Origin of the sequence: Stenotrophomonas capsici, assembly GCF_034961085.1 — a bacterium.
GTDB lineage: Bacteria > Pseudomonadota > Gammaproteobacteria > Xanthomonadales > Xanthomonadaceae > Stenotrophomonas > Stenotrophomonas capsici.
Genome location: NZ_JAYFUH010000260.1, coordinates 55,876 through 99,710, shown reverse-complemented (window position 1 = coordinate 99,710; position 43,835 = coordinate 55,876). Strand labels below are relative to the sequence as shown.

At 67.9% G+C, this 43,835-nt stretch carries 33 protein-coding genes (1 of these 33 running past the window's edge); 23 read left to right on the top strand and 10 right to left on the bottom strand.

Annotation, left to right across the window (positions count from 1 at the left end; translation table 11 throughout):
* Positions 1-401: 401 nt before the first annotated feature.
* The 3 genes from mltB to VA603_RS18910 all read left to right on the top strand — a co-directional run bounded on the left by mltB (position 402) and on the right by VA603_RS18910 (position 4,130).
* Positions 402-1,547, top strand: a complete 1,146-nt coding sequence (mltB, locus tag VA603_RS18920; protein ID WP_323439750.1) for a lytic murein transglycosylase B — start codon at positions 402-404, stop codon at positions 1,545-1,547.
* Entirely contained in the window at positions 1,544-2,827 is a 1,284-nt protein-coding gene (locus tag VA603_RS18915; RefSeq protein WP_323439749.1) for a septal ring lytic transglycosylase RlpA family protein, read from the top strand. The genes mltB and VA603_RS18915 overlap by 4 nt, the downstream gene beginning before the upstream one ends.
* An 88-nt stretch (positions 2,828-2,915) precedes the next feature.
* The gene (locus tag VA603_RS18910) at positions 2,916-4,130 is read left to right on the top strand and encodes a D-alanyl-D-alanine carboxypeptidase family protein (RefSeq protein ID WP_132865671.1); all 1,215 of its coding nucleotides are present in this window, start codon (positions 2,916-2,918) and stop codon (positions 4,128-4,130) included.
* 136 nt (positions 4,131-4,266) lie between these two features.
* On the opposite strand, the gene VA603_RS18905 is transcribed toward VA603_RS18910, so the two are convergent.
* Entirely contained in the window at positions 4,267-5,322 is a 1,056-nt protein-coding gene (locus VA603_RS18905; RefSeq protein ID WP_323439748.1) for a lipid A deacylase LpxR family protein, read from the bottom strand.
* Positions 5,323-5,726: 404 nt separating this feature from the next.
* Between VA603_RS18905 and VA603_RS18900 the strand changes: the two genes are divergently transcribed.
* The 12 genes from VA603_RS18900 (at position 5,727) to folK (ending at position 18,572) form a co-directional block, all read left to right on the top strand.
* Positions 5,727-6,704, top strand: coding sequence for a CsgG/HfaB family protein (locus VA603_RS18900; protein ID WP_132865669.1), 978 nt, complete (start codon positions 5,727-5,729; stop codon positions 6,702-6,704).
* 109 nt (positions 6,705-6,813) lie between these two features.
* Positions 6,814-7,092, top strand: a complete 279-nt coding sequence (locus tag VA603_RS18895) for a DUF493 family protein (protein WP_132865668.1) — start codon at positions 6,814-6,816, stop codon at positions 7,090-7,092.
* A complete protein-coding gene (gene lipB / locus VA603_RS18890) occupies positions 7,080-7,781 on the top strand; it encodes a lipoyl(octanoyl) transferase LipB (RefSeq protein ID WP_323439747.1) in 702 nt (233 codons plus the stop codon). Before VA603_RS18895 ends, lipB begins: the two co-directional genes overlap by 13 nt.
* A 16-nt stretch (positions 7,782-7,797) precedes the next feature.
* Positions 7,798-8,808, top strand: a complete 1,011-nt coding sequence (gene lipA, locus VA603_RS18885) for a lipoyl synthase (RefSeq protein WP_323439746.1) — start codon at positions 7,798-7,800, stop codon at positions 8,806-8,808.
* A gap of 207 nt (positions 8,809-9,015) precedes the next feature.
* Positions 9,016-11,190 carry a carboxy terminal-processing peptidase gene (locus VA603_RS18880; protein ID WP_132865665.1) on the top strand — a complete coding sequence of 725 codons (2,175 nt, stop codon included), beginning with the start codon at positions 9,016-9,018 and terminating at the stop codon, positions 11,188-11,190.
* A gap of 94 nt (positions 11,191-11,284) precedes the next feature.
* Entirely contained in the window at positions 11,285-11,836 is a 552-nt protein-coding gene (locus VA603_RS18875; protein ID WP_323439745.1) for a DUF2242 domain-containing protein, read from the top strand.
* A 17-nt stretch (positions 11,837-11,853) separates the two neighbouring features.
* On the top strand, positions 11,854-13,107 hold the full coding sequence (locus VA603_RS18870; protein WP_323439744.1) for a hypothetical protein: 1,254 nt from the start codon (positions 11,854-11,856) through the stop codon (positions 13,105-13,107).
* A complete protein-coding gene (gene gnd, locus VA603_RS18865; RefSeq protein WP_132865662.1) occupies positions 13,092-14,000 on the top strand; it encodes a phosphogluconate dehydrogenase (NAD(+)-dependent, decarboxylating) in 909 nt (302 codons plus the stop codon). The genes VA603_RS18870 and gnd overlap by 16 nt, the downstream gene beginning before the upstream one ends.
* A 179-nt stretch (positions 14,001-14,179) precedes the next feature.
* Positions 14,180-15,997 (top strand): sensor histidine kinase, encoded by a 1,818-nt coding sequence (locus tag VA603_RS18860; RefSeq protein ID WP_323439743.1) that lies wholly within the window; start codon positions 14,180-14,182, stop codon positions 15,995-15,997.
* A complete protein-coding gene (locus VA603_RS18855; protein WP_132865660.1) occupies positions 15,994-16,434 on the top strand; it encodes a response regulator in 441 nt (146 codons plus the stop codon). The genes VA603_RS18860 and VA603_RS18855 overlap by 4 nt, the downstream gene beginning before the upstream one ends.
* 6 nt (positions 16,435-16,440) lie before the next feature.
* Positions 16,441-17,961, top strand: a complete 1,521-nt coding sequence (locus VA603_RS18850) for an ATP-binding response regulator (protein ID WP_323439742.1) — start codon at positions 16,441-16,443, stop codon at positions 17,959-17,961.
* Between the two features lie 119 nt (positions 17,962-18,080).
* Positions 18,081-18,572: a 2-amino-4-hydroxy-6-hydroxymethyldihydropteridine diphosphokinase gene (folK, locus tag VA603_RS18845; protein WP_132865658.1), complete on the top strand. Its 492-nt coding sequence runs from the start codon at positions 18,081-18,083 to the stop codon at positions 18,570-18,572.
* Positions 18,573-18,674: 102 nt separating this feature from the next.
* On the opposite strand, the gene VA603_RS18840 is transcribed toward folK, so the two are convergent.
* Complete coding sequence (locus VA603_RS18840) at positions 18,675-19,412, bottom strand: pteridine reductase (protein WP_323439741.1); 738 nt, start codon at positions 19,410-19,412, stop codon at positions 18,675-18,677.
* Between the two features lie 54 nt (positions 19,413-19,466).
* Between VA603_RS18840 and VA603_RS18835 the strand changes: the two genes are divergently transcribed.
* Together VA603_RS18835 and VA603_RS18830 are read left to right on the top strand one after the other, a co-directional pair.
* Positions 19,467-20,651, top strand: coding sequence for a class I SAM-dependent methyltransferase (locus VA603_RS18835; RefSeq protein WP_192287677.1), 1,185 nt, complete (start codon positions 19,467-19,469; stop codon positions 20,649-20,651).
* Positions 20,639-21,040, top strand: a complete 402-nt coding sequence (locus VA603_RS18830; RefSeq protein WP_132865655.1) for a VanZ family protein — start codon at positions 20,639-20,641, stop codon at positions 21,038-21,040. Before VA603_RS18835 ends, VA603_RS18830 begins: the two co-directional genes overlap by 13 nt.
* A gap of 211 nt (positions 21,041-21,251) precedes the next feature.
* Here VA603_RS18830 and VA603_RS18825 read toward each other — a convergent pair whose 3' ends face one another.
* From VA603_RS18825 to VA603_RS18800, 6 genes are all read right to left on the bottom strand, one after another.
* A complete protein-coding gene (locus VA603_RS18825) occupies positions 21,252-23,585 on the bottom strand; it encodes a beta-N-acetylhexosaminidase (RefSeq protein ID WP_323439740.1) in 2,334 nt (777 codons plus the stop codon).
* A 108-nt stretch (positions 23,586-23,693) separates the two neighbouring features.
* Entirely contained in the window at positions 23,694-26,495 is a 2,802-nt protein-coding gene (locus tag VA603_RS18820) for a TonB-dependent receptor (RefSeq protein WP_132865653.1), read from the bottom strand.
* A 35-nt stretch (positions 26,496-26,530) separates the two neighbouring features.
* Complete coding sequence (locus tag VA603_RS18815) at positions 26,531-27,631, bottom strand: glucokinase (protein ID WP_313252235.1); 1,101 nt, start codon at positions 27,629-27,631, stop codon at positions 26,531-26,533.
* A gap of 392 nt (positions 27,632-28,023) precedes the next feature.
* Positions 28,024-30,327 carry a family 20 glycosylhydrolase gene (locus VA603_RS18810; RefSeq protein WP_323439739.1) on the bottom strand — a complete coding sequence of 768 codons (2,304 nt, stop codon included), beginning with the start codon at positions 30,325-30,327 and terminating at the stop codon, positions 28,024-28,026.
* Between the two features lie 290 nt (positions 30,328-30,617).
* Positions 30,618-33,290, bottom strand: coding sequence for a TonB-dependent receptor (locus tag VA603_RS18805; RefSeq protein ID WP_192287672.1), 2,673 nt, complete (start codon positions 33,288-33,290; stop codon positions 30,618-30,620).
* A 92-nt stretch (positions 33,291-33,382) separates the two neighbouring features.
* Positions 33,383-34,405, bottom strand: a complete 1,023-nt coding sequence (locus tag VA603_RS18800; protein ID WP_192287671.1) for a glucokinase family protein — start codon at positions 34,403-34,405, stop codon at positions 33,383-33,385.
* 369 nt (positions 34,406-34,774) lie between these two features.
* Here VA603_RS18800 and VA603_RS18795 point away from each other — a divergent pair, with 369 nt between their 5' ends.
* The 6 genes from VA603_RS18795 to VA603_RS18770 all read left to right on the top strand — a co-directional run bounded on the left by VA603_RS18795 (position 34,775) and on the right by VA603_RS18770 (position 41,692).
* Complete coding sequence (locus VA603_RS18795) at positions 34,775-36,064, top strand: sugar MFS transporter (RefSeq protein ID WP_323439738.1); 1,290 nt, start codon at positions 34,775-34,777, stop codon at positions 36,062-36,064.
* 43 nt (positions 36,065-36,107) lie between these two features.
* The gene (locus tag VA603_RS18790) at positions 36,108-37,184 is read left to right on the top strand and encodes a LacI family DNA-binding transcriptional regulator (RefSeq protein ID WP_132865647.1); all 1,077 of its coding nucleotides are present in this window, start codon (positions 36,108-36,110) and stop codon (positions 37,182-37,184) included.
* Between the two features lie 6 nt (positions 37,185-37,190).
* Positions 37,191-38,219 (top strand): SIS domain-containing protein, encoded by a 1,029-nt coding sequence (locus VA603_RS18785; RefSeq protein ID WP_132865646.1) that lies wholly within the window; start codon positions 37,191-37,193, stop codon positions 38,217-38,219.
* The gene (gene nagA / locus VA603_RS18780) at positions 38,219-39,367 is read left to right on the top strand and encodes an N-acetylglucosamine-6-phosphate deacetylase (RefSeq protein WP_323439737.1); all 1,149 of its coding nucleotides are present in this window, start codon (positions 38,219-38,221) and stop codon (positions 39,365-39,367) included. The genes VA603_RS18785 and nagA overlap by 1 nt, the downstream gene beginning before the upstream one ends.
* A complete protein-coding gene (locus VA603_RS18775) occupies positions 39,367-40,440 on the top strand; it encodes an acyltransferase family protein (RefSeq protein ID WP_425603754.1) in 1,074 nt (357 codons plus the stop codon). Before nagA ends, VA603_RS18775 begins: the two co-directional genes overlap by 1 nt.
* Positions 40,441-40,615: 175 nt before the next feature.
* Complete coding sequence (locus VA603_RS18770; RefSeq protein WP_132865643.1) at positions 40,616-41,692, top strand: S41 family peptidase; 1,077 nt, start codon at positions 40,616-40,618, stop codon at positions 41,690-41,692.
* A 102-nt stretch (positions 41,693-41,794) separates the two neighbouring features.
* Here the strand turns inward: VA603_RS18770 and VA603_RS18765 are convergent, their stop codons facing one another.
* Positions 41,795-43,015, bottom strand: coding sequence for a multifunctional CCA addition/repair protein (locus tag VA603_RS18765; RefSeq protein WP_323439735.1), 1,221 nt, complete (start codon positions 43,013-43,015; stop codon positions 41,795-41,797).
* A gap of 111 nt (positions 43,016-43,126) precedes the next feature.
* Positions 43,127-43,835: the 3' end of a transglycosylase SLT domain-containing protein gene (locus VA603_RS18760; protein WP_323439734.1), read on the bottom strand. 1,235 nt of this gene lie beyond the right edge of the window; only the last 709 of its 1,944 coding nucleotides appear in the window; its start codon lies beyond the right edge, outside the window — the gene reads right to left on this strand; it ends in the stop codon at positions 43,127-43,129.

Sequence of the window (43,835 nt, the reverse complement as noted above, 5' to 3'; positions counted from 1 at the left end):
TGGCGGTGCGTGCGCACCGACCGGTCCACGGTGGCTGAGTTGGGTTGATTGCCCGGCTTTTGATCGAGATCAAACACAAGGCTTTACGAGTTCTTCACAATGTCAGCGTCGCTGGCAGCTGTCGCGCCGCGACAACCGGTTGGTTGTTGGCGGGTCGGCATGGGGAGATGACGACCCGGTTCCCCCACACCAATCCGGGCGTCGGTCATCTCTGCGGGATGGGGGGATGGCCGACGCCCATTTTTATGCCCGGTGGACGGGCAGGGCCGGCAAAGCGTGGCCGCATTCATCTTGCAGGGGCGCCGCAGGGTGCCATCCGTGGACGGATTTTCCCCTTCAATCTCGTTGGGATTCATGGTCTTATTGATGGAAATTCATCTTTGACCTGCTAATCTCGGCCGATGATTCGACGCGCTCTGATTTGCTGTCTCACGTTCGGTCTGGTCGCCTGCGCGACCCAGCCGCATGCCCCCACGCCGTCGCCGGTTCCGGCCGAGGCACCCGCCACGCCGGCCAAGCCAGGCACCGGTCCGGCCGAGGCGACTCCGGAAAGCAAGCAGGACTTGCCCCCGGTCGACCTGACCCCGGTGCCCTTCGAAACCGCCCGTGCCAATTTCGTCCGTGACACCGCGGCGCGTTACCGCATCGATCCGGCCTACATCGAAGCCACGCTGGCGCAGGCGCAGATCCGCGAACCGATCATTGCGGCGATGTCGCGGCCGGCCGAGCGGGTCAAGCCGTGGAACGAATACCGGCCGATGTTCATCACCCAGGCCCGCATCGACGGCGGCCGTGCCTTCCTGGCCCAGCACCGCGACGAGCTGATGCGGGTGCAGGAACGCACCGGCGTGCCGGCCGAGGTGATCGTGGCGATCATCGGCGTGGAGACCAGCTACGGCCGCAACGCCGGCAACCACCGCGTGCTCGATGCGCTGTACACGCTGGCCTTCAGGTACCCGCGCAGCGGCGACCCGGCCAAGCTCGAGCGCGAGGTGCGCCGCGAGCTGTTCTTCCGCGACGAGCTGGCCAAGCTGTTCGAACTGGCGCGCATGGAAAAGCTGGACATCACCACCCTCAAGGGCAGCTATGCCGGCGCGATGGGCATGGGCCAGTTCATGCCGTCCAGCTACCTGGACTTCGCCGTGGACGGCAACGGTGACGGCCGCCGGGACCTGTTCAACAGCTATGACGACGTGTTTTCCTCGATCGCCAACTACTTCGTGAAGAAGGGCGGTTGGGTGCGCGGTGGCACCGTCGCGGTGCCGGCCACGCTCGACGCCGGCCGCGAGGAGTTCAACCCGACCGACTGGACCCCGACCTGGACCATCGATGACCTGGCCGCGCGCGGCTACCACGCGGTGACGCCGATCCGCGCGGCCAACGCCACCGCCACGCCGGTGACCCTGGAAGGCAGCAACGGCAAGCAGTACTGGCTGGGCTTCCAGAACTACTACGCGATCACCCGATACAACATCTCCAAGATGTACGCGATGGCCGTGTTCCAGCTGTCCCAGGCCATCGCCGGCAAGGAGCTCCCCCCGGCATGAACATCAAGTGGCTGGTCCCTGCGTTGATCGTGCTCGGGCTGGCCGCCTGCAGCAGCGCCCCGAAGAAGGCCGGCGGCGGCAGTGCCGCTGCCGGCGCGCATGCCGGCACGGTCGTGCATGGCCGCGGTGACGCCCGTGCCGGTTGCCCGGAAGGCTCGCCGTACGCCAAGGCGCAGGAAGACCTCTCCACGCGCGGCAATTACACCGCCGGAGGCCTGTACAAGCCGGGCGTCAGGGACAGCACGCCAAGCTACGTCCCCAACGTGGACTGCATCCCCGAACCGGTGGTGACCAGCGAGCCGCGTTCGGCGGTGGGCAACCGCTCGCCCTATGTGGTGCTGGGCAAGCAGTACCAGGTGATGGACGACGTCAGCCGCTACGTCGAGCAGGGCACGGCCTCGTATTACGGCCAGAAGTTCCACGGCCGGCTGACCTCCAACCGCGAGGTGTACGACATGTACGCCTTCACCGCCGCGCACAAGACCCTGCCGCTGCCCAGCTTCGCCCGTGTCACCAACCTGGACAACGGCGAGTCGGTGGTGGTGCGGGTCAATGACCGCGGGCCCTTCCACGACGGCCGCGTGATCGACCTGAGCTACGCGGCCGCGGTGCGCCTGGGCATCACCCAGCGCGGCACCGGGCGGGTCGAGGTGCGTGGCCTGACCCCGGGCAGCGACAACGTGCTGGCCGGCAACGGCAGCCGTCGTGGCCGCGGCGAACGCGCGGCCGCGCCGGTGGTGGCGACGGTCAGTGCGCCGGCCCGACCGGTGGCACCAAGCCGCATGGACCAGTTGGTGGAAAAGCTGCCGAACCCGCCTGCCGCGGCCCCGCCGGCGGCCACCACCGCGGTCGCCAGTGCCGATCATTTCGACGCGTGGATGAAGGACAACGGTGTGCGCGTGGCCACCGGTCGCCCGGCTGCCACGCGCGCCGCCGGTACCGAACCGGCCCCGGTGGCCGTACAACCGTTGCCGGCGACGGCGCCCGCACCGGCCGTGCGCGCGGCCACCACGCCGGCGGTCCCGGCCGACCCGGCCACGCGTGCGTTGGGCGCCATCCTGCTGCAGGTGGCCAGCTTTTCCAGCCGCGACAATGCTGCACGGGCGCTGAGCCAGCTGTCGGCCGCCGGTATCGTCGGCGCCTCGCTCAGCGATATCGTCAGCGGCGGGCGTACCCTGTGGCGCCTGCGTGTACCGGCCAGCGACCAGAGCAGTGCGGCGGAACTCGCCGGACGCATTGCGGGTCTGGGCTTTGGCAGTCCGCAGATCGTCCGCGACTGACGCCGGATGTCGCACCGCAATGGCGGTGCGCCCGTCCTACAATGATCGTCCGTTTCTTTTTTCCTCGTCCCGCAGGAACCGATTTCCGATGAAATTCCGTTTTGCCGCCGCCGCGCTGGCCACGACGCTCGTCGTTGGCCTGGCATCCGCCCAGACGCCCACCCCCACGCCGACCCCAGCCCCCGCTGCCGCGGCCGCTCCGGCCCAGGTGGCGACGCCGCCGGCACCGGTCCCGACCACCGCCACCGCCTGGGTGTTGATGGATTACGCCACCGGCCAGGTGCTGGCCGGCGAGAACGTCCACATGCCGGTGCCGCCGGCCAGCATCACCAAGGTGATGACGTCCTACGTGCTCGCCGCCGAGACCAGGAACGGCAAGATCAAGCCGGACGACCAGGTGATGATGAGCGAGCGCGCCTGGCGTGAAGGCGGCGCGGGCACCGACGGCAGCTACAGCGGTTTCCCGGTCAACCAGACCGCGCGCCTGGAGGACATGGAAAAGGGCATGGCGATCCAGTCCGGCAACGATGCCGCGATCGCCCTGGCCGAACATGCCGCCGGCAGCCAGGAGGCCTTCGCCGCGCTGATGAACAGCTACGCCGCCAAGATCGGCATGAAGGACTCGCACTTCGTCAACGCGCACGGCCTCAACGCCGAAGGCCACCAGTCCAGCGCCTACGACCTGGCGCTGTTGGGCCGCGCCTTCGTGCGCGATTACCCGGAGACCTACGCGTACAACAAGATCAAGGAATTCACCGTCGGCAACATCACCCAGCCCAACCGCAACCTGCTGTTGTGGCGTGACGCGAGCGTGGACGGCATCAAGACCGGCCACACCTCGGCGGCCGGCTATTGCCTGATGAGCTCGGCCCAGCGCGGCGACCAGCGCCTGATCGCGGTGCTGATGGGCGGTGCCTCGGAGAAGCAGCGTGCCGATGACAGCCTGGCACTGCTGAACTGGGGCTTCCGTTTCTTCGAAACCCATCGCCTGTACGAGCCGGGCAAGGCCGTGACCAGCCAGCACGTCTGGAAGGGCAAGGCCGATGAGGTGCAGCTGGGCGTTGCCCAGCCGATGCTGGTGAGCGTGCCGCGCGGCCGTTACAACGACCTCAAGCCGAGCATGGACGTGCCCAAGCAGCTGGTTGCCCCGATCACCGCTGGCCAGCAGATCGGCACCGTCAAGGTGTCGCTGGATGGCAAGGTGATCGCCGAGGCGCCGCTGGTGGCGGTGCAGGCGGTGGAAGAGGGTGGCTTCTTCAAGCGCCTGTGGGACGCCTTCATGATGTGGTGGAAGTCCGAGTAAGGGCGGCCACCGGCCGGAACGGCCAGGCGGCGCGGCCGCGCTCGACGATTCGTCGGACGCGGCAGCGCCGCTTTTGTTTGTGCCTCGCTGCACGCACCTGCCTGGCGCGCGGCTGCGCAGCGAGGCCGCAGGCGGGTCAGAGCGTGCGGCTGACCGTGAAGCTGCCGAACACCGGGGTTTCCTTCTGGCCTTCGAACTCGCGGGTGCGGTGGTAGCGGGCCAGCGCGAACTTCCAGCGACCGCGCATCACCGCCACGCCATAGCCGATGTCGCCGACGAACGGGCGCTTGTCCACGCGGTGGCTGGTGCGGAAGGTGTTGCCGTCCAGGGTGATGTCGCGCACAACCCAGCGGGCATCGCTGGTGAGGAACAGGTGGCTCGACCAGCCTGTCGCGCGGCCATGGCGCGTTGGCGCGGTGTTCTCGCCGGCCGGGCGCATCGGCGAGCTGCCGAAATCATCGGGCAGCTTCCAGCCGAAGCGGACTTCGCCACCGGCGTTGGCGTAGGTGGCGAGGTTGCCCAGCGCGCCGCCCCAATGGCTGATCGCGTCCCAGCCCCAGCCAACGGTGCTGGGCTCGGCCGGCCACCGGCGCATCCGCTCATGCACCAGCTTGAACACCGGCTCGTTGTGCAGCTGGTTGTCCCAGCCCTTGAACTTCTCGTCGCCCAGCACGCTGTGCACGGCCTGCTGCACCTGCTTGCCCATGGCGGCCGGGCCGACCATGCCGACCGCCAGCTGGGTGGTGCGCAGGTGCGCGCCGCTGCGCGCGTTGTAGCCGAAGTTCACCAGCAGCGCGGCGGCATATGGACGGTCGTCGCGGATCAGGTCCGAGCGGGTGTTGTCGGTCGGCGTGAACAGGCCCTGGCCGAAGCTGAAGATCATGTTCTGCTGTTCGAACCCGCCCGGATGCAGGCGTTCCAGGTGCCGGTTGGTCCAGCGTGCCAGGCGCGGCAGGCAGGGGTCGTCGGTGTAGTCCTTCAGGTTCGGCGAGACCAGGGTGAACATCGCGCCATTGGTGTAGCCCTGGTCCTGCTGGGCGCCGCCGAACAGGTCGTTGTCGACGCGGAAGTTGATCGCCGGCGGGTGCTCGGCCAAGGCGCTCTGCGCGCATTGTTCAGCGGCCTGGGCGGTGCTGGCGAGCAGGGTGCCGGCCAGCAGCGCGGCGAGAGGAAAGCCCTTGCCGTCCCTCATGCGGCGTTCTCCATGATGTCGTTCGTAAGATTGGACCAGCTTAGCGGCGCGGGCCGGTTTGAACATCGGGCCCTGAACGGACGAATTGTTTCGGGAGCAGGGGGGAATGGCCGGACATGCCCGTGGAGGACGCGGAGGGATTGCCGGTGGTTTCCAACAAGATGAATGGGGGTTTGCAACGTGACGTCCATCGAAATTTGCGGACGATCACACCCTGGGAGGCTCAAGTCGCGGGGTTTTCCCACAAAGCTTTGATGGAATCCCTTGATCTTCGTGCGGTAGCATCGGCGCGACCGGCCCGCGCTCGCCTGCCCGAAAGTGGGGTGGAACAGGATTTTGCCGCTAGGTCGCAAACGCCAAAGGAACGCACCTCGATAGGTGCAGGTAACGGGGAAGTAACTGATATGCGTAACGTCTTTTCGCCGCTCGTTGCAGCGGCGCTCACCGTAGGTATTGCCGCGGCTGTCACCAGCCAGCCCGCCGAAGCATCATTCAAGAACCGGGGCACCCAGGCGCAGGAACAGCGCAAGGCTGCGGTCGCCCAGATTCCGACCTGCCAGCGCCCGATCGGTTCGATGTCGGTGATCGAGCCGGAAGATGCCACCAACTGGTGGACCGGCCAGCAGCTGCCGGCGCCGAGCCGCCTGATCAAGGTGTTCGTCAACCGTTCGCGCTGCTTCACCCTGGTCGACCGTGGCGCCGGCATGGCCGCCGGCCAGTTCGAGCGTGAGCTGGCCGCCAGCGGCGAGCTGCGTGGCCGTTCCAACGTCGGCAAGGGCCAGATCAAGGCTGCCGACTACGTGATGATCCCGGACCTGATCTCGCAGAACAGCAACGCCGGTGGCAATGCCATTGGTGGCCTGCTGGGCGGCCTGATCGGCGGCCGCGCCGGCGCGATCGTCGGTGGCCTGAACTTCACCAGCAAGACCGCCGACGTGGTCCTGACCGTGACCGACGTGCGTTCCTCCGAGCAGGTGGCCATGGCCGAAGGCTCCGCGCGCAAGAGCGACATGGGCTTTGGTGCCGGCGGCGGCCTGTTCGGCGGCAGCGGCCTGGGCGCGGCGGGCGTGGGCGGTTACGCCAACACCGAAATCGGCCAGGTGATCACCATGGCCTACCTGCAGGCCTACACCGACATCGTCGCCCAGCTGGGTGGCCTGCCGGAGAATGCCGCCGCTTCCAACGCGCAGCAGGCCGTGACCGTGACCCGTGCCGGTCGCCTGCTGGCCAACGCCCGCGGCACCGGTGCCCCGGTGCGCACCCTGGATCCGGGCATGATGCTGTACCCGACCGGCACCAAGGAAGGCGTGATGTGGGAAGTGGAAGATGAACTGGGCAACCGTGGCTGGGTCTCCTCGACCCTGCTGGAACTGTCCAGGTAAGCTGCCGATGCCTGCCGGAAGGGCCGCGAAAACGGCCCTTCCCGTTTTGGAAGGCTGTAAACCGGCCATGGCCTTGGGTTTGGGGCGCCACGCCCCGATAATGTCCGCCATGGAAATCAAGTCCGACAATCCTGAACACGGCTTCCAGTTCCCCGGTACCTTCGAGTTGAGCGCCATGGGCGCGGCCAACATCGGGCTGGAGCAGGAACTGCCCAGGTTGCTGCAGAGCGCCGGGGTGGAAGTGCTCAACGAGCGCATCGCCTGGAAGCATTCGTCCAACGGCAAGTACGTCTCCGTGCGCATCGCCTTCCGGGCCGACAGCCGCGAGCAGTACGACGCGGCGCATGCCGCGCTGCGTGACCATCCGGAAGTGAAGTGGACGCTGTGACCGCCTGCGCGGTACCGGCGGCGCCCGCGCGCCAACGGCCCGCCGTCCTGCGTGACCTCGGCCGGCAGGGCTATGCGCCGGTCTGGCATGCGATGCAGCAGTTCACCGACGGCCGCGACGACGGCACCACCGACGAGGTCTGGGTGGTCGAGCACGACCCGGTGTTCACCCTGGGGCAGGCCGGCAAGGACGAGCACGTGCTCGCCCCGGGCGACATCCCGGTGCTGCACGTGGACCGTGGTGGCCAGGTGACCTACCACGGCCCCGGCCAGATCGTGGTCTACCCGCTGCTGGACCTGCGCCGGCTCGGCATCGGCGTGCGTGACTACGTGTGCCGCATCGAGCAGGCCATCATCGACACGCTGGACGAGTGGAACATCGGCGCCGAGCGGCTGGAGGGCGCCCCGGGCGTCTACGTCGGCGGGGCCAAGATCGCCGCGCTCGGCATCCGCGTGCGGCGCGGCTGCAGCTTCCACGGGCTGGCCTTCAACGTTTCGCTGGACCTGGAACCGTTCCACCGCATCAACCCCTGCGGTTACGCCGGGATGCAGGTGACCTCGGTGCTAGACTTGGGCGGTCCCTCGGGCATCGAGGCGGTCAAGTCGGTGCTGCTGTCCCATCTGGCCCAGCAGTTCGGGCTGGCGCTGCAGCCGACGTCCGAATTGCCCGACCTGACTACGCGGCCCTGACGCCGCCGGTAACGCCATGACTGAATCCACCACGCGCTCCATTCCCCTGCAGGTCGTGCAGGCCGATACCTCGTCCGCGCCGTTGCAGGCCGGTGTCAAGCAGATCGGCGGTGACAAGATCGGCCGCTCGCCGGTGCAGTTCGCCGACGCCCCGGTGCTGCGCAAGCCGTCGTGGATCCGCGTGCGCATCCCCTCGGGCAATGCGGTGGCCAACCTGAAGGCCAAGCTGCGCGAGAACCGCCTGGTCACCGTGTGCGAGGAAGCCAGCTGCCCGAACATCCACGAATGCTTCGGCCACGGCACCGCCACCTTCATGATCCTGGGCGAGGTCTGCACCCGCCGCTGCTCGTTCTGCGACGTGGCCCACGGCCGGCCCAAGCCGCCGGATGCCAACGAACCGGCCAGCCTCGGCCAGACCGTGGCTGACATGGGCCTGAAGTACGTGGTGGTGACCAGCGTCGACCGCGACGACCTGCGCGATGGCGGTGCCCAGCACTTCGTCGACTGCATCACCGCCATCCGCGCCAAGTCGCCGGGCACCCGCATCGAAGTGCTGACCCCGGACTTCCGTGGCAAGGGCCGCATGGAGCGCGCGCTGGAAATCCTGGCGCAGAACCCGCCGGACGTGTTCAACCACAACATCGAGACCGTGCCGGACCTGTACCGCAACGTGCGCCCGGGTGCGGACTACCAGTGGTCGCTGACCCTGCTGAAGAACTTCAAGGCGCAGCACCCGGACGTGCCGACCAAGTCCGGCATCATGCTCGGCCTGGGCGAGACCTTCGAGCAGGTGCAGGCCACCCTGCGCGACCTGCGCGCGCATGACGTGGAGATGGTCACCATCGGCCAGTACCTGCAGCCGACCGCGCACCACCACCCGGTGCTGCGTTACTGGACGCCGGAGGAATACAAGGCGTTCGAGGACTACGGCTACGCGCTGGGCTTCACCCACGTGGCCTCCGGCCCGATGGTGCGTTCGTCCTACCACGCCGACCAGCAGGCGGCCGGTGCCGGCGTCCACGTCTGAGCGCGGCCTGAGTACCCCGCGCCTGCCGCAGCGCAGGCGTGGGCAGGGCGGTCGCCGCCAGCCCGTGTCCGGGCGATTCACATTCTGCTACGGGGCTGCGGCTAGTCTGGCCGTGGACAGCGTGACAACGGCCGAAACTTTCGGCACTGTCGAAGTGTCCGAGCTGTCCGCAACCTCCCCCCAACGTCCGGTGCCCCGAGTACTTTGATGACTTACCGAGTTCCCGCCTTCCTGCTGGCCTTCGCGCTGACCGCGCCCGCCGCGATGCTGGCGCGCGCCGATTCCCCGGCCCTGCCGTCGTCCCCGACGCTCGACCAGACCACCACCTCCAAGCTGGTCTACGGACTGCTGTCGGACAGCCGCTACGCCTACCGCCCGCGCGCGCTGGACGCGGCCACCTCGCAGGACGTGTTCAAGCGTTACCTGGAGTCGCTGGACAGCGGCAAGCAGTTCTTCACCAAGGACGACGTGGACGGCTTCGCGCCGTTGGCCGCGCGCACCGGCGATGCGATCCGCTCCGGCGAGCTGGACCCGGCGTTCCAGGTGTTCAGCGTGTACCGCCAGCGCGCCACCGAGCGCGTGGCCTATGCCCGCCGCCTGCTGCGCCAGGAGCCGGACTTCAGCGTCCAGGAACGCTTCGACTACGACCGCAAGGACGTGCCGTGGGCGACCAGCGCCGAGCTCGACGAGCTGTGGCGCAAGTCGGTCAAGAACGACTGGCTGCGGCTGAAGCTGGCCGGCAAGTCGGCCGCCGACATCCGCAAGACGCTGGACAAGCGCTACGAGACGCTGGGCAAGAGCATCAACGAGCTCAAGAACGACGACGTGTTCTCGTTCTACATGAACGCCTATACCAGCGCCGTCGACCCGCACACCGACTACTTCACCCCGCGCACGGCCGAGAACTTCAACCAGGCCATGTCGCTGTCACTGGAGGGCATCGGTGCCCAGCTGCAGCGCCAGGACGACGTGGTGGTGATCCGCGAGGTGGTGCCCGGTGGTCCGCTGGACCTGGACGGCACGCTCAAGGCCGGTGACCGCATCGTCGGCGTGGGCCAGGGCCGTTCCGGCCCGATCGAGGACGTGATCGGCTGGCGCATCGATGACGTGGTGTCCAAGATCCGCGGTGCCAAGGACACCCAGGTGCGGCTGGAGTACATCCCGGCGGCCGAAGGCGTGGACGGCAAGCACCGCATGGTGACCATCACCCGGCAGAAGATCCGCCTGTCCGAGCAGGCTGCCAAGGGCGAGACCATGACCATCCCCGGCGCGGCCGGCGAGGCGCAGCGCCGCATCGGCATCGTCAAGCTGCCGACCTTCTACCAGGATTTCGAAGGCCGTCGCCGCAACGCGGCAGACTATGCCTCCGCGACCCGCGACGTGGCCAAGCTGCTGGCCGGCTTCAAGGCCGACAAGGTCGACGGCGTGGTGCTGGACCTGCGCAACAACGGCGGCGGCTCGCTGGACGAGGCGATCGAACTGACCGGCCTGTTCATCGAGCAGGGCCCGGTGGTGCAGGTGCGCGAATCCGGTGGCCGCGTCACCGTCAACAGCGACCGCAACCCGGCCGTGGCCTGGGACGGCCCGCTGGCGGTGCTGATCAACCGTGGCTCGGCGTCGGCATCGGAGATCTTCGCCGGTGCCATCCAGGACTACGGCCGTGGCCTGGTCATCGGTGAAACCACCTTCGGCAAGGGCACCGTGCAGAACGTGGTGCCGCTGGACCGCTGGCCGGCCAGCGAGAAGGAGCGCTTCGGCCAGGTGAAGCTGACCATCGCCCAGTTCTTCCGCGTCAGCGGCTCCAGCACCCAGCACAAGGGCGTAGTGCCGGACCTGGCCTTCCCGGCCAGCGTGGATGCCAGCGAGTTCGGCGAGAGCACCTACGACAACGCGCTGCCGTGGACGCGCATCGCCGCGGTGCCGCACACCCAGTACGGCAATTTCGCGCCGATCCTGCCGCGCCTGGAAACCCGCCATGGCCAGCGCATCCAGAACGACCGCGAGTTCCAGTGGTGGGAAGAGGACGTCAACCAGTTCCGCACCGAGGCGGCCAAGAAGTACGTCTCGCTCAACGAGGCCGACCGCCGCGCCGAGCGTGACCGCCAGGAAACGCAGCGCAAGCAGCGCCAGGCCACCCGCAGGGAGCTGGGCCTGCCGCTGGACCCGCTGGCCGAGGACAGCAGCGACGACGGCCTGACCGGCAACGAGCGCGACATCGTCAAGGATGCCGCACGCGAGAAGGCCGCCGAGAAGCGTCCGGACCCGCTGTTGAAGGAGTCGGCCTCGATCCTGGCCGATGCGCTCAACCTGCTGGAAAAGGACCGCCCGCTTTCGGCGCAGGTGCTGCCGCAGTCCACCGGTCCCGGCCGCTGGGCTGACTGAGCAACAACGCAACAGCGTGTTGAAAACGCCGTCAACGTCCCTGGACGTTGGCGGCGTTATGCTGTGGGCCATTCGATGATGGGTGGAGGCGTCCATGCGCACCTACGGGCTTCGTGCGCTGGCCGGGCTGATGCTGCTGGCGCTGGCTGGCTGCGGTGGCAAGGCCGTCAACAGCACGCTGCTGCGCGAGTCGTTCGATTCCGGCGACACCTATTCGCGCGACTTCGAGGTATCGCCGGCGCAGGCCTGCGAGGCGGCGCGCCGCGCGCTGCTGGGGCAGGGCTATGCGATTACCCGTGCCGATGCCGGCAGCGTGGAGGCCAACAAGAACTTCCAGCCCAAGGAGGACGTGCATGAGCAGCTGGTGCTGCGGGTGTCCTGCGCGGCGCGTGGCGACGGCCATGCACAGGTGTTCGCCAGCGCGGTGCAGGACCGCTATGCACTGAAGAAGTCGCCCACCTCGGCCAGCGTGGGCGTGGGGGCGCTGGGGTCGGTGTCGCTGCCGTTCGGCAGCAACGATGACTCGCTGGTGCGGGTGGCCAGCAGCACGGTGCAGGATGCGCAGTTCTACCGGAACTTCTTCGCGCGCGTGCAGCAGTTCGCCACCGCGCTGGCGCCGCCACCGACCGAAGCGCCAGCCCGGTGACGTGGTGCCGGCACGCGATGGTTCGCGTCGGCGCTGCGTTGATGTGGGTGTTGGCATCCACGGCGCAGGCCGCCGATGGCTGCGCGATGCGGCTGCTGCGCGAGCTGGGGTGGCAGGTCGAATCGGGCCCGCAGCAGGGGGTCACGGTCAATGCCGGGCAGCCCTGCCAGCGCGCCTCGCTGCAGCAGGCGCAGGCCCGGGGTGATCTGCGCGTGCAGGTGCCCGAGGGTTTCGATGCCACGCAGCGCGAGCAGATGGCCGAAGCCCTGCTGCAACAGCAGGCCAGCGTGTGCGCCTATGCGTTCCGGCTGGGCGATGCCACGCGCGCGGCGGCCCGTCGCCTGCAGGACAACCCCGGTTACCGGTTCTCGGCGTTGCAGCTGGGCTGGATCGGCTTCGGCGCGCGTGGCGCGGGTGCGCAGGGCTGGCAGCGCTTCCGCAGCTTTGGCCGTGGCTATGCGCCGAGCGGCAGCAACAGCCGGGCGCTGGAGGCCTTCTACAGCGGGCGGGTGCGCTCCGAGTGCGGGGTGGGCCGGCAGGTCGCCCAGCTCGCCACCCAGCGCGAGCTGTATGGCGATGCGGCGTTCGATGCGGAGTTCAGTGCCGGGGAATTGTCCATCGGCACCTTCCTGACCCTGCACGATACGCCGAGCATCCTGCTGGGCAGCAACGCCGGCGAGTTTTTCGCCGATGGCAAGGCAGTCCGCACCGCGGCGATGGGGCGGCAGGCGTTCATGGGCCTGCCGGGCTACATCAGCCACGTCTACGACAAGCGCTACCTGGATGACATCAACAACCAGGCCGAGAACTTCGTGATCACCGACGTCAGCGAGGCCGCCGCCCAGGCGTTGGCCCGGCATGGCGGCTTCGCGCACTACGACGCGCTCAACGCGCGGATATGGGAGCTGGCGCGGCAGATGCCGGGACATGGCCGGCGCCGCTTCGAACGCCTGCTGCACGAGCGCGATGCGACGCTGCGGGCCGCGCTGCCGGCGGAGCAGCAGGTGCTGCTGGCGCGCATCGACGCGTTGATGGGCGACCCGGTGTATGGCGGCTTGATGCTGTACGTGCATCCCAGGGGCGTGCGCCCGCTGGGCTACCACATCGCCCGCCTGCTCGACCGCAACCCGCGCACCCCCTTCAGCATCGAGCTGACGCTGCACAACCTGCACACCACCCTGTACCGGCGCTGGATCGATGCGCGCCTGCGGGCGTGTGCGGACGGAATTTCCTTCAACACAACCCGAGGTGAGAAATGGAACTGGGCATGATCGGACTGGGCCGGATGGGCGCCAACATGGCGCAGCGACTGCAGGGCGGCGGCATCCGCGTCACCGGCTTCGATCCGGGCGAGCAGGCCAGGGCGCAGGTGGGCGCCAAGGGCGTGGCGGTGGTCGCCTCGCTGCAGGCGCTGGTGCAGGCCCTGCCGGCACCGCGGGTGCTGTGGCTGATGGTGCCGTCCAAGGTAGTGGACGCGACGCTGGAGGCGTTGTTGCCGTTGCTGTCGCCGGGCGACGTGGTGGTCGACGGCGGCAACTCCTGGTACCGGGAATCGCAGCAGCGGGCCGGGCGTTGCGCAGCGCACCAGGTGGACTTCGTCGACTGCGGCACCAGCGGCGGGGTGTGGGGGCTGCAGGAGGGCTACTGCCTGATGATCGGTGGCGAGCAGGCGGTGGTGTCGGGGTTGTCGCCGCTGTTCCAGGCGCTGGCGCCAGCCGCGGACCGTGGCTGGGCCCATGTCGGGCCGGTCGGGGCGGGCCACTTCAGCAAGATGGTCCACAACGGCATCGAGTACGGAATGATGCAGGCCTACGCTGAAGGCTTCGCGCTGCTGGAGAAGAAGGCCGAGTTCGCGCTGGACCTGGCGCAGATCGCCGAGGTCTGGCGGCATGGCAGCGTGGTGCGGTCCTGGCTGCTGGACCTCAGCGCCGATGCGCTGCGCCAGAACCCGGCGCTGGATGGCATCGCGCCCTACGTGGAGGATTCCGGCGAAGGGCGCTGGACGGTCAGCGAGGCCATCGACCTCGACGTGCCGGCACCGGTGATCACCCTGTCGCTGCTGGAACGGCTGCGTTCGCGCGAGGACAACTCGTTCACCGACCGCATGCTGGCGGCCATGCGCAACGAGTTCGGTGGTCACGCGATCAAGCGCAGCGACGGCTGAACCGGAGCACGGCGGGGAGGAGGACGCGAGGCGTTCACTCCCCGCAGGTTTCATGCAATCCTTGGCGCCTGTCAGGCAAACGCCTGGATACGGCCGCGGTTTCTGCCGATTGACGGAAACTGCCGTCGATGGCGGCTGGTGTGACGCAGGGGGCGTCCACGCGTGACGAAGGAAACGGGATGGCACTGGGATTGAGCGACGATGGGTGGAGCCGCTGGCGCCTGATGGGGCTGGCCTTGGCTGCGCTGTTGATCATCATCGTCCCGGCGCTGACCCTGCAGCGGCTGTCCACCCAGAGCGTGGAGTCGGCCAACTGGGTGGCGCACACCCACGCGGTGGGGGCGCGGTTGTACAACCTGCAGGCCGACATCCGCGACGTCGAGTCGGCGGCGTTGACGCTGTCCAAGGGCATCGACTCGCCGGCGCTGCAGCAGCGCATGGACCAGGCCGACCGGGTGACCGACAACCTGCGCGAGCTCGCCGGGCTGGTCAGCGACAGCCCCGAGCAACTGGTCCGCATCGGCAAGATGGAGTCGATGCTGGAGCGGCGCATGGCGCTGGCCAAGGAGATCTCCGTCAGCACCGATTCGCCGCGCCAGCGCGAGCTGATCGAGCAGATGACCTTCGAGTACCCGATCCGCGACATGGTGGTCGAGCTGCAGCAGCACGAAGAGGCGCTGCTGGCCGAGCGCGGCCTGCAGGCGCGGCGCCAGCAGCGGATGTCCTCGCTGGTGAGCTGGAGCGCGCTGGTGGTGCAGTTGCTGTTGCTGGCACTGGTGCTGTGGCTGCTGAACCGGCAGATCGGCAGCCGTGCCGATGCCGAGTTGCGCCTGAGCAAGTCCACCGCCCGCGCCAACTCGGTGCTGCAGACCGTGCGCGAGCCCATCGTGCTGCTCGACGAGAAGCTGCGCATCGTGCTGCACAACAACGCCTTCGCCGAGTTGTACGGGGTCGATGGCCAGGACGTGAACCAGCGTCCGCTGCAGGAGATTGGCGATGGTGCCTGGGAGGATCCCCTCGTGCGCCAGCGCCTGGCCGACGTGCTGCTGCGCGGGCGCGAGCTGTGGGACTACGAGCACCAGCAGCAGGGCGTGGACGGCCTGGCCCGCACCATGCTGATCAATGCGCGGCGCATGTCGCTGCCCGATGCCAACGACGACGTGGTGCTGATGACCATCAGCGACATCACCCTGCAGCGCGCGGTGCAGGTGCGGGTGGAAGAGCTGAACCGGCAGCTGGAAGGCAAGGTCGAGCAGATGGCCGACGTCAACCGCGAGCTGGAGGCCTTCAGCTACTCGGTCTCGCACGACCTGCGCGCGCCGCTGCGCCACGTGGCCGGGTTCTCGGACAAGCTGCGCCGGCACCTGGGCGAGGGCGCCGATGAGAAGGCGCAGCATTACCTGGACGTGATCGGCAGCTCGGCGCAGCGGATGGCGGCGTTGATCGACGACCTGCTGGTCTATTCGCGGCTGGGGCGTGGCGCCATGCGCCTGCAGCCGGTGGACATGCAGTCGCTGGTGGCCGACACCCGCGCGTTGCTGGATTCCAACCTGCGCGCTGAGGCCGGTGCCGACGGCACGCCGCGCGAGGTGGAGTGGCACATCGGCACGCTGCCGGTGCTGGTGGCCGACGAGAACATGATGCGGCAGGTGTGGCTGAACCTGCTGGGCAACGCGATCAAGTACAGCGCCGGGCGCGAGAAGGCGGTGATCGAGGTGTCGGCGCGGCAGTTGCCCGACGGCAGCCAGCAGTTCAGCGTCACCGACAACGGTGCCGGTTTCGACATGCAGTACGCCTCCAAGCTGTTCGGGGTGTTCCAGCGCCTGCACAAGGCCTCCGAGTACGCCGGTACCGGCATCGGCCTGGCCAGCGTGCGACGGGTGCTGACCCGCCATGGCGGGCGCATCTGGGCCGAGGCACAGGTGGACAAGGGGGCCACCTTCAGCTTCATCATTCCCCCGTTCAACGACGCACACCACAAGGATCTCCCGGCATGACCACGTTGCGTACCATCCTGATCGCCGAAGACAGCGCGGCCGACGCCGAAATGGCGATCGACGCCCTGCGCGAGGCGCGCCTGGCCAACCCGATCGTGCACTGCGAGGACGGCGTGGAAGCGCTGGACTTCCTGCTGCGCCGCGGGGCCTACGCCGACCGCGAGGAAGGGCTGCCGGCGGTCCTGCTGCTGGACATCAAGATGCCGCGCATGGACGGGCTGGAGGTCCTGCAGCGCATCCGTGCCGAGGAGGAGCTCAAGCGCCTGCCGGTGGTGATCCTGTCCTCCTCGCGCGAGGAAAGCGACCTGGCACGCAGCTGGGACCTGGGCGTGAATGCCTACGTGGTCAAGCCGGTGGACATCGACCAGTTCTTCAACGCGGTCAAGACGATCGGCACGTTCTGGGCGGTCATCAACCAGGCACCGGAAGGCGAGTGAGCGTGCATGCCTAACAAGGGAGCACCACTGGGGCGGTTGCGGATCCTGCTGGTGGAGGATTCGCCCGAAGATGCCGAGCTGGTCAGTGACCAGTTGCTCGACGCCGGCCTGCAGGCCGAATTCGAGCGGGTCGACAACGAGGTCGGGCTGCGCCGCGCCCTGACCGAGTACATGCCCGACATCGTGCTCTCGGACCTGAGCATGCCCGGATTCTCCGGCTACCAGGCGCTGCAGATACTGCGCGAGCTGCACCCGAAGGTTCCCTTCATCTTCGTCTCCGGCACCATGGGCGAGGAGACCGCGGTGGAGGCGCTGCGCAAGGGCGCCAACGACTACATCATCAAGCACCTGCCGGCACGCCTGCCGCCGGCCGTGGCGCGGGCCATCCGCGAGGCGCGCAGCGAGATCGAGCGCGCCCGGGTGGAGGACGAGCTGATGCGTTCGCAGCGCCTGGAGAGCCTGGCGCTGCTGGCCGCCGGTCTCAGCCACGACCTGCGCAACATCCTGCAGCCGCTGCTGATCGTGCCGGACCTGATCCGCGAGCGCAGCGACGATCCCAAGATCGTGCGCCTGGCCGACGTGATCGCCGAGTGCGGCCGGCGTGGCCACGAGATGGTCGAGTCGATGCTGTCCTTCGTGCGCGGTTCGCGCCAGCCCAGCGAGCGCATCGTGCTGCAGCGGTTGTTCCAGGCGGTCGGCATGCTGCTCAAGAGCAGCCTGCCGCGCAACGTGGACCTGCACCTGGAGGTCTCCGATGACCGCATGGCCATCGAGGCCAATTACACCGAGCTGCAGCAGGTGCTGCTCAACCTGGCGTTGAACGCCATCCAGGCGATGCCCGACGGCGGGCGCCTGAGCCTGGTCGCCGAACGCGGTGGCCAGGGCCAGGAGGAGTGCGTGCGCATCCGCGTCAGCGATGAAGGCATCGGCATGGACGAGGCGACCCAGGCGCGTCTGTTCAGCCCGTTCTTCACCACCAAGGCCAACGGTACCGGGCTGGGGCTGGTGTCATGCCGGCGCATCATCGAGAGCGTTGGCGGGCATATCCGCGTGCACAGCTGCAAGGGCGAGGGGACCTCGTTCGAACTGCTGCTGCCGATGCAGGATGCCCTGCTGGCCGAAGGCGAGGGCGAGGTGCCGGCGATCCGCGCCGGCCGCGGCGAACGCCTGCTGGTGGTCGATGACGAGGCCACCCGGCTCTCGCTGCTGGGCAATGCGTTGTCCAGCCAGGGCTACCGCATGCGCCTGGCCAGCGATGGCGCGGTCGCGATGCGGCACCTGCAGGAAGCCGGCCTGCCCGACGTGGTGCTGGTCGACAGCGGCATCCCGCTGCTGTCGGCCGGGCAGCTGCTGGCCGAGATGCAGGCGATGGGCTACCGCGGGCCGGCCATCGTGCTGGAGGACGCCAATGCCCCGGCATTCGCCGACGGCCAGGCCCCGTCGGGCATCAGCGTGCACGTGCTGCCCAAGCCGCTGGAGATGCAGCGCGTGTTCCGTGCCGTGGCCGATGCGCTGGGCAGCGACTGAAAGCACTCCGGCGCGCATCTGGCCGACGCCTGCTGGCCTTATCATTGTCGCCCCCACTCCTGATGCAGGGCCGTGGTCCGCCCTGACCGGTGCGGGCAGGCCCGCAGGCAAAGCCACCGATGACCACCGTGCTCCTCAGCCTGGGCAGCAACCTCAATCCACGCCATTACCTCAAGGCCGCCGTGGACGTGCTGCGCGAACGTTTCGGCACCCTGCGCGTATCGCCGGCCTACCGCACCCCCGCGGTGGGCTTCGACGGCCCGGACTTCCTCAACAACGCGGTGCTGCTGGAAACCGACATGCCGCTGCTGGCCCTGGACGAATGGCTGCACGCGGTGGAGGACGCGCACGGGCGTGACCGTTCCGGCCCGCGTTTCAGCGACCGTACCCTGGACATCGACGTGGTGTATTACGGCGACCTGGTGGTCGAGGGCCCCAAGCACCTGCGCATCCCGCGCCCGGAGCTCAAGCACGCCTTCGTGCTCAAGCCGCTGGCCGACATCGCACCGGAATTCATCGACCCGGTGCGCGGGCTGAGTTTGGCGCAGATGTGGGCCGAGCATCCGCAGTTCGGGCAGGATTTCGATGTGGTGGCGCTGGAAGGGGAGTGAGGTCCCACGGGGAAGCGCAAACGCTTCCGTGCGGCGTTGCGCCGGCTCCCCCGGCTGTTGCCAAGGGAGGGCGGCGGGTTTGCCGCGGCCTTGATCGCTGGCTTACGTCAACGTCCGCCCGCCATCCAGGCGCAACGTCTGGCCGGTGATGTAGCCGGCATCGTCCAGCAGCCAGCGCACCGCCGAGGCGATCTCGTGCGGGGTGCCGATGCGGCCCAGCGGCGTGCGCTCCATCAGCTTCTGCTTGGCCAGCTCGCTCTTGCCTTCCTCCGGCCACAGGATGGCACCCGGGGCCACGGCGTTGACCCGTACGTGCGGTGCCAGTTCCAGCGCCAGCGAGCGGGTGACCATCTCCAGCGCCGCCTTGGCGATGCTGTAGGCGGGGTAGTCGCGCAATGGCTGGGTGGCATGCAGGTCGGTCAGGTTGACGATGGCGCCACGCTGCCGGATCAGGTGCGGGGCGGCCACCTGGGCCAGGAAGAACGGCGCGCGCGCGTTGACCGCCAGCAGCTCGTCCCATTGCGCCGGCTGCACCTGGCCGAACGGGGTGGGGAAGAAGTTGGAGGCGTTGTTGACCAGCGCATCGAGCTGGCCGAAATGGCTGACCACCTGTTCGAGCATGTCCGGCAGCGCGGCCGGGTCACGCAGGTCGGCCTCCACCGCCAGCACGCTGCCGGGTCGTTCGCTTTCCAGGTCGAAGGCCAGCGACTGCATCTCTTCGGTGGATGAATGCGCATGCAGGGCGACGCGGTAGCCGTGGGCGTGCAGGTGGCGGGCGATGGCCGCGCCGATGCGGCGCGCGCTGCCGGTGACCAGGGCCACCCGTTGGTAATCTGTCATCTGCATTTTCCTCACTCGGCTATCCTGTGCATTGTCCCTGTAAACGGCCGCACCATGCATTCCGACCTGCCCACGCCCGAACCCGAAGCGCTTGAACACAGCGAGCAGTTGGCCGCGCACCTGCGCGCGGACATCTGCGCCCAGGGTGGCGCGGTGCCGTTCTCGCGGTTCATGGAGCTGGCCCTGTATGCCCCGGGCTGGGGATACTACAGCGCCGGTGCGAGCAAGTTCGGTGCCTCCGGTGACTTCGTTACCTCGCCGGAAATGGGGCCGTTGTTCGCTGCCACCACCGCCAACGTGATCGCCCCGGTGCTGCAGCAGCTCGGGCCGCAGGCGCGGATGCTGGAGCTGGGCGGCGGCAGCGGCGCGTTCGCCGAGATCCTGCTCAAGCGCCTGCTGGAGCTGGACGCGCTGCCGGAGCGCTACGCCATCCTGGAACCCAGCGCGGACCTGCGCGAACGCCAGCGCGAGCGCCTGGAGAAGGCGCTGATCCCGCCGGTGTTCGCCCTGGTGGAATGGCTGGACCGCCCGTTCGACGACGACTGGGACGGCGTGCTGTTCGCCAACGAGGTGATCGACGCGTTGCCGACCCCGCGCTTCCTTGCCAGCGATGGCGAGATCTACGAGGAAACCGTGGAGCTGGACGGCGAGGGCCGCTTCGTGCGCGGTGCCAAGCCGGCCGATGCGCTGACCGCTGCGGCGGTGCGTCACCTGGAGCACTACCTGGAGCGCCCGTTCGCGCACGGCTACCGCTCGGAGGTGTTGCCGCAGCTGCCGTACTGGATCCAGGCGGTGGCCGGTGGCATGCAGCGCGGCGCGATGCTGTTCGTCGATTACGGCTACCCGCGCAGCGAGTTCTACCAGCACGACCGCGACGACGGCACGATCCGCGCCTTCTACCGCCACCGCGTGCACAACGACGTGTTCCTGTGGCCGGGCCTGCAGGACATCACCGCCTCGGTGGACTTCACCGCGTTGGCCGAGGCCGGCACCCATGCCGGCTTCGACCTGGCCGGCTACAGCAACCAGGCCAGCTTCCTGCTCGGCAACGGCATCACCGGCCTGCTCGAAGCGGCGGAGGAGCGCACCGACGACGTGGGCCGCATGCGCCTGCGCGAGGAGCTCAAGCGGCTGACCCTGCCGACCGAGATGGGCGAGCGCTTCCAGGTGATGGCCTTCAGCCGCGACGTGGACATGAGTGCCGCGTTCCTGATGGGCGACCTGACGTGGCGGCTGTAAGCCCGATCAAGCCGTTGCGGCATGCGCGGTTCTGGCTGTCGTTGTGGGGGGCGGCGGTGCTGGCGGTGATCGTGGTGTGCCTGATCCCGCCGCCGCCACTGGACCTGCCGCAGAACAGCGACAAGGTCGAGCACTTCCTGGCGTATTTCCTGTTGGCCGCCAGCGCGGTGCAGGTGTTCGCCACCCGTCGCGCCTTGTGGGTGGCGGGCGTGGGGTTGGTGCTGATGGGCGTGGGCATCGAATGGGCGCAGGGCGCGCTGACCGACAACCGGATGGCCGACCCGATCGATGCGCTGGCCAATACCAGTGGCGTGGTGGCGGGCATGCTCATCGCGCTGACGCCGCTGGCGAACCTGCTGTTGCGGCTGCAGCCCCGCCGCGCCTCCTGAGCGCACGCGCGTAGTTGCGGCTGCAACCGAAATTTCCTTTCAAAACAGTGCCTTTCTGCCTTTCGGCACTTACTTCGGCGAGCCCGGGACTGATACCGTCGCCAGGCCATCGGGGCCCTGTCGTGACCCCGTTGGCGCTGCTGCAAAGATGGCGCGGTGCGGGCCGCAGGGTGGAGAGGACCATGCGGACCGCACCGCGCCTTCCCGGCCACTACTTCGCCGGTTGCAGGCGAACCTGGTCGAGCACCCACATCTGCGGGCGGGTGTCGCCACTGAAGGTCATGCACAGGTCGGTGACCTGTTCCGGCCCGGCGCGCAAGGGAGCCTCCAGCTCGATGAAGCCATCGGCGCCGGCCTCGCGCGGCAGCGGCACCGAAGCCAGCACGCGGCCTTCGCAGCCGGCGCGGACTTCGAACTCGCCATGCGCGGCGACCGGCTTGCGGTAGCCACGCTTGGCCTCTTCCTCGCGCAGCAGGCCGAAGTTGTAGGGGATGCGCCCGGCGCGCACCTTGAACGCGCGGATGTCCTGCAACTGCGCGTCCTCCCACAACCAGCACGGGTTGAAGATGGTGACGTCGAAGTTGTCCCGCGCGCCCTGCAGCGGGTTGTCGTCTTCCAGCCGCAGCAGCAGGCGGCCGCCCTGCGGGCATTGCGCCAGGGTCTTGTCAGTGCGGGTCAGCAGCGATTCGGCATCCAGGTTCCAGCGGCTGGGTGCATCGGCCACCGGCTTGCCGTTGAAGAACGTCAGCGCCTTCAGCTCGGTGGGCACCGGCAGGGTCAGTGCGCCGGGATAGGCCGCTGACTGCGCGGTGGGCGTGCTGCCATCGGTGGTGTAGCGGATGTCGCGGTAGCTGAGCGGGTTGGACAGCTCGACCGTGACCTTGTTGCCGGCGCGGTCGTCCTGGCGCTTCATCGCCACCGACAGCGCCGTCTGCGCATAGGCGATGTCCAGCGCCTTGTAGCGCTGCAGCTGCGCCGGCAGGCGGGCGAGGAAATCGTCGTAGCTCTTGCGCTCCGGCGCCGTCCAGGCGATTTCCGACAGCGCGGCCATGCGCGGGAACACGTTGTGCTGCAGGCGCTCCCAGGTGCGGGTGTGTTCGGTCCACATGTTGGCCTGCACGCCGAGGATGTGCCTGCGCTGCTCGGCGGTCAGCTGCGCCGGCACCGGGTCGAAGGCGTAGACGCGCTGCATCGAGGTGAACTTGGGGCGCCCCGGCGGTTCGTCGGGCAGGTTGGTCTGCAGGAAGTCCAGGTACAGCGTGTTGCCCGGCGACATCACCACGTCATGGCCATGCGTGGCGGCCTCGATGCCGCCCTCGATGCCGCGCCAGGACATCACCGTGGCCTGCGGCGGCAGGCCGCCTTCGATGATCTCGTCCCAGCCGATCAGCTTGCGGTCGCGATCCTCCAGGAAGGTTTCCAGCCGCTTGAGCATGTGCGACTGCAGGGCCTCCTCGTCCTTCAGGCCCAGCGCGCGCAGGTGCGCCTGCACCACCGGCGAGGCCTGCCACTGGTACTTGACCGCTTCATCGCCACCGATATGGATGTACTGGCCGGGGAACATCTCCAGCACTTCGGCCAGGATGTTCTCCAGGAACTGCAGGGTTTCCTCGCGCGGGTTGAACAGGTAGGGGTTGACGCCCCAGTTGGCCGACGGCTGGGTCGGGCCATCGACCACGCCATGCTCGGGATAGGCGGCGACCGCGGCCTGCGCGTGGCCAGGCACGTCGATTTCAGGCACCACGGTGATGTGGCGCGCGGCGGCGTAGGCGACCACGTCGCGGATCTGCGCCTGCGTGTAGTAGCCACAGTACAGGTGTGGCTTGCCGTCAGGCCCGACCCCGGCCTGGCCGGCCGGCGCACGGCAGCTGCCCACTTCGGTGAGCTTCGGGTAGCGCTTGATCTCCATGCGCCAGCCCTGGTCGTCGGTCAGGTGCCAGTGGAAGGTGTTGAGCTTGTGCAGCGCCATGGCATCGAGCAACTGCTTGATCTGCTCGATGCTCTGGAAGTGGCGCGCCGAGTCGAGCATGAAACCCCGCCAGGCAAAGCGGGGGGCATCGGTGATGTCCACGGCGGGGACCTGGCCGTCCTGGCCATCACCACCGCTGAGCAGTTGCACCAGCGTCATCGCGCCATTGAACAACCCCGCGTCAGTGGCGGCGCGGATGCGCACGCCCTGGGCGCCAACCTGCAGGCGATAGCTGCCCTCCACGTTGCCTGCCAGCGACGCATCGTGCTCGAAGCGGATGCCGCGTACCGGCTTGCCGACGCGCGCCGGCTGCAGGTGCAGCGCGCTGGTCTTGCCCAGCAGGGCGATGAACTGTCCGGCGACGGCGCGTGCGCCTTCGCCGTCCACGCTCACCGTGGTGGTGGCATCCACGCGGTAGGGAGCGGCGCCGGGCTGTACCTGCTGCGGCAGCGGGATCAGGGGAACGGCGAGTGAGGGCGGTGCGGAGGTGGCGTGGGCGGCGGTCAGGCCGGCGCCCAGCAGCAAGCCGGTGGCCAGCAGGCTGCGGACGTGCGTGCGCGTATGCAGTCGGGTCATGGGAGCTCCAGGTGGACAAGCGTTATCGCAAAAAAAAGCGGGCCTGGAAAACCCAGGCCCGCTGGAGGAGAAAAACAGCGGAAAAACGATGTTGCCAGGGAGAAATGCTTAGAAGTTGAAACGCAGCGAGGCGTTGTAGCGACGGCCGCTCAGGTAGGCACCGCGGGTGAGCTGTTCCACGCCGGAGTAGGAGTGGTATTCCTCATCGAGCAGGTTCATCGCATCCAGGCCGACCGACAGGTTGTCGGTGATCTTGAAGGCCACCGATGCATCCAGCGAGGCGTAGTCCATGGTCCACAGCTGGCGGCCGCCACTGACCTGGGTGAAGTACTTGTCACGCCAGCCGTAGGTGACGCGCGCGCTCCAGGTGTCGTTCTCGAAGAACGGGCTGATGTTGAACTGGTTCTTGGAGTTGAACGGCAGCGGGCGGTCGCCGGTGGCTTCACCATCGGAGTAGGTGTAGTTGGCGATCACGCCGAAGCCGTAGCCGAAGTTCTGCTGCCATGCCAGCGAGTAGCCCTTGATCTTCGCATCGCCGGCATTGCGCGGACGGTCCACCATGTAGGTGTCGTCCTTGTTCTGGTTCTGGTTCCAGTGCACTTCCGGGGTCGACTCGGTGAGGATGTAGTCGGCCACGTCGCGGTAGAAGATCGAACCGGCCAGGATGGCGTTGTCGGAGAAGTACCACTCGGCCGAGAAGTCCAGGTTGGTGGACTGGTACGGCTTCAGGGCCGGGTTGCCGCCGCCGCCGGTCAGCGCGGTGTCGGACAGCCACAGGTACGAGGACACGTCGGTGTAGTTCGGACGGGCGATGGTCTTGGCGGCGGAGAAACGCAGCACCAGCTTGTCGGTGGCCTCGTAAGCCAGGTTCAGGTTGGGCAGCACGTTGTTGTACTTGTTCTTCACCACGACCGGGCTGTACGAGGCGGCCAGCTTCTCGGCCGACCAGCCAGCCTGGGTGCAGCCGGCCAGGCCGGTGTTGCACGCGAAGCTGCCCGACTCCAGGTCGGTACGCACGTAGCGCACGCCGATGTTGCCGCGCAGGCGGTCGAAGCTGAAGTCCGCCTGCAGGTAGGCGGCGCCGATGTCTTCGTTGATCGACCAGTTGTTGCGGGCGAACTCCTCGGCGCTGAACTGCGACATCACCGGCATCGTCTGCCAGGGCGCCAGCCAATCACCGCTGGTGATGTAGTCGGCCAGCTTCCAGCCATCGATGGTGAAGCGGTTGCCCAGGTCGCCGTAACCGCTGAAGCCCTTCAGGTAGTTGCCCGGCAGCTTGCGCGGGTCGAAGTCCGAAGCCTTGGCGTCGCCGTAGCCGGCCACCGAGGCCAGGCCGATGCCGCGCTGGATCTGGGTGGTTTCATGCTTGCGCTGCTTGTAGCCGAAGCGCAGCAGGTAGACCGGCGAATCGAGCTTGATGCCGAAGTCGACCTGGCCGTAGGTTTCCTTGTCGGTGGTCGGCTTCTCCACCAGGTTGCCGCCCCAGCCGGTGTTCCAGCTCGGCTGGTTCGGGTCCGCGCCCCAACCGCCGTCCATCTGGAACTGGTCCGGGTTCTGGAACGGGTTGGCGCCGGTGAAGTGCACGCTGCCCGGCTTGCCCGGTGCATCGGCGATGGACCAGGTGTAGTCGGTGCGGGCCAGGAATTCGCCGAACACCTGCTTCGGGCCACCCTCGGCCTTGGTGCGGCCGATGTGGGTGGAGGCGAACCAGCGTTCGTCGTTCCAGTCCAGCTTGATGTCGTAGGTTTCCGAATCGACCTGCGCGCGACGGTTCTGCATGTCGAACACGACCAGGCCATTCTTGTGGCTGGCGCTGGTGATCAGGCCGTCCTTGACGGTGAGGCCGCTGAGGGTCTTCAGGCTGTTCCAGGTGTTGCCCTGGTGGGTGAACATCGACTGCGCCATGTGGTCGAAATTGGCATCGATCTTCAGTGCGTTGAATTCGATGTTCATCTGCTCGACCGGCTTGAACTGCAGCGCCACCGAGTAGGTCTTGCGCTTGCGCTCCTGTTCGAAGAAGTGGGCGCTGGTGGAGTTCGGGCCGATCGCGTCGGGGTTGGCGTAGACGGTGTCGGCGCAGGCGCCGACGCAGGTGGCCGGCGAGGTCGGCTGCGAGCCGTCCGGGTTCGGCGCCACCGACCAGTCGGTGGGCAGGTTGGTGATCGAGCCGTTGGCACCCCCCACGCCGGCGATGTAATCCTTGGCCCGCACGGTGCCGTAGGACTCGATGCCGTCACGACGGATGCTCTCGTTCGAGGCCTGCGCCGACACGATGAAGCCGAAGTTCTCCGCGGCGTTCTTCCATGCGAAGGCGGCCGAGGCGCTCGGATCGGTCTTCTCGACGCGGTCGTTGCGGCCGTAGCTGACGCGGCCGGAGATGCTGACCTTTTCCGGCATGTCCAGCGGCTTGCGGGTGGAGACGATCACGGTGCCGCCGATCGAGCCTTCGTCGATGCGTGCTTCCGGCGACTTGAACACCTCCACCTTGCCGACCAGTTCCGGCGCCAGCAGCGAGTAGTTGAAGGTACGGGTCGGGAAGTCGGACATGTTCCAGTCGCCCGAGGCGATGGACTGGCCGTTGAGCAGGGTGCGGTTGAGCGCCGGGTCGGTGCCGAGGATGCTGACCTTCTCGCCCTGGCCGTAGGCGCGGTCGATGGTCACGCCGGGGATGATGGTCATCGCTTCGGCGACGTTGGTGGCCGGGAACTTGCCCACGTCCTCGGCGGTGATGACGTCGACGATGGCGTCGGCGTTGCGCTTGGTTTCCAGCGACTGCTGCAGGCTGGCACGGATGCCGGTGACGACGACGCGGTCAAGGTCGGTGGCGCTCTTGTCCGCTTCCTGCGCGTGCGCGGAGAAGCTCAGACAGGTGACGATGGCGGCGGATAGTACGGACTTGCGGTACCTCATGATGTCTCTCCTCATCATTGATGGATTCCGGCGGCTCAGCCGGCAGTGGCTTGACGTGGACCGATGCAGGGGCGGGATGCGTTCGCGTGCACGGGGACTGCTGCGCTTGGTGGAGTGCAAGGCTCGAGTTCCCTGCGTTCCAGGTACCAACTGGCGGCGCCGATGACGCCCAGTTGCCCGTGCTCGACCAGCCGCACGGGAATGCGTTCCAGCGCCTTGCGCATCGGTCCCTTGTTGAGGAAGCGATCGGCGAAGGTGCTGTTGGCAAGGAAGTGGCCGATGCGCGGGGCGATGCCGCCGGCCAGGTAGATGCCGCCGTGCGGGCCGTACACCAGCGCCATGTCGCCGATGGCCGAGCCGAGCAGGCCGCAGAACAGTTCCAGCGTCTGCACGGCCAGCGGATCGCTGCCTTCGCAGGCGGCGTGGCTGATCGCGTCCGGGGTGGCATGGCGGGGCGACTGGCCGCGCAGGGCGCACAGCGCGCCGTACAGGTTGAGCAGGCCGGGGCCGGACAGGGCCTGCTCGACGGAGACATGCGGACGGCTGCGCAACAACTGCTGCAGCACCGCGATCTCCAGCTCGGTGGTGGCGGCGAAGGCGGCTTGGCCGGCCTCGGTGGCCAGCACCAGGGAGCGGCCGCCGAAGGGAACCCGCAGCGCCGCGCCCAGGCCGGTGCCGGCGCCGACCACCAGGACCGGGCCCTCGGCCGCCTGGGCCGGGCCGCAGAGCAGCGTGGACTGGTCGTGGTCGATGTGGGCGGTGGCATGGGCCACGGCCTCGAAGTCGTTGACAAGGTGCACGGCCGGCGTGCCGAGCGCGGTACGGATGGCGGTGGTGGACAGCGGCCACGGCAGGTTGGCCGAGATCACCGTGCCATCGGCCAGGGCATGGCCGGCACTGGCGATCACGCAGGCGGACAGCGAGGCAGGGTCGACCGGGAACTGGCGCAGGATCGCGGCCAGGTCATCGTGGTCGGCGCAACGGTACTGGCGATAGTCCTGCACCTGCAGGCGCTGGCCGCCGCTGGCCGGCCAGACCAGGCCCACACGCACATGGGTGCCGCCGACGTCCGCGGCCAGCAAGGGCCGGGCCGTGGCGGTGGTGTGCTTGGACGCTGCTGGAAGACTGGCAACCACGAAGTTCCCCCGAAGTCCGTGCGGCCCCCTTTGGCGCTACGGCAGGTGGAGTTTCCGTGCTGTGTGACAACGATGTCAAGCTGTGTTGCAAAAAATTTTCATGTGCCGGGCATGACTTTGGTCATCCATAGACTGATGATTTCAATGGAAATTTAGATTTCATTGCAATGGGTGTCGGCATCTTGCCGCCGGCTGGCGGGTTGAAATGGATGTCCGTGAAATTTTTTGGCAAGCCGTCCGGGGTCTGCAAAGCCACCCTCCGGCGGGGCATGCAGCCGCCTTGCGACAGGGAGGAAGCGGCGCGTGGGTTGGCGCGGGTGGCCCCTGCGAGGGCCGGAAACGCGGAAGGCCACCGCGAGCGGTGGCCTTCCGGGAGACGACGGCAGGGACGGTCAGCGGGCCGGTTCGAGCCGGATCCAGTCCAGCGTCCACATGTTCGGTCGCGTATCGCCGGTGAAGCGCACGCACAGGTCGCCGCGTGCGGCTGGCGCGGTGATCGGTGCCTCCAGTTCCAGGAAGCCGTCGGCACCGGGTTCGGCGGGCAGTGGCACCGAGGCCAGCGGCGTGCCTTCGCAGTTGGCCAGGATCTCCATCTCGCCGTACCTGCTGTGCGCCGGAGCGAACTTGCGTGCCGGTTCGTCATGGGCCAGCTGGAAGTTGTACGGGATGCGGCCGGCACGCACCTTGATCCTGCTGATGCCGGCCAGGTTCACGTCTTCCCACAACCAGCACGGGTTGAAGATGTTGACGTTGAACACTTCGCGCTCGCCCTCGGCCGGGCCGTCGTCTTCCAGGCGCAGCAGCAGCTTGCCGCCGTTCGGGCACAGGCCCAGCTGGGTGTCCTCGCGCACCCGCAGGGAGTCGGCGGTAAGCGCGAAGTTGCTGGCCGCGGCCAGTGGCAGGTCGTTGAAGAAGGCCGCCGCCTGCACCTGCACGGGAACCTTCAGCTGCAGCGGCTGGCTGTACAGCGGCGAGCGGCTGCTGACCGCGCTGCCATCGAGCGTGTAATGCACGGGGTAGCCCAGCGGATTGTCCAGGGTGACGGTGACGTTGCCGGTGGCAGCATCCCCCTTGTCGCGCAGGTCCACCTGGAACGGTGTCTGCGCGTAGGCGATGTCCATCGCACGGTAGCGCTGCAGCTGGCGCGGCAGGCGCTGGGTGAAGCCACGGAAGTCGCGCTTGTCCTGCGGGCTCCAGCCGGTCTCGGCCACCGCCGCCACGCGCGGGAACAGGTTGTGTTCCAGGTGGCGGTTGTTGCGGGTGTGCTCGACGAACATGTTCGCCTGCAGGCCCAGGATGTGCGAACGCTTGTCGGCGGCCAGTTCGGCGGGCACCGGTTCGAATTCGTAGGCCTTCTGCAGGGGGATCGTGGTCGGGCGGCCCGGCGGCTCGTTCGGCGATTCGGTCTGCAGGTAGTCCATGTACATGTGGGTGACCGGCGACATGATCACGTCGTGGCCTTCGCTGGCTGCCTTCAGGCCGCCCTCGGTGCCACGCCAGGACATCACCGTGGCTTCCGGCGGCAGGCCGCCCTCGAGGATCTCGTCCCAGCCGATCAGGCGGCGGTCGTGCTGCTCCAGGAATTTTTCCAGGCGCTTGATCATGTGGCTCTGCATTTCCATCTCGTCCTTCAGGCCGAGCTGGCGCATGTGCGCCTGCACGCGCGGGGAAGCGATCCACTGGTCCTTGACCGCTTCGTCGCCGCCCACGTGCACGTACTTTGCCGGGAACATGTCGATCACTTCCAGCAGCACGTTCTCCAGGAACTGCATCGTGCTTTCTTCGGTGTTGAACAGGTTGGGGAACACGCCCCACTGGTTGTCGATGACCAGCTTCTGGTCGGTCACGCCCAGCTCCGGGTAGGCGACGATGGCCGCGGTGGCGTGGCCGGGTACATCGATCTCCGGGATCACCTGGATATGCCGCTGCGCGGCGTAGGCGACGATCTCGCGGATCTGCTCCTGCGTGTAGAAACCACAGTAGGTGCGGGGCTGGCCGGTGGCCTCGTTGCGGCCGGCATCACCGAGCGGCACGCGGCAGCTGCCGGTTTCGGTGAGCTTCGGGTAGCGCTTGATCTCCATGCGCCAGCCCTGGTCGTCGGTCAGGTGCCAGTGGAAGGTATTGAGCTTGTGCTGGGCCATCGCATCGAGCAGCTTCTTGATCTCCTCCATGCTCTGGAAGTGGCGGGCCGAGTCGAGCATCAGCCCGCGCCAGACGAAGCGCGGCGCATCGGTGATGGTGGCCGCGGCGACCTCGCCGGGGGTCTGGTCGGTCAGCAGCTGGGCGGCGGTGACGGCACCGTAGAAAAGGCCGCGGTCATCGCTGGCACTGACGTCGATGCCGGTGTTGGAGACCTTGAGCGTGTAGGCCTCGGCCGGATTGGTGGCCGAAGGGTCCAGGCGGAAGCGGATCTGTGCCTTGTTGGCGTTCTCGGCCACGGCCAGCGTGGGCCCGCCGTTCTGCTTGAGCAGCTCTACGAACTGGGCGGCGACGCGGCGCGAGGCTTCGTCATTGCCGCCGACCCGGGCGGCATGCTTCAGCACGAAGTCCTTGCCGCCGTCGGCCTGGTAATTGGCGGGCAGGGGGATCAGCGACGGTGCGCCGGCGGCGGCGTGGGCCTGCACGGTGGTGAGGCCGAGCAGCATGCAACTGCCGAGCAGGGTTGCGCGACGGCGCGCACGGAGGGACTTCGTCATCGGGGCGGAGCTCCTGTTGTAAGACGGTGGTGCCGGGCCAGGCCTGGCAGGTGGTGCGGGATTGCGGGCAGTGCAGTGCCGGGTCATGCGCGGCACGACGAAAGCAGGATTGTGCAACGGCAGCGGCGGACCCTGCGCGGAAGGTGCCCAAGGGGCACGTTGCGGGACGCCCGCCATCGGCCGGCATGCCGGTGGAGGGGCGTGGCGCACTCCCAACGAAAAACGCCGGGCCCGGAGTGATCCAGGCCCGGCGCGTCACGCTGTCCGGCGATGTTGCGTGCCGGGATGGATCAGAACTTGATGCGGGCGTTCAAGTAGTACTGGCGACCGTTGTTGTAGAACGCAACCGGAATGGCCGAGCTCTGGTAGTACTTGTAGGTCGGGTCGTTGAGGTTCAGCGCATCCAGGCTGAAGCTCAGCCAGTCGGTGGCCTTGTAGTTCAACGAGACCGACACGGTGCCGAACGAATCCTGGTAGTACGGATTCACCGAGGACAGGCCGATCAGGAACGAGGAGCGGTAGGTGTAGCCGACGCGCGCACCGAAGGTGTCGTTCTCGAAGTAGGCACCGACGTTGTAGGTGTCCTTCGAGTTGCCGAGCAGGTTGTTGCTGCCGTCGGCCCAGGTGTGCGAGGTGCTGCCGTCGGAGTAGGTGTAGTTGGCATCGATGCCGAAGTACTCGCCGATCGGCTGCTGGTAAGCCACTTCCAGGCCCTGCACCTGCGCGTTGGCGTTGGTCGGCAGCGAGATCTCGTACTGCTCAAGCTGATTGGTCAGCTCGCTGAACAGCATCTGCTTCTCGGTGCCGTAGGCCACGTAGTCCTTCATGTTCATCGAGAACACGCCGAACGACAGCAGGCCGCGCGGCATGAAGTACCACTCCACGTTGGCGTCGAAGTTGGTGGAGACCACTGGCTTCAGGTTCGGGTTGCCGGCCGAACCGGTCTTGTCCAGGTCCGAGCCGGAGGCCGAAGCACCCAGTGCCGAGTAGTCCGGCAGGGTCTGGGTCTGCGAAGCGGCGACGCGGAACACCAGGTTCTCGGCCAGGTCGAACTTGAAGTTGGCGCTGGGTAGCAGGCGACGGTGGGTGTTGCTGTATGCCAGCGCCTCCCACATGCCGAACAGGCTGCTCACGTCAGCGTTGGCGGCATTGCTGACCGCACGGTAGGAGTCGATGTCCTGGTTCACGCTGACGTAGCGCAGGCCGATGTTGCCGGCCCAGTTGTCGCCGGTGAAGTTGGCCTGGACGTAGGCGGCCAGGTTCTTCTCCTCGACCTTCCATTCCGAGCCGTAGTTGTGGCGGCCGGTCGGGCCGTCGTTGTTGGACAGCCAAGTGGAGTTGTTGGTGATGGCTTCCTTCAGCGCGCCCGGGGTGAAGTACCACAGGTTGCGCGGGAAGTTGCCGCCGATGCCGCTGGCGAAGCCGCTGGGGTAGTTGGCGGTGGCGCCGTTCTGCAGGTCCGACCAGATGTCGCCCGGGCTGGCGCCTTCCGGCGACATGGCTTCACGGCTGTGCTTGGCAAAGCGCAGGCCGAAGTCCAGCGAGCTCAGCACGCCGGTATCCATGTACTGGTTGAAGTCGAGCGTGGCCCACTTTTCCTTGTCCTCGGCCACGATCTGCTGGTTGCCCCAGGTGCCGAAGCTGGTCACGCCGGACGGGCTCAGGTCGCCGCCCAGGCTCCAGTCGGTCGGCGAGCTGTTGCCATGGGTGCTCCAGCTGGCGCCGCCGCCATTGGCCAGGGTGACCTCGGCGATGTACTGGCGGGCGGTCTTGCCTTCGCCCTTGGTGCTGCCGGCCTGGAACCTGGAGGTCAGGCTGTCGTTGATCTGCCAGTCCGCGTCGAAGGTCAGGTAGTTGGTCTTGGCCGACGACTCGCGGTAGATCATGTCGTAGACACCGTAGTTGGTGCCTGCCACGCCTGCGTAGGTGGCGTTGGTGAGCACGCCGTCCTTGACCACGTAACCGGCCTGCGGGGCCTGCGAGTTGGCGAAGTTGCCGCCCCACAGCATGAAGTTGCGGTTGTAGTTGTTGGCGTCGAGCTTGGAGCTGAAGCCGCTCACGCCCAGGGTCAGGTCATCGTTGGGCTTGAACTGGATCTCGACCAGGCCGCCCTTGCGCTCGCGGGTTTGTTCGAACAGCGTGGAGCCGAGCAGGCTCGGGGCCCACACATCGAGCAGGTCCGGATTGCTCTGGCCCAGGGCGTTGACCGTGCCATCGGCATTGCGGCCCATCTTGAACCAGCCACCCGGGAACTCCTGGGCTTCGCGGCGCAGCTCGCGCTTCTGGCTGAAGCCCTGCACCATCACGCCGAAGGTGCCGTCTTCGTTCTTGTAGTTGAACAGGGCCGACAGCTGCGGGTCGGTCGATTCGGCCTGGTCCGAGCGCACTGCGCCGATCGATGCTTCGGCGGTGAACTGCTTGGCGAACTGCAGCGGCTTGCGGGTGATGATGTTGACGGTGCCGGTGGTGCCACCGTCCATCAGCTTGGCCTGCGAGGACTTGTTCACTTCCACCGAGCTGACCAGCTCCGACGGCAGCAGCGAGTAGCTGACGCTGCGGCCGACGTTGCCGGCCTGGGACAGCACGAACCAGTCGGCCGAGCCGACGGTGTGGCCGTTGATCAGGGTCTGGGTCAGGCTCGGGCTGGTGCCGCGCAGGCTGACGCGGTCGGCTTCGTCGAAGCCGCCTTCGTCGGCGCTGGAGGAGCTGATGTTCACGCCCGGCAGGCGCTGCAGGGTGTCGGCGACGTTGTGCGCCGGCAGCTTGCCGACGTCTTCTGCGGTCACCACTTCAACGCGGGCATTGGCTTCGCGCTTGGTGTCCAGCGACTTTTCCATCGAGCCGCGGATGCCGGTGACGACCACGGTGTCCAGGTCGGTGGCGGTGGGGGCGGCTTCCTGCGCGTGGGCACTGAAAGCAAGGCAGCTGACGATCGCTGCCGAAAGCAGGGTCTTGCGATGCATGTTGTCTCTCCTCAACATCAGATTGGATGGCACCGGGGTGCCGCGTTACTGCTGGGTATTGCTGGTGGATCTGTTGCTTATGCTGCGAAGGCTCAGGTGGCCGACTTTTCCAGATACCAACTGGCCGCGCCGATCACGCCCAGTTGCCCGTGCTCTACCAGCTTCACGGGAATGCTTTGCAGCGCCTTGCCCATCGGCCCCTTGTTGAGGAAGCGTTCGACGAAGGTGCTGTTCAAGAGGAACTGACTGATCTTCGGCAGGATCCCGCCCGCCAGATAGATGCCGCCCTGCACGCCATAGAGCAGGGCCATGTCGCCGGTGGTGGAGCCGAGGATCCCGCAGAACAGTTCCAGGGTTTCCACCGCCAGTGGGTCACTGCCGTCGCAGGCCGCGGCGCTGACCGCGTCCGGCGTGGCATGCGTGGGGGCGACGCCGCGCACCGCGCACAGGGCGGTGTAGAGGTTGAGCAGGCCCGGGCCGGACAACGCACCGTGCTCGATGGAGACGTGGCTGCGGCCACGCAGCATCTGCTGCAGCACGGCCATCTCCAGCTCGGTGCTGGCGGCCAGCGAGGCCTGGCCGGCCTCGGTGGCCAACACCACCGAGCGGTTGCCGACCGGGATCCACACCGCCGCGCCCAGGCCGGTGCCGGGGCCGACCACCAGGGTCGGGCCGCGCGGGGCCTCGGCCGGGCCGGTCAGCTGCAGCACCTGGCTGCCGTTGATGTGCGCGGCGGCATGGGCGACGGCTTCGAAGTCGTTGACCAGATGGACGGCGTCGAAGCCGAGGTCCTCGCGGATGCGGTTGGACGACAGCGGCCAGGGCAGGTTGGCGGAGATCACGGTGCCATCGGGCAGCGCGTAGCCGGCGGTGGCGATGACGCATTCGGCGACCGGCGGCTGGCTGCTGGCGAAGTCGGCCAGGATCGCGCCCAGCCCGGGGTAATCGGCGTTGCGGTACTTGCGATAGGACAGCACCTCCACGGCCGGGCCCAGGCCGCTGCCAGCCTGGATCAGGCCCACGCGGACGTGGGTGCCGCCGACGTCGGCCGCGAAGAAGGGCCGGGGCGCGAGCGCAGGGCGGGTGCTCTGTAGCGGGGGGGCGACTGCAGTCACTCGGTTTCCCTATGGCATGGGAGCGCCCGTCGGGGGCGCCGTTCGGGGGCCGAGTCTGTAATCGTTCTGACAACGATGTCAACGAATAATTAAAACTTTCGATGCTGCGCCGCAGCGCGATTGCGCAAACCTCGCGGGAAAGCGATTTTCCGCCGTCCCCGGCGATGGCATGCCGAGGTATAGGGGTTTTGCGAGGGAAAGCCTGATCCCTCCGGCGTTCGCGCCGATTGCTCTCAAATGCAAGTATCGGCCGGGCGATCACGCGTTGTTGACAAATCCGTCAGCAGCAAACCATAAATGTGACAACGTTGTTCCCACGTCTTCCCGAGCGGCCCCGATCCGTATCCCGCATTCGCAGGAGCCTTGCCCATGTCTGCTGTTCCCGCCTATCCGCCGCGCACCAGTACGTTGTCGTCCATCGCCATCGTCGGCGTGCTGTTCTTCATCATCGGCTTCTGTACCTGGATCAACGGGCCGCTGATCACCTTCGTGCGGCTGGCCTTCGACGTCAGCGAGGTCTCGGCCTTCCTCGTGCTGATGGTGTTCTACCTGTCCTACTTCTTCCTGGCCCTGCCGGCCTCGTTCATCCTCAACCGCACCGGCATGAAGAAGGGCCTGGCGCTGAGCCTGGCGGTGATGGCGGTCGGTGCGATGGCCTTCGGCGAGTTCGCCACCCGCCGCTGGTTCGGCGGCGCGCTGGGCGGGCTGTTCGTGATCGGTGGCGGCATGGCGCTGCTGCAGACCGCGGTCAACCCCTACATCAGCATCCTCGGCCCGATCGAGGGGGCGGCCCAGCGCATCGCGCTGATGGGCATCTGCAACAAGATCGCCGGCATCCTCGCGCCGGTGGTGATCGGCTCGCTGGTGCTGCACGGCATCGGTGACCTGGAAGCCCAGGTGCAGGCGGCCGACGCGGCCACCAGGACCGAGCTGCTGAATGCCTTCGCCGCCAAGATCCACACCCCGTACATGGCCATCGCCGGCGTGCTGCTGCTGGTCGCCGTGGGCGTGCTGTTCTCGCCGTTGCCGGAAGTGAAGCCGGACCAGGCCAATGCCGCCGCCAATGATGGCAAGGCCGCCCGGCGCAGCATCTTCCAGTTCCCGCACCTGTGGCTGGGCGTGCTGTGCCTGTTCGTGTACGTCGGCGTGGAAGTGATGGCCGGCGACGCGATCGGCACCTACGGCAATGCCTTCGGCCTGCCGCTGGACCAGACCAAGCTGTTCACGTCTTACACCCTGTTCGCGATGCTGGTCGGCTACGTGGCCGGGCTGGTGCTGATCCCGCGCTTCATCTCGCAGGAGAAGTACCTGGCGGTGTCGGCGGTGCTGGGCGTGGTGTTCACCCTGGGTGCCTACTTCACCCACGGCTATGTCTCGGTGGGGTTCGTCGCCGCGCTGGGTTTCGCCAACGCCATGATGTGGCCGGCGATCTTCCCGCTGGCCATCCGCGGCCTGGGCCGCTTCACCCAGACCGGCTCGGCCCTGCTGGTGATGGGCATCGCCGGCGGCGCGATCATCCCGCAGGCCTTTGCCCTGTTCAAGCATGCGTACCCGGAACACTTCCAGCTGGTGTTCGCCGCGCTGATGGTCCCGTGCTACCTGTACATCCTGTTCTTCGGCACCCTGGGCCACAACGCGGGCAGGGCGCGTGGCGCGTGAATCAAGCATCATGGCGACCATCGAGCCAACGCGGGAACCGGTAATGCGCAGACCCACCATCAAGGACGTCGCCGAGCGGGCAAAGGTCTCCCTGAAGACCGTGTCGCGGGTGATCAACAACGAACCCTCGGTGATGCAGGCCACCCGGGCACGGGTGCTGCGGGCCGTGGCCGAGCTGGACTACGAGCCGGACCCGTCCGCACGCAACCTGCGCAGCAACACCACCTTCGTGATCGGGCTGGTCTACGACAACCCGAACCCGTACCACATCATCGGCGTGCAGAACGGCGTGCTCTCGGCCTGCCGTGAAACCGGCTTCGGGCTGCAGATCCACCCCTGCGATTCCACCTCGCCGATGCTGGCCGAGGAGCTGGCCGACTGGGTGCAGCGCTCGCGCCTGGCCGGGCTGGTGCTGACCGCGCCGATGTCCGAGCGGCCGGAGCTGGTCGCCGCGTTGAACGCGCGCGGGATCAAGAACGTGCGCATCATCGCCGCCACCGAGGACCCGGGCGATGGCCCGTGCGTGTTCGTCGACGACCGCGACGCCGCCTACGAGATTACCGAGCATCTGATCCAGCTGGGCCACCAGCGCATCGGCTTCCTGTGGGGCGGTACCTCGCACCACTCCAGCGGCGAGCGCTACGCCGGCTACGAGGCCGCGTTGAAGGACTACGGCATCCCGCTGGACAAGCACCTGGTGATCCCGGGTGACTACACCTTCGACGATGGTTTCCGGGGGGCACGCCGCCTGCTGGCGCTGCGCGAGCCGCCCACGGCCATCTTCGGCTCCAACGACGAGATCGCCGCCGGCGTGCTGGCCGCGGCCAATTCGGCCGGCCTCAACGTGCCGTACGACCTGTCCATCGCCGGCTTCGAGGACAGCCCGTTCTCGCGCCAGTCGTGGCCGGCGCTGACCACCGCCAAGCAGGCCACCGGCGACATCGCCCGGCATGCCGCGCGGCTGCTGATCAGCCAGTTGCGCACCGATGCCTATGACGACGCCCCGGTGCAGCTGCACAACCAGGGCTTCGTGCCGCAGCTGGTGGTGCGCGGTTCCACCGCACCGTTGCGGCAGCAGCCGGCGCGGCCTCCCTCATCCCCCCCCGACCTTTCCGAGTAACGATCCATGGCACTGCCGAGTGAGACGCAAACCCTGATGTTCAACGAGGCCGCGCAAAGCGCCTCGGTCATCGCCGCCCAGTTCGCGCGCAACCGCGAGGTGGTCCAGGCACTGGCCAACGACCTGCGGCAGAACCCGCCGCCGTTCGTGGTCACCTGCGCACGCGGCAGTTCCGATCACGCGGCAACCTACGGCAAGTACCTGTTCGAGACCCAGCTGGGCCTGGTGACGGCCTCGGCGTCGCCGTCGGTGGGCTCGGTCTACGAAGCGCCGCTGCAGGTGCGCGGCGCGCTGTACATCGTGATTTCGCAGTCGGGCAAGAGCCCGGACCTGCTGCGCAACACCGAGGCCGCCAAGGCCGGCGGCGCGCGCGTGGTGGCGCTGGTCAACGTCGAGGATTCGCCGCTGGCGCAGCTGGCCGACACGGTGATCCCGCTGGGCGCCGGTGCCGAGCGCAGCGTCGCGGCGACCAAGAGCTACCTGGCCTCGCTGGCCGCGATCCTGCAGCTCGGCGCTTACTGGAAGAACGATCCGGCGCTGATCGCTTCGCTCGACGCCCTGCCGGCCGCCATGTCCCAGGCCTGGGAATGCGACTGGACCGCGCTGACCGATGGCCTGGTCGATGCCCACAACCTGTTCGTGCTGGGCCGCGGCCCGGGCCTGGCCGCCGCGCAGGAGGCCGCGCTCAAGTTCAAGGAAACCTGTGGCCTGCACGCCGAGGGCTACAGCTCGGCGGAAGTGAAGCACGGCCCGATGGCGCTGGTCGGCCGCGACTTCCCGGTGCTGGCCTTCGCCCAGCCGGATGAAACCGGCAGTGGCACCCGCGCCGTGGCCGAGGAGTTCGCCGCGCGTGGCGCGCAGGTGTGGCTGGCCGGCGAAGGCGGCAGCCTGCCGACCGTGGTCGCGCCGCACCCGCTGTGCGCGCCGCTGCTCACCATCCAGAGCTTCTACCGGGCCATCAACGCGCTGGCCCTGCGCCGTGGCCACAATCCGGATTTGCCGCCGCACCTGAACAAGGTCACGGAAACGGTCTGATGAACACCGTACTGCGCAACGGCCGGATCCTTGCCGGCGAGGACTTCCGCGACGACGTCGCGGTGGTGGTGGAGGACGGCCGCATCGTCGCGGTGCTCGCCGATGACGACGCGTCGCTGCAGGCGGCCGATGTCCAGGTCGATCTGGGCGGTGGCTGGCTGATGCCGGGCTTCATCGACGTGCAGGTCAACGGCGGCGGTGGCGCGCTGTTCAACAACCAGACCGACGTCGATGCGCTGCGCACGATGATGTCCGGCCACCGCCGGTTCGGCACCACCGGCATGCTGCCGACGCTGATCAGCGACGACGCCGAGGTGATGGCGCGCGCGGTGCAGGCCACCCGCGACGCCATCGCCGCCAAGGTGCCCGGCGTGCTTGGCATCCACCTGGAAGGCCCGTACATCGCGCCGGCCCGCAAGGGCACGCACGATGCCGGCAAGTTCCGCGTGCCCGATGCCGATGAAGTGCGCATGGCCACCGCGCTGGACAACGGCGTCACCCTGATCACGCTGGCACCCGAGCGCGTGCCGGTGGAAACCATCCGCCAGATGGTCGCCAACGGCGCCATCGTCGCGGCCGGCCACACCGCGGCGACCTACGAGGAAATCCGTGCCGGGCTGGATGCCGGTGTCAGCGGCTTCACCCACCTGTACAACGCGATGTCACCGTTGCAGGGGCGTGACCCCGGCACCGTCGGTGCCGCGCTGGAGGACCCCCACAGCTGGTGTGGCGTAATCGTCGACGGCGTGCACGTGCACCCGGCCAGCCTGCGCGTGGCCTTGGCGGCCAAGCCGCGCGGCAAGGTGTTCCTGGTGACCGATGCGATGCCGATGGTCGGCTCGGACAGCCCGGCCTTCGAGCTGTACGGGGAGGTGATCACCGCCGTCGATGGCGTGGTGCGCAATGCCGCCGGCTCGCTGGCGGGCTCGGCATTGGACATGGCCACGGCCGTGCGCAACACCGTGCAGTTGCTGGGCCTGCCGCTGGCAGAAGCCTCGCGCATGGCTTCGACCTACCCGGCCCGGTTCATTGGCCTGGGCGAGCGGTACGGGCATATCGCCGTCGGCTACGCGGCGGACTTCGTGTTGCTGGATGAGGCCCTGCAGGTGCGGGCCACCTGGATTGCCGGTCAACCCGAACAGGCCTGATCGCCATGAGCAAACCCCTGCGTTATGCCTCGGTGGATGCCCTGCGTGGCCTCACCGTGGCCGCGATGCTGCTGGTCAACAACCCCGGCAGCTGGGGGCATGTATTCGCGCCGCTGCTGCATTCGGAGTGGAACGGTTGCACGCCGACCGACCTGGTGTTCCCGTTCTTCCTGGTGATCGTCGGCGTGTCGATCGCGCTGGGCGTGGTGCCACGGGTGGAGCAGGGCGCCGACCGCGCGGCGCTGAGCCGCACGGTGCTGGTGCGCGCACTGCGCATCCTTGGCCTGGGCCTGCTGCTGCACCTGCTGGCCTGGTGGTGGCTGGACCTGGCCCACTACCGGCCGTGGGGCGTGCTGCAGCGGATCGGCATCTGTTTCGCGGTGGCGGGCATGGCCGCGATCTGGCTGCGACCGCGCGCCCATTGGCTGTGCCTGTTCGGCCTGCTGGCGGGCTACGCGCTGTTGCTGGCCGCGGGCGGTTCATTGGCGCCGTGGCTCAACCTGCCCAGCCGCGTGGACACCGCGCTGTTCGGTTCGCTGCTGTACCAATACGACCCGGTCACCGGCCACGGCCACGATCCGGAAGGCCTGCTGTCGACATTGGGCGCACTGGCATCGACGCTGATCGGCCTGCAGGCCGGTGCATTGCTGCGTACACGCCCCGCGCGCCTGCTGCCGGGTGCGGGCGTGCTGTTGGCGCTGGGCGCGGTGTGGTCGATGTGGCTGCCGTTCAACAAGAACCTGTGGACACCCCCCTACGTGCTGTGGACCGCGGGCTGGGCGTTCGCGGCCTTGTGGCTGGCGCACGTGCTGATCGATATCCGCCATTGGCCTGCGCTGGGCCGACGCTTCGGCGTCAACGCGATCACCGCCTACGCCGGCTCCTCGGCGATGGTGCTGGCGATGATGGCCACCGGCAGCTGGGGCTGGCTGTACACGCACGTATTCGAGCGCTGGATCACGCCGCTGGCCGGCGCGCAGGGCGCGTCGCTGGCGATGGCATTGGTGTTCGTCGCGCTGTGGTGGCTGCCGATGGCATGGATGGACCGGCGGAAGATCTATCTGAAGATCTGAGCGATGGTATTGCCTGGGTACTCCCGATCATTCAGGGACTACCGCGGGTGATGGGATGGCGCGCGTCACAGCTTGGCGCGTCGCCGCCGCCGCTGGGCATTTTTCCCATGGGCGGCTTGCCGGACACCTGCCGGGCTCCTAGGCTTGGCCGAGGCTTGATCCAGGGAGCGGGGCAATGCGGAAGATGATCAAGGAAGCAGCGTTGGTTGCGCTGGTCGGCACGATGGTGGCGGGCGGGGCAATGGCGCAGGCCCCCACGCCTGCCGCGCAGCAACAGATGCTGGGATTGCTGGAGCGTGGCGCGTTGTATCGGGACAAGGTCGATTGGGCCAAGCTGCGCGCGGATCTGGCAGCGACCTCGGACCCCAGTCGCCAGGAGGACTTGCTGGCCGATGCGATCAGGCGTTCCTCCGCGGGGCATGGCAAGTGGATATCGGTGGAGCGGCAGGCTGCGATGAGGACGCCGCAGGGCAGTACCACTGACGCGACGAAGAGCGCGTCCGCAGCACTGCCGGCGGCAGCGGCGCAGATGCAGAACCCCCGATTGGGCCGGGTCAACGTTGGCCCCTACGCTACCGATCGCTCCCTTCCACGGGCCGACCGGTTCGCCCGTGATCGCCAATGGGCGCAGGGCCTGCAGGCGGAGATCCGCTCGCAGGACGATGGCAGCCGTTGTGGCTGGATCGTCGATCTGCGCGGTAACACGGGCGGCAACATGTGGCCGATGCTGCTCGGCGTTGGTCCGCTGTTGCACGGCGGCGGCGATCCCGGGCAGCAGGTTGGCACGTTTGATACCGGTGACGGCCTGCAGGCCTGGGGCTATCGAAACGATGCGGTCTGGAACGATGACCAGGTGCGTATCAGCCTGGGCGCAAGCGCCTATGTGCTCAAGCATCCGGATGCGCCGGTAGCGGTGCTGCAGTCCGGGCGCACCGCCAGTTCCGGGGAAGCGATCGTGCTGGCATTCCGTGGCCGCCCGGACACTCGCAGTTTCGGGCATCCCACGGCCGGCTATTCAACCGGCAACAGTCCGGTGCAACTGGTCGATGGCAGCCTGCTGCTGCTCACCGGCTCGGTGATGAAGGACCGCAACAGCGTGGGCGATGGCTCGCGCATCCCGCCGGATGTGGCGGCGGCCGATGATGCCGAGACCTTGCGGTTGGCCGAGCATTGGTTGTTGCAGCAGCCGGCATGCAGGGAGAAGCCAGCCGTTGCGGTGGCGGTGCAGCCACACGGCAACGGCTCGCATTGAGCTCGTCCGTCGCGGTCCGACAGCTTGCAGGCAGTGCCGCTGCGTCCACGATTCTTCTTCGCATTGGCGGGCACCGGTAAAGGCAGTGCCTCGGGCCGTGCGTCAGCGAGCGTTGTGGATCGCGTTGACGCGCGCCTTCTTCAATGCTTCACCGATCGCCGGGCCCTGCAGGCCTGCGGTGGCGATGTCGCGGGCGTTGATCGCCAATGCGGCGGCGTGCAGGCGCTGCAGCGTCTGGCCCTGCGGATAGCCGCTGTCCTCGAAGCCGAGGCGGCCCCGCTTGTCGCATTCGCAGGCCAGTGCGATCTGTGCGATCCGCTCGGGGCGGCGGAAGCCATCGCAGCGCTGGATCAGCTCGAGCACGGTGGCATCGCGCAGTTCATCGATGCGGTGCACGTTGAGGTGCTCACGGCACACCGCTTCGGCGAGTTGGCGATGATCGGTCGGGACCTTCAGGCGCTCGCACAGTGCCGCCAACGGCTTGAGCCCGCGCTGCTCATGCATGATGTGGCGCGGCAGTTCGTCGCTGGGCGTGAGCGCCTTGCCCAGGTCATGGGTGAGCGCGGCGAAGCCGATCAGGTCGTCGCCCGGCGCCAGCCGCGCGGCCATGTCGCTGACCATTTCCTGGTGGATGCCGGTGTCCACTTCCGGGTGGAATTCGGCGCGCTGCGGCACGCCGTACAGCGCATCGAGTTCGGGCAGGATCGCCTTCAGTGCGCCGGTATCGTGCAGGCAGCGCAGGAACGCGGAGGGCCGTGGCAGGGCCAGGGTGCGGCGCAGCTCCTGCCAGATGCGCTCAGGCGCCAGCGCGTCGAGTTCGCCGCTGGCGGCCATCTGCCGCATCAATTCGGCGGTTTCGGGGGCCAGGGTGAAACCCAGCGGTGCGAAGCGGGCCATGAAACGGGCCGCGCGCAGCACCCGCAGCGGATCTTCGATGAAGGCCGGGCCGACGTGGCGCAGCACGCGCCGCTCGATGTCGCGCACGCCACCCCAGGGGTCGACCAGCTCACCGGTGGTCTCGTCGCGGGCGATGGCGTTGATGGTGAAGTCGCGGCGTTGCAGGTCTTCTTCCAGCGTCACCGACGGGTCGGCGTCGACCACGAAGCCACGGTAGCCGCGCCCGGATTTGCGTTCGGTACGTGCCAGCGCGTATTCCTCGCCGCTGTCCGGGTGCAGGAACACCGGGAAATCCTTGCCCACGGCCTTGAAGCCGCGCGCTTCCATGTCCGATTGCGTGGCGCCGACCACCACCCAGTCACGGTCACCGGCCGGCTGGCCGAGCAGTGCGTCGCGGACCGCGCCGCCTACAAGATAGATCTTCATGCCGACATGATGCGGCGCAGGGCGCGTCAACGGTAGTGCCGGGCCGTGCCCGGCAGGACTCCAGGGCAACGCTTCAGCGCCGCATGGCTGCACTTGGCCACGCGGCGTTGGTCAGGGCGTGGGGCAGGTGAATGTCTTGCGTGCCCCGTCGACCTTGCCGACCATGCGGTCGCTCAGGGTCAACGCGTTGCCGTTGAGGCGCCAGTCGTAGATGACGCTGAAGGCCAGTACGCGCGCCACGTACTCGCGGGTTTCCTTGTAGCTGATCGTCTCGATCCAGAAATCCGGGTCGTAGTTGGGGCGCTGGGTCTGCCAACGCGCGGTCGGGGTGGGGCCGGCGTTGTAGGCGGCGATGGTGACGTACGGCTGGCCGCCGTACTTGTCCATCAACTGGCGCAGATAGGCGGTGCCCAGGGTGATGTTGGTGTCCGAGTCGTACAGGCTGGCCGCACCGCCGTAGCCGCTCATGCCAATGCTCCTGGCGACGCTGGCACCGGTGGCCGGCAGCACCTGCATCAGGCCCATGGCATTGGCCGGCGAGCGCGCCTTCGGGTTGAAGATGCTCTCGGCACGGATCTCGGCGGCCACCCAGGCCGGGTCCAGCGCATTGCGACTGGCTTCGCGGCGGATGGTGTCGTCGTGGTGCAGCGGGAAGCGCAGCGTGTACAGGCGCTGTTCCTGCGCGCCCTTGAGCGCGAACACGGCGCGGTCGAACCAGCCGTTGGTGCTGGCCACTTCCACGGCCAGACGGCGCTGGGTGTCATCGAAGCGGGTCAGCGCATCGGCCCACTCGCGCGCGGCCCAGGTTGGGCGTTCGATC

Bases quoted from the DNA above. Each gene is read 5' to 3' on its own strand.
- mltB (WP_323439750.1), top strand. From the start codon at position 402: ATGATTCGACGCGCTCTGATTTGCTGTCTCACGTTCGGTCTGGTCGCC.
- VA603_RS18915 (WP_323439749.1), top strand. From the start codon at position 1,544: ATGAACATCAAGTGGCTGGTCCCTGCGTTGATCGTGCTCGGGCTGGCC.
- VA603_RS18910 (WP_132865671.1), top strand. From the start codon at position 2,916: ATGAAATTCCGTTTTGCCGCCGCCGCGCTGGCCACGACGCTCGTCGTT.
- VA603_RS18905 (WP_323439748.1), bottom strand. From the start codon at position 5,322: ATGAGGGACGGCAAGGGCTTTCCTCTCGCCGCGCTGCTGGCCGGCACC.
- VA603_RS18900 (WP_132865669.1), top strand. From the start codon at position 5,727: ATGCGTAACGTCTTTTCGCCGCTCGTTGCAGCGGCGCTCACCGTAGGT.
- VA603_RS18895 (WP_132865668.1), top strand. From the start codon at position 6,814: ATGGAAATCAAGTCCGACAATCCTGAACACGGCTTCCAGTTCCCCGGT.
- lipA (WP_323439746.1), top strand. From the start codon at position 7,798: ATGACTGAATCCACCACGCGCTCCATTCCCCTGCAGGTCGTGCAGGCC.
- VA603_RS18880 (WP_132865665.1), top strand. From the start codon at position 9,016: ATGACTTACCGAGTTCCCGCCTTCCTGCTGGCCTTCGCGCTGACCGCG.
- VA603_RS18875 (WP_323439745.1), top strand. From the start codon at position 11,285: ATGCGCACCTACGGGCTTCGTGCGCTGGCCGGGCTGATGCTGCTGGCG.
- VA603_RS18870 (WP_323439744.1), top strand. From the start codon at position 11,854: ATGGTTCGCGTCGGCGCTGCGTTGATGTGGGTGTTGGCATCCACGGCG.
- gnd (WP_132865662.1), top strand. From the start codon at position 13,092: ATGGAACTGGGCATGATCGGACTGGGCCGGATGGGCGCCAACATGGCG.
- VA603_RS18860 (WP_323439743.1), top strand. From the start codon at position 14,180: ATGGCACTGGGATTGAGCGACGATGGGTGGAGCCGCTGGCGCCTGATG.
- VA603_RS18855 (WP_132865660.1), top strand. From the start codon at position 15,994: ATGACCACGTTGCGTACCATCCTGATCGCCGAAGACAGCGCGGCCGAC.
- VA603_RS18850 (WP_323439742.1), top strand. From the start codon at position 16,441: ATGCCTAACAAGGGAGCACCACTGGGGCGGTTGCGGATCCTGCTGGTG.
- folK (WP_132865658.1), top strand. From the start codon at position 18,081: ATGACCACCGTGCTCCTCAGCCTGGGCAGCAACCTCAATCCACGCCAT.
- VA603_RS18840 (WP_323439741.1), bottom strand. From the start codon at position 19,412: ATGACAGATTACCAACGGGTGGCCCTGGTCACCGGCAGCGCGCGCCGC.
- VA603_RS18835 (WP_192287677.1), top strand. From the start codon at position 19,467: ATGCATTCCGACCTGCCCACGCCCGAACCCGAAGCGCTTGAACACAGC.
- VA603_RS18825 (WP_323439740.1), bottom strand. From the start codon at position 23,585: ATGACCCGACTGCATACGCGCACGCACGTCCGCAGCCTGCTGGCCACC.
- VA603_RS18820 (WP_132865653.1), bottom strand. From the start codon at position 26,495: ATGAGGTACCGCAAGTCCGTACTATCCGCCGCCATCGTCACCTGTCTG.
- VA603_RS18810 (WP_323439739.1), bottom strand. From the start codon at position 30,327: ATGACGAAGTCCCTCCGTGCGCGCCGTCGCGCAACCCTGCTCGGCAGT.
- VA603_RS18805 (WP_192287672.1), bottom strand. From the start codon at position 33,290: ATGCATCGCAAGACCCTGCTTTCGGCAGCGATCGTCAGCTGCCTTGCT.
- VA603_RS18795 (WP_323439738.1), top strand. From the start codon at position 34,775: ATGTCTGCTGTTCCCGCCTATCCGCCGCGCACCAGTACGTTGTCGTCC.
- VA603_RS18790 (WP_132865647.1), top strand. From the start codon at position 36,108: ATGCGCAGACCCACCATCAAGGACGTCGCCGAGCGGGCAAAGGTCTCC.
- VA603_RS18785 (WP_132865646.1), top strand. From the start codon at position 37,191: ATGGCACTGCCGAGTGAGACGCAAACCCTGATGTTCAACGAGGCCGCG.
- nagA (WP_323439737.1), top strand. From the start codon at position 38,219: ATGAACACCGTACTGCGCAACGGCCGGATCCTTGCCGGCGAGGACTTC.
- VA603_RS18770 (WP_132865643.1), top strand. From the start codon at position 40,616: ATGCGGAAGATGATCAAGGAAGCAGCGTTGGTTGCGCTGGTCGGCACG.
- VA603_RS18765 (WP_323439735.1), bottom strand. From the start codon at position 43,015: ATGAAGATCTATCTTGTAGGCGGCGCGGTCCGCGACGCACTGCTCGGC.